Source organism: Luteitalea sp., from assembly GCF_022842525.1.
Taxonomy (GTDB): Bacteria; Acidobacteriota; Vicinamibacteria; order Vicinamibacterales; family Vicinamibacteraceae; genus Luteitalea.
On sequence record NZ_JALHPM010000007.1, the window covers coordinates 1 to 57,671 of the forward strand.

Consider the following 57,671-nt stretch of genomic DNA (forward strand, 5'->3'; position numbering starts at 1 on the left):
GCTCGCTGGGGCCGGTCCCCATGATGTTCATCCCGAGCTGGTCGCGCGGCGGAGGCGGCAAGCGACGTCGCACGCGTGCAGAAGCGCAGGGCGCACCGCGGGCGTTCGCTCGCGGGAAGCCGGGCGCACCGCCCCTCGTCTCACCCTGTGCACGCGCAGGCGGTTCGGTCGTCGCGAGTCTGCGCGGCAAATCCTGAGATGTCCGGCTGCCGCCGCGTGCGCAGATCCTGCGTGGGCGCGGCGTGGGGTGTCGAGAAGGCTTCGTGCGTCGCGGGCGCGCCCGACGGCATGCCATGTGCGACGGGCATGCGGAGAAAGGACGCGCCGAACTCGTTTTGAAACGAGTTGACGTGGTTGCCGCATGACGTCGACGCCCCCACCCCCGCTACCGGTTCCGCCAATCCCACGCCGCCCACCACGGCGCCCACCATTCCCGTCGGCGCCGTCGCCACCGTTGCCCGCGCCAGCGCCATCGATGCCAGCTTCGATGGCGACTTCGACTTCGACTTCGGCATCGGCCTCGGTCCCATCGGCATCGGCGCCGGCGCCGGCGGCAGTCCCATCGGCATCGGCATCGACGTCGGTGTTGACGTCGCCGGCGTGCCCCGCAGCGTCGGCATCGATGTTCGCATCGCCACCGCCAGCGGCATGGCCGACGACGGTGGTGTCGCCGCCGGCTTCGTCGGCGGCGCTGGCATCGGCGTTGGTGTCCGCATCGGCATCGCCGGCCACGAGGCCCTCGATGGCAGTGCCCGCATCGGCCACGGCGGCGGCGTTGACAGACGACGACTTGCTTTGCGAGGCACAGCGTCTCGCGCGCAGGACACAGGAGGAGACGACCGCGCTCCTCCGCGTGCTGATGGAGGTCGACAGGCGGCGGCTCTACCTGCGCGAAGGCTGCGCATCACTGTTTGCCTGGTGCGTGCAGGTGCTCCATCTCGACGAGGGTGGCGCGTACAACCGCATCGAGGTGGCGCGCCTGGCCCGCCGGCTGCCTGCGGTGCTCGACACGCTCGAGCGCGGGGCCGTGACTCTCACCGCCGTGCGATTGCTGGCACCGCATCTGACCGAGGCGAACCACGTTGCCGCGCTGGCACGCGCGCAGGGGCGCACGACCCGCGAGATTCACCTCCTCGTGGCCGAACTCTCGCCGCGCCCGCCGGTGCCCACGTTCATCCGCCGACTCGCTTTGGCAAAGGCTCACGCACTGCCGATCAGTGGCGAGATGGCATCATCGGGCGGGCTGCCTGACGACGAGAGCGCCTTGTCTTCCGACGCAGGAGCCCCAGCCGGGCGACTGCCGTCGCTGGCCCAGGCGGTCCCCGCCCAGAATCTCTCCGCACTCACGCTCGGATTGCCACCGCCTCACCTCAGCCTGGACCAGGCGCAGCCAGAGGGTTCCGGCGCGCGCGGCCCGGGCACGGCGACCCTCGCGCCCCTGTCGGCCACACTCTACAAACTGCAGATGACCCTCACGGCGGAAACGCACGCGAAGATCAGACAGGCGCAGAATCTGTTGCGCCACACCATACCCACCTGCACCGTCGTCGATGTCCTCGACAGGGCCGTCACGGTCCTGGTGCGGCAGCTCGAGCGGCAGCGCTATGCGCTGACCACGAATCCTCGGCCCCCGCGCGCGGGCCGCACTGGCAAGGCCCGCCACATTCCGTCGTTCGTCAAGCGTGCCGTCTGGCAACGTGACGAGGGACAGTGCGCCTTCGTTGGCCCTCGCGGCCGATGCCGTGAGCGCGCCTGGCTCGAGTTCCATCACGTGATCCCGTACGCTGCCGGCGGTCCGGCGTCGGTGGAGAACATCTCCCTGCGCTGCAGAGCACACAACGCCTTCGAGGGTGAGCAACTGTATGGCGCCCGTCGTCGTCCCACCGCGGCGGCCGCACCGGAGGCACGCACCGTACCAACGGCGCCTGGGCCGGTGCTCCCTCGCGAGTCTGCCGAGGCGCGGCCAGACAATGGCACGGCAGACGGGAATGAAGGGACGGCCGTGGCGCATCCCATGCGGGCCCGCACCAGGAGGCGCACCGCGCGGGAGCGGCTGGCGCTTCGGTGATGGTCGAGGCCAAGGCTTCGGTCGCCGCCTGGCGCGTCGCGCGCCCAGCGCCTCGCCGGCGTCCTCGACCCGTGAGGTCCCGATGGCGGTCGAGACGCCCAGGAGGCTTCGTCACCGCAAGCGGTCGAGCCAGCACCATGGCCCAACCGAGCCGATCGGATGGGTCACAACCGAACCGACCGGTCGCCGATGCCGCTGGCGCTGTGCGCCTGCGGGGCCCCGGCTCCAGGAGAGGCATCGTCGCTTGATTCGTGGGCAATGTTCGGAGCGGGCGGCCTCGCGCTGCGGCAGGTCACGCCGTGCTCTGCCGAGTAGACTCAGCTCCGCACCGCCCACCGAAGTTTGGCAGAGGATGCACGTGGGTTCGCGTGCCGCTCCTGCGCAGCCGCACGGACCACCGCATCGCTGATGCGGCTGTAGACACCGCCGCGCAGCCCGTCCTTGAAGGCCTGCTTGACTCGTCGATCCTCGCCGGAGTGAAACGTCAAGACCGCAATGCGACCGCCTTGGGCCACACAGTCTGGCAGTTGGCGCAGCAAAGCATCGAGCGCCCCGAACTCGTCGTTGACGGCGACCCGCAGGGCCTGGAAGACGCGCCGCACCGCCCCGTCCGGATCCTCGATCTCGCGACCCTTTGTCGGCACCGACGACAGTCCCTCTCGAATCGCGTCCGCGAGGTCAACGGTCGTGAGGATGGGTGTGGTGCGCTGCCGCGCAACCAGCGCCTGCGCGATCTCGTGGGCCAAGGGCTCATCAGCGTTGGTCGCGAAAAGTGTCGCGAGTGCTGCCGCGTCATGCGTGGCGAGCAGCGCACTGGCAGGCTGCCCGCGACGGGGGTTCATCCGCAAGTCGAGCGGCCCGGGACGCTTGAACGAGAAGCCGCGCGAGGGGTTGTCGATCTGCATCGACGACACGCCGAGGTCGGCCAGCACCACGTCTGCGGGTGGCAGCGCCTCGGCCGCCAGAGCCCCCGCGAGGCCTGCGAAGTTGCTGCGGCGCACGATCAGGCTGTCAGGAGGAAGCCCCATGGCGCGCAGCCGCGCTTCGGCGCGTGGCAGTTCGATGGGGTCGACATCGAGCGCGAGCAGGCGTCCCCCGGGCTGCACGGCCTTCAACAGCGACGCCGCATGCCCCCCATAGCCAAGCGTGAGGTCGACGGCCAGTTGTCCCGGCGCCGGATCGAGCACCTCGAGGATCTCGGCCACCATGATGGGCCGATGCATGCCGGCCGGCGTCCGTCCGGACGCGAGGACCTTGGCGACGTCGGCGGCATAGCGGTCCGGGTCGTGCTCCTTGTACCGCTCCTCGAACTGCCGCGGATTCGTGCCGCTGTACCGGCGACGCCTCACATGCACGGGCCTCTCCTCGTCTGTCACCCCTGCATTATTCAGGTGAAGGGGTGCGCCCGACAGCGGACGCCGTATGCTGAGGTGACACGGGCGGCCCGTGGACGGGTTCGCAGGCCGATCCGCCCCATCCTGAGGTGAGGTTCATGAGACGTGCATTCCTCCTGGCGGTGCCGACTGCGGCACTGCTCGCCGGTTGCTCCGGCTCCGCCCCTGCGCCATCGGCGCCAGCTCCAGCTGCCGCCCCCAAGGTCGCGCTGGGCACGTTCGGGGTCGAGACCAGCAACATCGACTCTGCCGTGAAGCCGGGCGACGACTTCTTCCGGTACGCCAACGGCAAGTGGCTCGCGACGTTCACGATGCCGGCCGACAAGGCCCGCTTCGGTGCGTTCGACGCCCTGGGCGACAAGTCCGAAGCCGACGTCAAGACCGTGCTCGAGACACTTGCCGCGGAAAAGCCTGGCCCCGGCACGACGGCCGCCAAGGTCGGCGACATGTACACCAGCTGGATGGACGAAGCGGCCATCGAGGCCCGCGGCCTCGCGCCACTCCAGCCGTACCTGGACCAGATCGCGGCGGTGACCGACACGGCAGGGGTGCTGGCCCTCATGGCCACCACCGAGTTTGCCGCGCCGTTCGGCGTCGGGATCGAGGCCGACCCGCAGGACCCGACCCGGTACGCCATCTGGGCGGGCCAGGACGGCCTCGGCATGCCGGACCGCGACTACTACCTCGGGACCGGCGCGTCCTTCGAGAAGTACCGCGCGGCCTACAAGACCTATGTCACGCGGATCTTCGAGTTGCTCGGCGACCCCGCCCCTGCCGCCTCGGCAGACACGGTGATGGCGCTCGAGACGAAGATCGCGCGGGGACACTGGGCGCAGGCCGAGCTCCGCAACGTCGAGAAGGCCATCAAGCCCATGCCCTTTGCGGCGTTCAAGAGCTTCGTGCCCAGCGTGTCGTGGGAGACCTTCCTGCCGTCGCTCGGGCTGCCTGCGACAGTCGACACGATCGTCGCGTATGGCGATACGGCCGTGCGCGACGGCGCGGCGCTGGTCGGCAAGGAACCGGTCGCGTCGTGGAAGAAGTACCTCGCCTTCCACATCGCGTCGGCCAACGCCGCTCATCTGCCGAAGGCCTTCGACGATGCGAGCTTCGAGTTCTTCGGCAAGACGCTGCGAGGCGTGCAGGCCAAGCGTGACCGGTGGAAGCGCGGCATCTCGCTGCTGGACGAACACATCGGCGAAGGGGTTGGCGAAGTCTACGTCGCCAAGTTCTTCCCGCCGGATCACAAGGCCAAGATGGATGCGCTCGTGGCCAACCTGCGCACGGCGCTCGACGGTCGGCTCAAGCAGCTGCCCTGGATGGATGAGGCCACGCGCGCCGAGGCGCTGAAGAAGCTCGCGACCTTCGAACCGCGCGTCGGCTATCCGTCGAAGTGGCGCGACTACTCGGCCATGACGGTCGAGAAGGGCAAGCACTTCGAGAACATCATCAGCGCCCGCACCTTCGAATGGAAGCGCCAGGTCGCGCGTCTCGGCAAGCCGGTCGACCGCGAGGAGTGGGGCATGAACCCGCAGACCGTGAACGCCTACTACAACCCGCTGATGAATCAGATCACGTTCCCGGCGGCCATCCTGCAGTCGCCCTTCTTCGACGTCAGCGCCGATCCGGCCGTCAACTACGGCGCCATCGGTGGCGTCATCGGCCACGAGATCGGTCACGGGTTCGACGATCAGGGGCGCGCCTTCGACGAGGCCGGTCGCACCCGCAACTGGTGGACGCCGGTCACCGACGCGAAGTTCAAGGCCGCCACGCAGCAGCTCGGCACGCAGTACAGCAAGTACTGTCCGGTGCCCAATGGCTGCATCAACGGGCAGCTCACGATGGGAGAGAACATCGGCGATCTCGGCGGCCTGACGATGGCGTATACCGCGTACAAGCTGTCGTTGAACGGCAAGGACGCCCCCGTCATCGATGGCTTCACCGGGGACCAGCGCTTCTTCCTCGCGTGGGCGCAGGTGTGGCGGGCCATGGCGCGCGAAGACGACACGCGTCAGCGTCTCGTGACCGATCCGCACTCGATGCCGGAGTTCCGGACCAACGGGGTGGTTCGCAACATGGATGAGTGGTACGCCGCCTTCGACGTCAAGCCGGAGGACAAGCTCTACCTGCCGCCAGACCAGCGCGTCAGGATCTGGTAGGGCTCGACATCTGGCAGGACTCGACCAGGCGCGGCCTCGGGACTGTCCCGAGGCCGCTTCGCCTGCGTCCCGCCCCCGGGAGTCGCTGCGTCCCGATCCGATCCCCACCGCTCGAGTCTGCTCCAGACCGACGGGCAGACGCCACGCGAGTTCGACGTGGCCGTCAGGCGTCCTCCACCTGCCCGCACGCGTCATTCGCGTCAACACGCCTGCCGCCGCTTTGCCCGGCGAAGGCTGACGCCCCTGGGGACGGCGTGAGCTCAGGTGACGGCGGCCATCCTCCCCACGGCAAGCGCGAGCCGCGCGAACGTGACCCGACGCCTGGCCCGACGAAGGCTGCCCCCCTTCGCGTTCGTTCCCGTCGCCATGGCCGCCCTTCACCATCGGCGGCCTCACACTCGTCGTCACGGATGTCGTCTGGGTGCGGTCGGGGCGGCAGCGGTCCGGCGCAGGATGTCGTCGGCCGTGTCGACCAGCGACTCGTGCACGGTGCGGGTGCGCCAGCCGAGCACTCGACGAGCCTTCGCCGAGGACACGTGACACTCCTGGCCGAGTTGTCCGGTGATCAACCGCACTGTGGGATCGAACACGCCGATCAGCCGGATCATCCAGTCGGGGACGACACGCGTCGGGACGCGGTGCCCCGCGTCGGCGAGTCGGCGCGCGAGGTCGGCGTACCAGTACGCTCCCTCAACGGCAAGAAAGCGTTCGCCGGCGGCCGCCGGACTCGTCATCGCCAGCAGGTGGAGGTCGGCGACGTCGCGGACGTCGACGACGGGGAACATCAAACGCGGCAGTCCCGGCCGGTGACGCAGCAGGACCTTGCGGACGATCTCGTTGGACGCATTCGCGGCGCCGCCGAGAGAAGGCCCGAGGACGTATGAGGGATTGACCGTGGTCAACTGCAGGCGCCGACCAGGCGGCAAGGCCGCCACCAGCGCCCATGCCTCGCGCTCGGCCAGTGTCTTGCCGCGGCTGTAGGCAGGCATGGCGCCGTCGAGGTCGCTCCAGTCCGCCTCCGTGAACACGCGGTGTGGCCCGCGTTCGACGCCGGACACGACGGCCGCCATCGACGAGGTGACGACGACACGCTCGACACCCGCGTCGGCTGCTGCACGAAGCACGCGCGTCGTCCCGTCACGCGCAGGCACGATGACGTCGTCATCATGGGCGGGCCGGCGAGCGGGCACCGGCGAGGCCGTGTGGAGCACGAACCTGCTGCCGGCCATCGCCTGCGACCACCCGTGATCCTCGGTCAGCGTGGCGACGCAGCACTCGAGTCGCGTGGTGACACCTGGCACCCCGGTGAGCGCGCGGCGCACATCGTCAGCCCGCGCGAGACTGCGGACGGTGCCTCGGACCCGATACCCGGCCTCGAGCAGCCGCTTCACGCAGTGCAGGGCGATGAAGCCAGAGGCACCGGTGACGGTGACGAGCGCCGATGCCGGGTCCGTCATGTGCGGGCATTGTAGCCGCGAGGCTTTGCCCTGCCGAGCGTCGGCGTCCAGCGTCGTCCGGCGGCCGAGCCCCTGCCGCGCAAAGGGTCACCTCTCCTCCGCCACCTCTCCGCCGTCCTCCCTCCTCCGTCCTCCCTCGTGTATACATGCACCCATGGAACATCGGCTGCTTGGACGCACGGGCGTGCGTGTCTCTCCTCTCTGCCTGGGTGCCATGAACCTCGGCGGCCCCACCCCAGACGACGAGGGCATCCGCATCGTGCATGCGGCGCTCGACGCGGGCATCAACATCGTGGATACCGCGAACGTCTACCACGACGGCGCCAGCGAGACCCTGCTCGGCAAAGCGTTGGCCGACCGCCGCGACCGCATCGTGCTGGCCACGAAGGTGCACGGCCGCATGGGGCCGGGGCCCAACGATGCCGGCAACTCGCGGCTGCACATCCTGCGCGCCTGTGAGGCCTCGCTCCGACGCCTCGGCACCGACTACATCGACCTGTACCAGGTCCATCGCCCGAGCCCGGAGATCCCCGTGGAGGAGACCCTCGAGGCGCTGACCGACCTGGTGCGGGCGGGCAAGGTGCGCTACATCGGCTGCTCGACGCATCCGGCCTGGATGGTCATGGAGGCGCTGGCCACCAGCGAGCGCAGGGGCCTGGCGCGGTACGTGAGTGAACAACCGCCCTACAACCTGCTCGATCGTCGCATCGAGAACGAACTGATTCCCCTGGCACAGCGCTACGGGCTGGCCCTGCTGCCCTGGGCGCCCCTCGCGCAAGGCGTGCTGGCCGGCCGCTATCCCGCGGGCACCGCGCTGCCGGACGACTCGCGCGCGGCACGCCAGCCCGGCAGCATCTACGCCGAGCGCGTCACCGCGCGGGGCATCGAGGCGGGTGCCCGCTTCAGCGCGCTCGCCGAGGCCATGGGCCGCACGCCCGGACAACTCGCGCTGCTCTGGTGCAAGGACCAGCCCGGTGTCACCGCCCCGATCGTCGGCCCTCGCACGCTGGCGCAGCTCGAGAGCCTGCTGCCCGTGCTCGAGATGTCGCTCGCGGCGGAGGAACGCGCGGCCTGCGACACGATCAACGGCCCGGGCGGGGTGCTGGTGAACTTCCACAACACCGCCCCCTGGATGAAGACACCGGTGGCGTAGCCACGGCGGGCCGCGAGCAGGGCCGCGAGCAGGGCCGCAGGGAACGGACCGGACCAGGGGCGCGCCCACCAGCAACGCCGCACATCGAAGGGACCGACATGAAGAGACGCGCATTTCTCGCAGCCGCCGGGGCGGCCAGCACGGCAGGCCTCGCGCGCGCGGCAGGCATGGAGGACCGGCCGGGTGCGGCAGGCGTTGCAGGCGTCGCGGGCGCGGCGGGCCTCGCCGGGGTGACGGCCCCGACGGCGACGCGCGCGCAGACCCCAGCGGGACCTGTCGCACGTGGCACCGCGACGCGCCGCACCATCCTGGCCATCGGCGCCCACTACGACGACTGCCCGTTCGGTATCCCCGGCATCCTGCTGCAGGCCATCGCGCGCGGCCATCGCGTGGTGATCCTCTCCATGATTGGTGACTACACCAACTGGAAGCCCGTGCGCGGACGCGGGCCGGCGCTGGTCGAAGGCACCGAGCGGGTCAACGCCGACGTCGGCGTCGAGTCGCGCTTCCTGCCCTGGGCCTCGGGCCGGCTGCAGGCCACCGAGGCGCACCGACGCGCCGTGGCCGAGGTCGTCGCCGATGTCCGCCCTGACGATGCCTTCATGCTGTGGAGCCGCGACCAGCATCCAGACCACGAAGTCGCCTCGGACCTCGCCAAGAGCGCGCTGCATCTCGGCGATCGCGTGCTGGCCGATCCCTTCGCGCCCTTCGTCACGCCGCGACGCACGTACCTCTACGACAACGGCCCGCGTCACACGATCGGCTTCGTGCCCGACACGTTCGTGGACGTGACGCCAGAGTGGCCGCGTGCGATCGCATGGCTCGGCCGGCTGATGGCCGTCACCCGAGACACCGCCTATACCGACGGTGCCCTCGACGGCGCGCAGCGTCTCAAGGAGAGCCTCGCGCGCTATCGCGGCGCGACCTGCGGCGTCACCTATGCCGAAGCGCTCAGCGCCGCCAACGCCTATCCACAGTCGCTCTACTGACGTGCTGACGCTCCCCGCAGACGACCCGCGATCGATCGCGCTGATTGCCGCCATCCACACCGGCGACACCAGCGCGCTCCAGCACTGGCTCGACGACGCCCCTGCCCTCGCGACGATGCGCATCGTCGACGCTGGCGGCGTGGCGCGCACGCTGCTGCACGTGGTGGCCGACTGGCCGGGCCACCGCCCCGCCAGCGCCCGCGTCGTCGCGATGCTGGCGGCGGCTGGCGCCGACGTCGATGCCGCTCTCACCCAATCCGCGCCAGGCGGCGCGCCGGAAACACCGCTGCACTGGGCTGCGAGTTGCGACGACGTCGAGGTGCTCGACGCCCTGCTGGACGCCGGGGCCGACAGCGAGGCGCCGGGGGCCGTCTTCACCGGTGGCTCCGCGATGTCGAATGCCGTCGTCTTCGCGCAGTGGCGCGCCGCGCGTCGGCTGCTCGAGCGGGGCGCGACGACGACCATCTGGCAGGCCGCGGCGCTCGGCCTGCTGGACCGTGTGCGCGTGAGCGCCAGCGCCGTGCCTGCCCCACCCCCTCAGACGATCACGAACGCGTGCTGGCACGCCTGTCGCGGCGGGCAGCACGAGACCGCCGAGTACCTGCATGCGCTTGGCGCCGACATCAACTGGATCGGGTACGACCACCGGACGCCCTGCGACGTGGCGCGCGAGTCCGGCAACACGGCGCTGCTCGCGTGGCTGCGGTCGTCGGGCGGTCGGTTCGCCGCGGAGTCGACGTAGTCACCGCGACGGCGTCGGCGCGGCGATGCGACGGCGTCGCCGCCAGGCTGTGCGATACAGTGGCGCAGCCATGGCCCGCCCGATCGTTGTCGGAGTTCTCGCCGCCGCCCTGCTGATCGGAGGCGCCGCGCATGCGCGCGCGCAGCGGACCAGCGCCGACTACACCGAGCCCTACCAGCGTCGGGCCTTCGCCATCTACAAGACGATCGTGGAGATGCGCACGGCCGAGGGCCAGGGCCGGGTGCCGGCGATGGCGGCGTATCTCGCCGACCAGTTCCGGCAGGGCGGCTTCCCCGCCGCGGACGTGCACGTGCTGCCGCTGTCGCTGCCGTCCGGCGAGCAGACCGCGAGCCTGGTGGTGCGCTACCGCGGCAACGGCGCCTCCGGGCGCAAGCCGATCCTCCTGCTCGCCCACATGGACGTCGTCGATGCGCGGCGCGAGGACTGGGCCCGCGACCCCTTCACGCTGGTCGAGGAGCGTGGCTACTTCTTCGGCCGTGGCACCGCCGACGACAAGTTCGGCGTCGCCTCGCTCACCGGCACCTTCCTGCGCCTCAAGGCCGAGGGCTTCGTCCCGACGCGTGACCTCGTGATCGCCTTCTCCGGCGACGAGGAGACGGGCATGCTGTCGGCTCGCGCCCTCGTCACCACGCACCGTGCGCTCACCGACGCCGAGTTCGCGCTCAACGACGATGGCGGCGGTGGCAAGCTCGACGAGTCCGGCGCCCCCGTCGCCTTCTTCATCCAGGCCGCCGAGAAGACGTACGCAACCTTCGAGCTGACCGTGACCAACCCGGGCGGGCACAGCTCGACCCCGCGTCCGGACAACGCCATCTACGATCTCGCGCGAGTGGTCCAGCGCCTCGAGGCGCATCGCTTTCCGGTGGCGGTCAACGACACGACCCGCGGGTATCTCGAGGCGATGGCGCGGCTCACGCCGGGCCCCACCGGTGACGCGATGCGGCGCCTCGCGGCAGACCCCGGCGATCGCGCCGCGGCCGACGTCCTGTGGGCCCTCCCCGAAGAAGTCGGCATCACCCGCACCACCTGCGTGCCGACGATGCTGCGTGGCGGCCATGCGGAGAACGCGCTGGCCCAGTCGGTGACCGTCACCGTCAACTGCCGCATCTTTCCCGGTGAGGCCGTCGACGACGTCAAGGCGACCCTCGAGCGCGTCGCCGACACGAAGGGGCTGCGGATCGTGCAGCGTGGCGAAGCGTTTCCCAGCCCGGCCTCTCCGCTGCGCGACGACATCATGGCGGCGCTCACGGCCACCGTGCACGCCCGCTACCCGGGCATTCCCGTCATCCCGACCATGGCGGCGTACGCCACCGACGGGCGCGAGGTGCGGTCGGCCGGCATTCCCACCTACGGCGTGATGGGGCTGTTCATGAAGGACAGCGATCAGTTCGCGCACGGCCTCGACGAGCGCGTGCCGGTCGAGCAGTTCTTCGGCGCGCTCGAGCACTGGAAGGGCCTGCTGTCGCGCCTGGCCGGACCCGGCGAGCGCTGAGTCGGGCCGGCGTGCTCAGGGTGCCGGTGTGCGGTTTCCCGGCCACTGACGTTCACGTCAGTGCAGGGGGACGAGATGGCAAAGGCCGCAGGCAGGACCAGGGCACGGGGCACGTCGAAGGCCACGCACACGAGACGAGCCGCGCCCACGAGGCGTATCTCGACGCGCGCGCTGCCGCGGACGGCGCGCCCCCGACACGCGCGGGCGGAGACGTTCCCCGTCGTGTTCACGCTGCAGGATGTGGCTGGTCGGGTCGTGTCCGATCCCTCGACGTTCTTCACCTTCCGCCAGCTCACGGGCAACCGACAGGTCGGCGATCAACTCGAGGTCGCGCTCTCCGGCGCGCCGGTCCGCTTCGAGGTCCCGGTGTCGCCAGACGTGCTGGTGTGCGAGATCGATCCGCGTCGCTATCGATTCGTCTTCTCGCCGGTGTTCTTCGGCACGCCGGGTTCGTCGGTGACCCGATCGCTGACGGTGTGGCGCGAACCGGACGAGTGGACACCGGCGTTCACCGCGTGGGACGCCCTGCCGCGGTCGTTCGCACCGCTCAAGCGGGTGCTGCGGGCGTCACGCGACGTGACCCTCTTCGACCGGAAGCACCCCGACCAGGTCATCGCTCCGCTCCTCGTCACGCACACGTGGGACGGCCTGGCCGGACGCGAGCACATCCTGGCCAAGACCGCGTTGCTCAACACCTACTATCGGCTCGACAGCATGCGTGAGCCGATCGGTGGCGAGCGGTCGTGGTTCTCCTTCGTCACCCGCCTCGTGGCGATCGGACGGGAGCGACTGCTGGCCTTCGTCGATCCGGAGATGCACACCCGCGTGTGCCACATCCTCGACCACCTCGAGCAGTTTCGCGGCGACTACGAAGCCACGCCGGCCGAGAACCATCGCCCCAACGTGCCCGCGGCCCTGCAGTCACGCATCGTGAAGATGGTCAGCCTGAAGTCGACCCACGCGCGGGGGAACGTCCAGCTGACGCTGACCCGTCTGCGCGATCCGGAGGAGTTCCTGCTCGACGCCGACATCGACGAGAGCGGCGAACTGCTGCGGCACCTGCTCGACCTGTTCAAGCACAAGGTCTCGGGCGGCACGCACCCGCACGACATCCACGAGATCCTGGTCCACCAGGACGGCCGCACGGCCGGCTTCGATCTGGGGTACCGTCTCGTCTGATGCCACCCGCCCGGCTCTCCCGTCGTCACTTCGGATCAGCGGTGCTCGGCGCCGGGATCTCCGGCCTGCTGACAGCCACCAGGGCCTCGGCGCGCCAGACACCGCGCCCCGTCGTCAACGGGACGCGCCTGAACGCGCAACTGATGGACCTGCGCCGATTCGGCGGGACGTCGGCTGGTGGCACGCATCGCACCGGATACAGCGAGGAGGATCGGCAGGCCCGTGTGCAGGTCGCGGCCTGGATGCGCGAGGCCGGACTGACGCCGACGACGGACCTTGCCGGCAACCTGATCGGCCGCCGGGCCGGTCGCCTGGACCTGCCGCCGCTCGTCTTCGGGTCGCACATCGACTCGGTGCCCGATGGGGGCAGCTACGACGGCAACGTCGGGACGATCGCCGCCATCGAGGTGGCGCGCGTGCTCGAGGAGCGCGCGACCCGCCTGCGACATCCCATCGAAGTCGCCGTGTGGGCCAACGAAGAAGGCGGGCTCTTCGGCAGCCGCGCCGTCAGTGGGCAGTTCGACCCGGCCGAACTGCGCCAGATGACGACGAGCGGCAAGACGGTGAGCGATGGCATCGCCTTCGTCGGCGGCGACCCCGCGCGGCTCGCGGAGGTGAAGCGAGCCCCCGGCAGCATCGCGGCGTACCTCGAGTTGCACATCGAGCAGGGCGGCATCCTCGAGGCCACGAGCACGGCCATCGGTGTAGTCGAAGGCATCGTCGGCATCCGCCAGTGGGATGTGACGGTGACGGGCGTCTCGAATCACGCCGGGACGACGCCCATGGATGCGCGCCAGGACGCCATGCTGGCCGCCGCACGCTTCATCGACATGGTGAACCGCGTCGTGCGTGCGAGGCCGGGGCGGCAGGTCGGGACGGTCGGGCGCCTCCAGGCCAGGCCCGGCGCGGTCAACGTCATCCCGGGCGTGGTCACGTGCGCCCTCGAATTGCGCGATCTCGACGACACGGTGACCCTGCGCCTGTTCGAGGACATCCGCGCCGAGGCGGCCCGGATTGCCGAGGCGACCGGAACGACGTTCGCCTACGCGCCCCTGCACGAGAACACGCCTGCGCCGAGCGACCCCCGCATGCGCGCCCTGATCGGGGCATCGGCCGAGGCCCTCGGGCTGTCGACGCGCGTCATGCCGAGCGGCGCCGGCCACGACGCGCAGGCGATGGCGCAGCTCGGCCCCATGGGGATGATCTTCATCCCCAGCATTGGCGGCATCAGTCACTCGCCGAAGGAGTTCTCGCGCCCGGACGACATCACCCGCGGCGCGAACGTGCTGCTTGGCGCCGTGCTCGCCGCCGACGCGCTCTAGTCGCGCGGGGGGTGGGCACGCGGGCGGCGCCGCGTCCCCGCGGGTTTGCCGGTGTCAGCGGCCGAAGATGCGCTGCAGCAGCGTGCGTTGGTCACGAGGACACTGGCAGCGGTCGGCTTCGGGGACGTCACCGAGGACCTGCTCGACGTGCTTGCCACAGCCCACCCAGCCCGGTTTGCCGCACTTGTCACACTTCACACGTTGGCACATGCCGGGAGAGATGCAGGGCCGACGCCGAAGGTGACAGTCACGCGGTACGATGGTTCATGCGTGCTCGTCAGTGACCCGCGCCTACCAGGCCGCCCTCGTCGTCTCGGCGGCCACGTTCCTCTTCTATGGGCTGGCCTGCCTGGCCGCCGACGGCATGAAGCGTGATTTCGCGCGCTTCGGCCTGAGCCATCTTCGGATCCTCGTCGGCTCGCTCGAGGTGCTGGGCGCGCTCGGGCTGGTCGTCGGCGTGTGGTGGTGGACACCACTGGCTGGCCTCAGTGCCCTCGGCCTCGCGGTCATGATGGCGGTCGGCGTGGCGACGCGCGTGCGTGTGCTGGACTCGCTGGCGCAGACGCTGCCCGCACTGGTCCTGATGGCACTCAACGCCTTCGTGGCGTGGTACCTCCTGGTGCGGCCGGTGCCCTAGCGCAGCAGGACGATGCCGGTGCACATCGCCAGCATCAGGACGGCCGGCACCGACTTCATCAGCGGGTCGCCCACCTTCACGTGCATGGCAATCGCGCCCACCATCAGCGCGAGCACCACCATGGCCGCCGCACGCACCGGTAACGTCATCCACAACCCGGCGATGAGCACGAGGGCGGCCGTAATCTTGAGGGCCCCGACGATGTAGAACGCTGCCGAGGGCAGTCCGTAGGCCGCGAACTCCTGCTGCAGCGTGGTGGCCGCGCCACCGCGATACGCCGTGGCGGACTGCCGCCTCACGAGCCACACGTTGAGGAGGCCGAAGCCGACGACGAGCTGAAGCAGATTGGCGATCGACATGGTCATGGCACTCTCCGGCCCCCACCAGCGGCAGGCGGCGCGTGCACGCGAACGGAGGCGTTCGGGCTGTGCAGCGTAAGACGCGTCCGACGTGAGTGGCGGTTCGAGCCGTGCCGGGCGCGGGGCACACGACCGGCGCGGGTCAGAAGCGCGAGCTGCGGATCCAGGTGTCGGCGCGGGCCCACGCCTTCTCGAGCGCGGCGGCGACCTCGGCATCGGCGCGGCCCTGGCCCTCGATCGCCTGCTGCAGGCCGAGCAGCGACCAGCCATTGCGCGGATGCTGCTCGAGGTCGCGCCGATACACCCGCTCGGCATCGGCGAACCGCTTGGCGTCGATCAGCGCGGCCCCCAGCCAGTGGCGCGCCGGAAACGGCAGCGGCTCCGGCTCGTCGTAGTCGAGGGCATCGTCGAGGGCCACGGCGGATTCGAACTTCGCGATGGCGGCATCGAGCTGCTGCTCGTCGCGCAGAATCTCGCCCTCGAGCAGGTCGGCGACCAGGCCGAGCAGGCGGCTCGCCGGATGGTCGCGGAACTCCGCCTTGGGCGTCTCGGCGCCCTTGCGCACCCGGCCGAGGTAGAGCCTCGCCATGTCGGCCTGCCCCGTCCGGAGGAAGGCGTAGCCCTGCGCGAAGTCCCACAGGCCGGCCGGCACCGGGCGTTCGGGGCGCGCCTTCACCTCGAGCACCTCGTCGAAGCGGCCGAAGCGAATCAGGGTGAGCACCTGGTACATCGTGTCGCCCCGCGCGCGCTTGACGTAGTCGCGACCGGCGGTGGTCGCAATCGCCCCCTGCCCGTCCATCGACGCGGCGTAGAGCAGCATGTGCAGGTTGTGCGAGGGATAGATGGCGAAGCCCTCGCCGATGTCGGCCTTGAGGTCGGAGTGCACGGCCTCGAGGTTGGCGCGCACCGAGTCGCCCCAGCGCCCCACCTCGTTCCACGTGTGCGACGGCATGTGGTTGATGTGGCTCGCCCCGGGGATCGACGTGCCGAGATACTCGGCGCAGAACTCCGCCTTGTCGGGGCGCACCGTGGATTCGGTGGCGTGGACGTAGAGGTGACAGGCGCCGGGATGCTTCGCGTCGCGCGCCAGGATGCCCTCGAGCACGCCGTGCAGGCGCTGCACGCTCGGGGCGGTGGCATCGCGATAGCCGCGCCGCGGCTCGAGCAGGAACAGCGCATCGGCGTACAGGGTGCGCGCGTCGAGGTCGTCGGGATACTTCTCGGAGAGCCGGCGCATGGAGTCGGCATACGCCTCGTCCTGCACGCGGCGCTGCTCCGGGTCGAAGTCCTTCACGTAGCGCACCGCGAGGGCGTCGATGTAGTCCCGCTCGACGGGGCTGGCCTTCGACTTCAGGTCGAGGGCCGTGCGCGAGGCGGCATACGCGAACGGCGCGTCCTCGGCGTCCATCTTCTCGTTGAGGTACGAGCCCCACGCCCAGGCTTCGCCCCAGTGGCAGATCGCGCAGTCGGGGTCGGCGGTCCAGGCCGCACGGAACGACCGGATCGCATCGGCCTTGGCGAAGGCGAACATCATCTGCATGCCCTGCGTGAAGAACGCCTGCGCCTCTGGCACCTTCGTCGAGATCGCGCGGGTGTAGGGCCCGAGCGCCTTGGGCATCAGCGCGATGGGCTTCTTCACGATGTCGGGCAACTCACCCGGTGCAGCGGCGGGGCGTGCCGGCGCGGCAGCCGTGTGCGCGGCATGCGACGTCTGTTCCTGGGCGTGCAGCGCGCCAGGCGCCAGCACGAGACACACACTGCATGCACGGACGAGCTGCCCCACCGGGCGCAGCACCTCGACCAGCGAAGGCACCATGCGCTCTAGCTTAGCGCTGCAGGAAGCGGACGAAGAAGGCGACGATCTGCGCGTTGGACTCCGGCGTCGGGTCGTGGGTCGGCCGCGACGACATGCCGACCCGGTTCCGGAACCCGAGCATGTCGTTCACGGCCACGGTGTGGTTGAGCGCCACCCACCGCTCCAGCGGATCCTCGGCGCCGCCGCTGACGAAGAACGGCCGCGGCGCGATCAGGGCGTGCAGTTCGTGCAGGTCCATGCCGCGCTCGCGCATCACCTTGTACGGCCCCGTGCGCGGGTTCTCGGCCGTCGGCAGGCCGGGACCCGGCCGTCGGACCTGCGCATCGAAGCCGAGATACCAGGGCTCCCAGTAGTTGACGTTCGGGCGCGTCTCGTCGAAGACGATGCCCGGATCGCTGGTGGCCACCGCCGCGAATCGATCCCAGAGGGCGCCGGCGAACATCGACCACTTCCCGCCGTAACTGTGCCCGACGACGCCGATGCGCAGCGGATCGACGTACGGCAAGCCAGCCAGCGCCGTCCAGGCATTGGCAGCGACGTACGCGTAGTACGACAGGGGCTGCGACGTGACGATGCCGCGGTCCGGTGTGCGGGCATCGCCGACGGGCGTGCCAATCGACAGCGTGACGAAGCCGGCCCGGGTCAACTGGCGCGCGAAATCGCGCTGCGGGCGGTCCGAGAGCCCGACGCTCGTCTCGGGCTCGTAGAACGGCACGAGCACGGCGGGCGAACGCGCCCGCCTGGTGTCTGGCACGAGCAACCAGCCCTCGATGCGCTGTCCGGGGGCGACCTCGAGGCGCACGCGGCGCTGCGTGAAGGTCTCGCGACGGGTCTCGGACACGACTTCGATCGGGACCGTGTCCAGCAGCGGCGGCCATGGCCCCATCAGCCCGTGCCACTCGGCGAGGATCTCGGCGCGGCGGCGCGGCCAGTCGGTCGCCGTCTGCACGCGCGTGCCGTCCCTGAAGACCAGCGGCGATCGGTAGGTGCCGAACTGCCCGACGAAGGCCTCCGGCGTCCGGAACAGTGACGACGTCTCGCTCCACGAGGGCTGAGCCAGCACCGCCGACGCCCCGGCGGACATCGCCACCAGCAGCAGGCCGACGGCCAGACGGACAGAGGAGCGAGGTGGCATGCGGCGGGACATCGGTGGCGTGGGCATGGCGGTGCGTCCTAGTCCTGACGGGTCGGCGGGGTCCAGGGGCCCTTGGCACGCTGCTGCGCCACCTCCTCGGCACTGACGCCCTGGCCGAGATTGCCGAAACTCTGGCGGAGGTAGGTGAGCAGCTTGGCGACCTGCTCGTCGGTCAGGAACCCATGCGCCGGCATGACGCCGTTCCAGGTGCGACCTTCGACATCGATTTCGCCCTGCAGCCCGTGCAGGACCACCGAGATGAGCCGTGGCTTGTTGCCCGAGACCCAGCGCGTCGAGTGCAACGACGGGAAGCGGGCGCCATCACCCTTGCCGTCGGCCTGGTGGCAGGCGACACAGTAGGTCTGGTAGAGCGTGCCCCCCTCGGCCAGTGCCGGCCCCCCGATGACGTCCATCACGGCATCGGGGTGGCGCAGGTGCGCCTGTGTGGTGCGGCGGGCCGCCATCGGCGCCAGCTGCCGCTCACCGAAGTCGCCGCGGTTGCCCCGATAGCGGATCTTCCAGATGCGACCCTTGACGCTGTCGCTGACGTAGAGCGATCCGTCCGGCCCCTGGGCGAGCCCCATCGGCCTCGCCGCGGCATCGCTGGTGTTCGGAATCGGGTCGATGCCGGCAAATCCGTCAGCGAACACTTCCCAGTCGCCGGACGGCCGGCCATCGCGCATCGGCACGAAGGCGACGACGTAGCCGGCCTGCGAGTAGGGCATGCGGATCGTCGAGCCGTGGAAGGCGATGAAGGCGCCATGGCGATACCGCTCCGGGAACTGATCGCCGTCGTAGAAGAGCAGGTCGTTGGGGGCGAAGTGGCCCGGGAAGCCGATCAGCGGCGGGGTCAGGGTCGCGCCGCGGCCTTCCTTCGTGCCGTCGCCGCCGTACTCGGGATTGAGCAGCTTCTTGCCCTGCATCCAGTCGAAGTAGTAGTACGGCCAGCCGCCATCGAAGCCCTCGGTGACGCGGAAGAACTCCTCGGAGGGCAGCACCGCGCTGTGCCAGCGCGTGTAGTACTGCGGCCAGGACCGGTACAGGTCGTCGCGGCCATGCTGGAGCGCGTAGAGCTCGCCCGCATGCCGGTTCCAGGTCATCGCCACCAGGCTGCGGATCCCGGTGGCGTAGCGGCGCCCATCCTTCTCGGTCTGGCCCACCTTGCGCGCGTCGAACTGCCAGACGCCGCCGTGCCACTGCAACTGGCCGCAGGGGTCGGCGCCCGGCGCGCCGGGCTGGCGGTTGTTGTCCTGGCAGACGTCGCCCGGAGCACCGAACGGCACGTAGAGGTGCCCACGGTCGTCGAAGGTGATCGGCTTGGCGATGTGCTCGTAGGACGTGCCGTCCTGCTTGTAGTGGTGTTTCAGCACGAGCTCGACCGGGCTGGTCGGCACGAGCTGACCGGGTGTCAGCTTCTGCCGGTACACCTCACCGGCCGTGCTGAAGTAGATGTGGCCCTCGTACAGGCGCAGTGCCGTGCCGTAGTCGCCGACGTCCTCGTAGTCGCCGAAGGCCTGCATCTCGTCGGCGCGCCCGTCGCTGCCGTTGTCGCGCAGGGCGACGAGCCCCTTGAAGGTCGCCGCGGACTCACGCGCTTGCGGGCCGCGCAGCTTGACGTACACGATCCCGTCGTCGGTCACGGCAAGGTGACGGGCACGACCGACGCCGTCGTGGAAGACGGTGGACTCGAAGCCGGCCGGCACGACGAGCGTGCTCCGGGACGCGGCAGGTGCCGGCGCCGGCGACTGGACGGCCGAACTGCACCCGACCAGCAGAGACGCGAGAGCAGCGGGAACGGAGGGGCGGAAGAGAGACACTGGGCTGACTTGTACACAAACTGTGCTGAACTGTCGAGAAGTCGGGCACCGGGCACCGAGCCACGGGCACCGGGTCGTTCAGTCGGGAGTCGGGAGTCGGGAGTCGAATGACCATGGAGACAGGGAACAGGCCAGTCATGGCCCTGGGATCGGTGGTGCTGGCCGTCGCGATGCTGGGCAGCGCGGGGCTCGGCGTGGCGGCGCAACCCATTCCGGCCTCCGCGCTGCAGGTCGATGCCTTCACCAACCGGGTCTGGGTCGTCGAGTCCGGCGCCGGGCTGCAGCCGGGCGCGTTCTACGTATTCCTCGCCAACGGCGTGCTGGTCGTGTCGCAGGAGGGTGGCAAGCCGGCCGTCGGCTCGTGGGCCGAGGCCGCGGATGGCCTCGTGATGACCGAAGCCGGCCTCTCGTCCAAGGTGGACGTGCTCGAGCTCAAGGCCGCCCGCTTCCGCATCCGGGTCAACAAACCGCGCGGCGCCACCGAGATCACGTTCGCGCCGGCCATCGCTCCACCCGCGCCGCCTCCGCCACCACCGGCCCCGGCGACGCAGACTCAGGCGGCCGCAGCCCCAGCAGCTCCGGTCGCCCCGGTGGCGCGAGGCCCGCTGCAGAGCGGCTACCGCTGTGGCGCCGACGTCTATGGCGTGGCGTTCGAGTCCGGCAAGGCGTACATCACCATGCCCGATGGCCAGCTCGTCGTGATGGACGAGATCACCGTGAAGGATGCCCCCGCCAGCCGGCGGTCGTTCAGCAACGGGACGCTGACGTTCGTGGAGGACACGAGTGAACCGTACACGCGCGTGCTGTTCGCGCGCACCGGCCTGCGGCCGCGCCCCTGCACGTCCATGCGCTGACACCCCTGCGGCCGCGGAGCTGCCGCAGCGCCCGGCGTGTCAGGCGTCGACCGGCGGGGCCGCCACCCGCCGGTGTCGTTCCCGAACGGCCCGGGCGAGCGCCTCGGCAAGCGTCGCCGCCTTGATCGGCTTGGCCACGAAGTCGTCCATGCCGGCGGCCAGGCACGCTTCCCGGTCGCCGAGCAGGGCATTGGCCGTCACCGCGATCATCCACGGTCGGCGCGCCGGGTCCGGCTCGCGCGCCACGACGTGACGGGCCACGTCGAAGCCGTCGACCTCGGGCATCTGGATGTCCAGCAGCACGACGTCGTAATCGCGTCGGGCCAGTGCGTCGATCGCCTCGCGGCCGTCGACGGTGGCATCCACCTCCCACCCGAGACGACGCAGCATCATCAGGGCCACCTTGCGGTTGACGGCGTTGTCCTCGGCCAACAGGGCGTGCCCTTGCACGAGCGTGGCGGTCGCCCCCCGCGTTGCCGCAGCACATGATCGGTCGACCCTGCCGTCGACCACGGCAGGCAGGCACACGACGCACTGGAAGACCGATCCCTCGCCAGGCGTGCTCGTGACGGAGATCTCCCCCTCCATCAACTCGACGAGACGACGGCTGATCGCGAGCCCCAGCCCCGTGCCGCCGAAGCGGCGGGCCGTCGAGGCATCCACCTGCGAGAACGGCTGGAACAGTCGTGGCAGCGCCTCCGCCGGGATGCCGATGCCCGTGTCCCGCACCTCGAACGACAGCAGGCTGTCGGCTCCAGGCACCCGGTCGACCGCGACCACGACATGGCCACGATTGGTGAACTTGACGGCGTTGCCGGCCAGGTTGATCAGCACCTGACGCAGGCGATTGGCGTCGCCTTCGACGAGGGTCGGCACATCGTCGGCGACGACGAGCCGCAGATCGATGCCCTTCTCGCGGGCACGCGTCGCCAGGATCGCCAGCGCGCCCTGCACGACCTCGCGCAGGACGAACGGCGCGGCCACCAGATCGAGATATCCCGACTCGATCTTCGAGAAGTCGAGGATGTCGTCGATGATGGCCAGCAGCGCATCGCCGCTGACGCGAATCGTCTCGGCGCAATCGCGCTGCTCCGGGGTCAGCGGTGACTCGAGCAGCAGGCTGGTCATGCCGACCACGCCGTTCATCGGCGTGCGGATCTCGTGGCTCATCATCGCGAGGAACTGGCTCTTGGCCTGGCTGGCCTGGGTGGCCTCGGCGGCCAGGGCCCGCGCGTGGACGGCGGATCGCTCCAGTTCCTCGTTGGTCACGACGAGTCGGGCCGTCATGACCTCGGCCAGCGCCTCGGCCTTCGCACGCCCATCGGTCATGACCAGGCCGAGCAGTCCCGCGAGCAGCGAGGCCACCAGTCCGGCCCCGAGCACGAGGGGCGGCAGGATCTCGGCGTCGAGCAGGTCGCGAGCCTGGCGGGCCCGGAACTCGAACTGCCAGCGCTGCCCGTCGACGTCCAGTGTCGCGCGACGCGTGAAGGTGCCGCGCGCGTCGGCGACGCCGCTGTCGAACAGCGTGCGGGCCTCTCCCGCCTGCTCCGCCTCGCGGATGGCGAACGCGATGTCCTGTCCGCCGGCTTCGACGAGGCCCTGCGTGAGCTCGTCGACGCGAATGGAGGCGTAGACCCAGCCCGTGAGCGCCGCCGTCCGCTCCTCGGCCGTGCTCGCCGGCCGTCCTGGCCCGTAGACGGGCAGGAACAGCAGGAACCCGGGCACATCGCCCTCGCCTTCGATGACCTGGATGCGGCGCGACAGTGCGGCCTGATCGGTGACCATGGCACGTTCCGCGGCCGATCGCCGCGTGATGCCTGAGCCGACGTCGAGACCGAGCGCGCCGCGATTGCGGGCCACCGGCTCGATGCGCGTGACGACGTAGAGGAAGGGATTGAGGCCGGCGCGTTCGACGCGGAACGTCGTCGACCCCTCGCGGCGAATGCGCGCCTCGAGCGCCTCGATGTCGGCGCGGGGGATCCGCTCGACCCGACCGAGGCCGACCACCCCGTCGTTGAGGAAGGGCGCCACGGCATCGACGTACCGGCGCCAGTCGGCAGGCGTGGCATCGGGCTGTGTGTAGACCAGCGCCCGCGCGCCGTACACGGCCTGCTTGGCCGACGCCAGCCGCCCCCGCATCGTCGTCAGGACACGATCGCTGCGCTGCTGGAACACGCCGCCCTCGGCGCGATGGACCTGCCGGGCCACGATCTGCCAGGACGCCACCGTGAGGAGCAGGCACGCGGCGAACACCAGGGCGGCGATGCGCCACCCACGTACGCGCCGGCGGGAGGAGTCCCCATGTTCCCGGGGACCGGCCGGCACTGCCACGTCCCTACCGAAGGTCACGGGGGAACTATCGGCCGCGACGGGCGCCACCGACAGCACCCTGCGTGGCCGGCAGGAGTACCTTGTAGGGCATGATTCGGCGTCGACACTGCCTTCCCGCACTGTTCGTACTGTGTGCCACGGTCCTGTCCGTTCACGCGCAGACGCCAGCGGTGCGCCCCCTCACCCACGAAGACCTGTGGACCATGCCGCGGGTCGGCGCGCCAGCCATCAGCCCGGACGGCAGATGGGTCGTGATGAGCGTGACCGAGCCGGCCTACGACGACACCCAGCAGGTCAGCGATCTCTGGATCGTGCCGTCCGACGGGAGTGCCCCGCCCCGGCGCCTGACCGCGACCCGGACCGCGGAAAGCGGCGCGACGTGGAGCCAGGACAGCACCCGCCTGGCCTTCTCGGCGCGACGAGGCGATGACGAGGCGCCGCAGATCTACGTGCTGCACGTGGCACTCGGCGGCGAGGCACAGCGGGTCACGTCGGTGTCAACCGGCGCCCGCGCCCCTCGTTGGCGACCGGACGGCACCGCCATCGCCTTCACCAGCGACGTCTACCCGGGGGCCCGCACCGAGGCGGAGAACAAGGCCGCCGCCGCCGAGCGCAAGGCACGGAAGTACTCGGCGCGGGTCTACGACGCCTTTCCGGTCCGCGACTTCGACCGGTGGCTCGACGACCGCCACGCCACGCTGCTCGTGCAGCCCCTCACACCGGGAACACCCGCCCGTGACCTGCTGGCGGGATCGGCGCTGGTGGCGGGGCCAGGCTTCTCCGGGCAGACGGGCAGCGGGTCCGAACAGATCGCCGCGACGTGGGCGCCCGATGGGTCCGGCCTCGTGTTTGCCGCCACCAGCAACCGCCACGAGGCCGCTCGGGCCGACGTGGTCGACTCCCTGTGGTTCGTGCCGGCCGACGGAGGTCCCCCACGCCGACTGACGACCGATGGCGACAGCTACGGCAGCCCGGTCTTCTCGCCGGATGGCCGTGCGCTGTACGCGCAGGTCGAGCCCCGGAGCCCTCGCGTGTACTCCATGACGCGGCTGGTGCGATGGACCTGGCCGGACATGGCCAACCGCCAGTTGCTCGGGACCACACTCGATCGTGCGATCGGCGCCCCGCGGTTCTCGCCGGACGGCAGCCGGATCTTCTTCACCGCCGAGGACCAGGGCCACGAGCGCCTGTACACGATGGCGGCCACCGGGGGCACGCCGCAAGAGATCGGCACCCTCGATGCAGGCACGCTGACCGGCCTGGACGTCGGCGGCTCGGCACCCGCGCCGCTGGCGGTATGCCTGTGGCAGAGTGCCGTGCAGCCTCCCGAGGTGGTGCGGGTGGATCTGGCGTCCGGCGGTCGCACGCCGCTCACCCGCTTCACGACGGAACGCCTCCGCGCGCTGGATCTCCCGACGCCTGAGACGTTCTGGTTCACGAGCACGCGGGGCGCCCGCCTCCACAACCTGCTGGTGCGGCCGGCCGGTTTCGACCCCGCGAAGAAGTACCCGCTGCTCGTGCTCATGCACGGCGGTCCGCATGGGGCGTGGCGCGACGAGTGGGTGCTGCGATGGAACTACCACCTGCTCGGGGCCCCTGGCTACGTCGTCCTGCTGACCAACTACATGGGATCGACGGGCTTCGGCGAGGCCTTCGCCCAGCGCATCCAGGGTGACCCGCTCGAGGGCCCGGCACTCGAGATCAACCAGGCGGCCGACGAGGCCATCGCGCGGTACCCGTTCATCGACGCGACGCGACAGGTGGCGGCCGGCGCGTCGTACGGCGGGCATCTCGCCAACTGGATGGCCGTGACCACGACCCGCTACCGCACGCTCGTCAGTCATGCCGGCCTGTTCGATCTCGCCGCGCAATGGGGCACGAGCGACATCGCGTACGCCCGCGAGCGCAACATGGGCGCCCCGGTCTGGGAGGACCCGGCCACGTGGGCCAGACAGTCCCCGCTGTTTCGCGCAGGTCAGCTGAAGACGCCGATGCTGGTCACGGTGGGCGAACGCGACTACCGCGTCCCGGCCAACAACGCGCTCCAGTTGTGGGCGGCCCTGCAGCGGATGCACGTGCCCAGTCGCCTCATCGTGTTTCCCGAGGAGAACCACTGGATCCTCCGCGCGGAGAACAGCCGGTTCTTCTACGCCGAGGTCCACGCGTGGCTGGCCCGCTGGCTCGCCGAGGGAGGCAAGTAGGTCGGGAGTCGGGAGCCGGAGGGCTCAGCGAGCGACGACGGTGCCAGGGGTGGCGGGAGACACGGCTCCCGACCTGGCCTGGCCACGTGGTGAGGAGGCGCTCGCGCACCTGCGCGTCGCGCGCATGGCCCCGCAGGAACTCGGCCCGGGCATCGAGCAGATGCTCGGTCGGCGGCAGGTGCGTCCGCAGGGCGGCCTCGATCGCCTGGTCGATGGCACGCACGGACGCGGCCGTCGTCACCCGCTCGACCGGGATGTCGACGCGGCCACTGTTCTCCCGGGCGCGTTCGGCGAGGGTCGCCTGCTGCACGGCCCGCACCTGCACGTGCGCGTCCGCGCCGGTCGCGGCCACCAGCGCCGTGGCCAGTCGACGCTGCAGGTCGGCGGCGTCGCGGTCCGAGCCGACGACCACGGCACGGAGGTCGACGCTGCCGCGCGAGACAATGGGATCGACGCGAATCGCATCGGCCATCAGCGGTTCCCGCGCCACGATGCGGTTCAGGGCATTGCGGGCGCGGATCTCGCACGGACCGGGCGGGCCACCGGCGCGTGCTACGGTGCTGGTATGGGGCAACGACGATGGTCTGGCCACACGATCGTCTGGATCTTCGCCATCAGCGTGGTGCTGTTCGCGCAGTGGCCGATGCTGAAGGGACGCTGGTACCAGTGGACCGGCGCGGCGCCGCCGGCGAGTGCCATCGTGTGGCACACGGAGATCGAGACCGCCCTGGCTGAGGCGCGACGCCTCGACCGCCCGGTGCTCGTCGACTTCATGGCGGACTGGTGTCCCCCGTGCGTGACGATGACGCACGACGTGTGGCCGAACGCGGCCATCGTCGCGGCCGTGCAGGAGGGCTATGTGCCGCTGCAGATCGACATCGATCGACACCCCGACGTGGCGCAGCGCTACGAGGTGTACGGCATCCCCAGCGTCATCGTGGTGGACGGCGCCGGCCGCGTGGTGCGGCGCGCCTCGTTCATGAGTGCGGGCGGGATGGAGCGGTTCCTCGCGGGGCAGGACTGAGACGCGGAACCGCTCCGGTGCGGGACGAGGAGGCTCGTGCGAGGCCTTACCGGAACAGCGGCCCGATCCCGATGTAGAAGCGGTAGCGACCGTCGAAGTCGAACGCCGTCCCGAGATACACCGGCCCCAGCAACGTCTCCATCACCCCGGCCAGCGAGACGCTGCTGCGATAGGTCATGTCACCCCACTCGGTGTGGGCGCTGCCCGACTCGAACCAGCCGCCGAGATAGATGTTGCCGCCCAGCACGTCGGCCATCCGGCCGACGCGTTTCAGATAGCCGAGACCGCCGAGCACGTAGTTGCTCGAGCGCAGTTCGTCGCCGTTGAACGCGCTGAGGCGCAGCGGGCCACCGAGCGAGAAATCGTTGATCAGAGGCTGCTCGCCGAACGAACTGCCGAGGCCGTAGCTCACGAAGAGCCGGTCCTCGCGATGGACCCGTCGGAACCACGAGCCGGTGACTTCGCCCTGCCAGAATTCCTGCGGGCTCGTGATGACGGTCTGCGCCGCGCCACCGGTCGCCGCCGGCGCGCCGAAGAAGTAGCGCAGCCGGCTCCGCAGGAAGTGGCCCCTGGTGGGCACCACGGGGCTCGTCTGGTTGTCCCACACGAAGGCGAGCGTGCCGTACTTCTCGGTGCCGTTGACCTCGGGCAGCAGCGGCGATCCGACACGGACGCGGCCTCCGACGTCAGCGACGTCGACACCGAGACGGACCTCGGCGTGTCGGCCTGCCGTGACGCCGAGATCGACACCCCCGCCAGTTCGCGTGAAGCGGTACTCGGCCACGAGGCGGTCGTCCAGATAGCCGTTGCGCGGAGTGCGCTGATAGTAGGCCCGTGGCGCGACGAACACCGGCGAGTTGCCGAGGGGCCGCCAGATCTCCGCGGCGAGCCCCCGCCGCGTCCCGACGATGGCATCGACGCGGACTTCCGACCCCGTGCCGACCCAGTCGTAGGCAATCATGCGGCCGCCCAGGTTCACCGAGAACGTGCTCGAGTCGACGTTGGTCAGCTCGGGACTGACCTGCAGGAAGGGCGGGCCATAGGGCTTGGGTCGGGCGCGCACCTCGAGGCCGTCCTTGCCGTCCGTGCGGATGGGGCGATAGGTCAGGTACTCGTAGCGATCGGTGCCGGTCACCGTGAGGATCCGGTCGGCGATCTGTGCGTAGTCGAGGGTCTGCCCGAGCAGGGGCGCGAGCGTCTCGCGGATGTAGGTCTCCTCGCGGTCGTCGACACCGATGACCGAGAGGAACTCCGGCACGGCGGTGGAGACGTCGCGACGCTTCGACAGGCGGGTGGCCTGGAAGGCGTCGAACGTCGCCTGATCCACGGCGAGCGGCAGCAGCGTGTCCTTCATCGCCTCGGCCGCCGCATACCCACGGTCGGCGAGATCACCGCTCCGCCGCCAGTCCATCGAGGTGAGGCCGACGAGATCGGGGTCGACGATGACGTCGGCGTCCTTGAGGGCCTGCCGGATGCTCGTGGTCATCATCGTGTCGATGGTGCGACCGAGCAGCGCGACCAGTGACGCGCGTGTCTGCGCTTCGGTGGCCGAGTCGGCGCCGACGTTGACGGCGATGACGGTGTCGGCGCCCATCTTCTTGGTGACGTCGGCCGGGATGTTGTTGAGCGCCCCGCCGTCCACCAGCAGCCAGTTCTCGAAGTTCACCGGCGTGAACACTCCGGGAATCGCCATCGTGGCGCGCATGGCCTGCGCGAGCGAGCCCTTGCCGAGCACGACGGCCTCGGCGTTCTTCAGGTCGGTGGCGACGCACCGGAACGGCGTCGGCAGGTCGTCGAAGCTCTCCATGTCGCCATACGAGACGGCGATGCGATCGAAGAGCAGGGCAATCTGCTGTCCGGGATTCAGGCCGCCCGGCAGGGTCAGGCCCCCCTTCAGCCCGAACTCGAGCTGCGACGGAAAGGCCCGCTTGTCCATCTTGCGGCGGAAGGTCTTGTACTTGTACGGGGAGTCGGCGATGAACATGAGGTCCCAGTCGACCTCCTTCATCAGGGCCTGGATTTCGTCCGGGCTCATGCCACTGGCATACGCGCCGGCAACCAGCCCGCCCATGCTCGTGCCGCTGATGTAGTCGACCGGGATGCGATGCTCTTCGAACCACCGGAGGACGCCGATGTGAGCAAACCCCCGCGCGCTGCCGCCGCCGAGCGCCAGCCCCACCTTGCGCCGCCCCGACTGGGTGGCCGGGGCAGCGTCGGTCGTGGTGGAACGCGCAACGGTGGGAGGCGAGTCGGGCAGCCGGAGCGCCTGACCGCGAAGGTCGGGCGCGCCGAGCGCGAGAAAGCCGGCAGCGACCGCGACCGGCGTCAGCAGGCGATGGACAGGGCGCAACGTGATCATGTGTTGGGGGAACGCCGCCATGGCGTGCGTCGCATCGTCGTCTACCGCACCTTCGTCCAGACCGTCCGGGCCAGCACGCGGGCGCCGTCACGCGTTTCGAGCAAGAGCCGGTCGTTCTCGAAGGCGTAGTGGCGGACCTTGTCGGGCGCCATCTGCGGCGGCAGCGCCGCGGCGTCGACGTTGCCCTCGATGTCGGTCAGCACGATGCGCTGTCCGGTGGCATCGACCACCGCACGCCCCTTGAACAGCAGCGCGCTCGCGTGAGGCGAGGCCGGGTCGGCCACCTTGCCCGTGAGATCGAGATTGCCGAACGCGTCGTAGCGCAGGCTGCCCGAGGCCTCGACGAGGCGCGACGCGCCCGCCGCGTCGAAGACGGTGAAGCTCACGAGGCTCCAGGTGCCCTCGAGCTGCTTGCGGACCGACTCGGTGGTGCCGGCGCCGGTGGCGATCGGCGAGGTCTGGAGCGGCCGGCGACTCGGCTCGGCCGCGCATCCGGCAAGAGGGCCGACCACGAACAGGCACGCGACGGGCAGAGCCACGGCAAGAAGACCGGAGCGACGCATGGGAAATACCTTTCGTCGGTGTGACGACACGTTGGACGTCTGGGTGCCAGCGCAGTCTAGCAAGTGGGGCCGTGTGGCTGGAAGCCCACATGCGCCACGCGTGTGATGCTGTCGCACGGTCTGCGGTTGCGCCAATTCAACCCTAGTGCTAGGCCTTCCGCGGAGCCATGGGTCTCGGGGGCGACCCTGCCATGACCCTTCGCCTCAGCCCACGTGACGTGCACCAGCACGGCGCATCCCGGATGGAAGGGCCCCGTGCGTGTGCACTTCCGGCGCCAGGGCGGGGCGTGGACGCCAGTGGGCCCGACGCGCTGGCCCTGAGGCCTGCGCGCTAGTCGTATCTGCTAGTCGGCGCGGCCCGTCTCGGCCAGCTTCTTCATCCCGCCGAGCACGGCCTGCAGGCCGTTGCGGGCGCCGTTGCGCGCCTTGCTGCGCACGATCGGACCGAAGAGCCCGGTGAGCCCGTCGAGCCGGGCGCGGTTGACCACCACGAGGTAGTGCCCCTGTCCCGGGCGCTCGCGGTCGTCGAACAGCACGCGGACCTCGATCGCCGTGTGGAAGTAGTGGCTGGCGTACAGCTGCTTGGTGGTGATGGCGTACTGCAGCCCGGCGGCGCGGCCCGTGGGATGGATGACGGCGTGATTCAGCCGCAGCACAGGCTTGAGGCCGAACTCCCCCAGCGACCAGTAGAAGTAGTCGTCGACATCGGGCGGCCGCCCCTTCGGGTACTCGAGCAGGTACCGCGAGACCTCCGGCAGTTCCGCCGTCAGGCCGGACGTCTTCCGCACCAGATCCTCGAACTCCTTCGCCACGTGCAGCGGACGCTCCGAGTCGAGGTAGATCGGCAGCGCGTCGTTGCCGTTGGCGCGATAGCGCCCGAGGTACTCGAGCACCATGCCGCGCGCGAGCTGGTGCACCTGCCCGCTGACGTCGGGGGCCTTCCAGTCGATCATCGACAGCGCGTCGAAGGCCGCCCGGCCCAGCTTCACGTCGCAGTCGCCGGGACGACAGCTGCGAATCGCCCGCACGTCCTCGGTGGGCAGGCGCAGCGCCGCCATGTCCTCCAGCGTTGGCGGCGTCGAGAACTTGTGGGTGGCGAGGAAGCCGCGTCCGCGCTCGAGGCGCTCGATGTCCCGGATCACGTCCACCATGCGCGAGGCGGGCGTATTGACCCTCACCGCGGCCCCCACCGCGACCTCGCGGTCCAGCCCGGAGGGCAGCACCACGGCGACGGGCACCCCGCTGCGGACCGTGGCAATCTGCTCGGCGCTCAGGCGCAACTGGCCGACGAGCGTCTGCTGGACGCCGATCGCCGGAGCCTGCGAATCGGCCGTTCCCGTCCCGAGCACCGCCGACGCGAGCACGAAGGCGACCACCGGGAGGGAGATGCGCATGCTCAGGGCTCCGCCAGCAACTGCTTGCGCGCCTCGGCGAGCACCTGCAGCTGCGCCTCGGAGACCTTGCGCGGCTTCAGGCCCAGGCCCTGAATGGCTTCGGTCAGGATCGCCGACACCAGTGCCCGGGACACCCACTTGTTGTCCGACGGGATGACCCACCACGGAGCCCAGTCGGTGCTGGTGTGGGTGAGCGTGTCCTCGAATGCCGTCTGGTAGTCGTCCCAGAAGGCGCGCTCGTGCAGGTCGCCCATCTCGAACTTCCAGTGCTTGTCCGGGTTGTCGAGGCGATCCATGAAGCGCTTCTTCTGCTCGCGCCGGGAGATGTTGAGGAAGAACTTCAGCACCAGGGTGCCGTTGCGCGACAGGTGCTTCTCGAAGCTGTTGATGTCCTCGTAGCGCGCATTCCAGAAGGCCTTGCCGCGCGGCCCCGGCGGCAGCCGCTGACGCTCCAGCACCTCCGGGTGCACGCGGACGACGAGGGTCTCTTCGTAGTACGACCGGTTGAAGATGCCGATGCGGCCGCGCTCGGGCAGGGCGCGCCAGTAGCGCCAGAGGAAGTCGTGGTCGAGCTCCTCCTCCGACGGGCGCTTGAAGCTGAAGACGTTGCAGCCCTGCGGGTTCAGGCCCGACATCACGTGCTTGACCATGCCGTCCTTGCCGGCGGCATCGATGGCCTGCAGCACGACGAGCACCGAGAAGACGTCGTTGGCCGCCAGGCGTTCCTGGGCTTCGGCGAGCTTGACGAGGTTCTGCTCGACGAACGTCTTCGCCTTTTCCTTCAGCTCATCACTCTTGAGCCGCTGCAGGTCCTTGTCACCCGCCCAGGCCGTGTCGTGCCGCTTCAGCCGCAGCCGGGAACCCGGCTCCACGCGGAACAGCCGCGTGATCTCCTTCATCGTCAACATGCGCAGGTCTCCGCGTCCCGATGGTAGCGCACGGCGAGCCCTCGGCCGCACGAGTGCGTGTGTGCCGCGGCGTTCAAGCCCCGCCGGTCGGGCCCTGTGGTTGATCGAGCAGGCACGGACACGCAGCGCCAGCCCGTCCGGCGTGAAGGGTTTCTGCAGGAAGTTGGCCTCGCCGGTGACGACGCCGCGACAGACGGCCTCGTCCGCCGGGCACCCACTCATGAAGAGCAGTCGCGCCGACGGGTGCCGCTGGCGCAGCGACTCCACGATCGTCATGGCGCTGCCGCCGGGCATGACGACATCCGAGAGCAGCAGGTGGAGGGTGCCGGCGTGGGCTTCCACGATCGCGATGGCGTCGGCGGGCGACCCTGCCTGCAGCGCGTCGAAACCGCGGGCCGCCAGCGTGGCGGCGGCCAGCTCGCGCAGCGCCGGTATGAGGCGCAGCCTTACCGATTCGCCGCTGTGCCGAGGCCGGTCCTCACCACCGTCACTCGGCCGCGGGCGGCGGCGCGTCAAGCGTGGCACGCACTCGGGCCGCCAACGCGGTCGGGCTGAATGGCTTGGTGATCAGCGAGACACCCGCCGGCACCAGGCCCCGCTCGGCAACGACGTCACTGCTGTAGCCGGACATGAACAGCACGCGCAGGCGCGGGTCGCGTCCCTGCAACTGCGTGGCCAGTTCACGGCCGTTCATGCCGGGCATGACCACGTCGGTCAGCAGGAGGTCGACATGCGCGTCGCGGTCGGCCATCGCACGCAGGGCCCGCTCCGGCGTGCTCGCGTGCAGCACGGTGTAGCCGTACGACTCGAGGGTGCGGCGCATCAGCTCCAGGACGGCCGGCTCGTCCTCCACCAGCAGGATGCGCTCGGTGCCCTCGAGGGGCGTCGCCGGTGCGGGGCCGGGGCCGGCTGCCGGGCGCACGGTGGACCGCGGCAAGGTCACCAGCATCGTCGTGCCGGAGGCGCTGGTCCGCTCGACCTCCACGTGGCCCCCGGCCTGTTCCACGGTCCCCACCACGCTGCTCAGGCCGAGTCCTGTCCCCTCGCCCGGTGGCTTGGTGGTGAAGAACGGCTCGAAGATGCGCGGCAGCGCCGCCGCGGGGATACCACTGCCAGTGTCACTGACGCGCAGGAGGACGTAGTCGCCGGGGGGCAGCCCGCCGTGGCCGGCGGCGAGGGTCTGCGTCCAGGAGACGTTGGCGAGCGACACGTCGATGGCGCCCGGACCGCGAATCGCGTCGCGGGCGTTCGCGACGAGATTCACGACGAGTTCGTCGAACCGGGACGGGTCGATCAGGATGGGCCAGATGTCGGGCCCGAGCGAGAACCCCAGCCGAATCTCGTCGCCCGACATCCGCTGCAGCAACCGCGCGAGCGCGGCGATGGCGTGGCCGGGGTCGACCGGCAGCGGGTGCACCAGGTCGCGGCGCGCGTACGTCAGCAACTGACGCGTGATGGTCGCGCCCCGGGTCGCGGCATCGAGCACGGCCCCGAGATCGGTGCGCAGCGGATCGGTGGGCGGCAGCTGCTGCAGCACGAGGTGCGTATGGCCGATGACGATGGTGAGCAGATTGTTGAAGTCGTGCGCGACACCTCCGGCCAGACGCCCGATCGTCTCCAGGCGCTCGGACTGCCGCCGCTGCGCCTCGAAGGCCTCGCGGGCGCGAGCCGCCAGCTTCTCGTCGGTCACGTCCTCGGAGAGCCGCAGGAAATGCGTCACCGTGCCGGCATCGTCGTGCACGGGCGAGATGACGGTCCGCTCCCAGAACAGCGAGCCGTCGCGGCGCTGCTGCTCGAACTCCCCGCGCCATTCCTGCCCGGCCAGCAGCGCGGCGCGGATCTCGAAGCCGAGCCCGGCATCGACGTGACGCGTGCGCAGGATGGCGTGCGTCTGCCCCTGCACCTGATCACGGCTGAAGCCCGTGACGGCCTCGAAGCGGCGGTTCACGTAGGTGATGCGGCCGCGGGAGTCGGTGAGGCTGACGAGCGCCGGCAGGTGCTCGAGTCCCGCCGTCAGGGGACGCAACGCGCGCACCTCGTCGGCCAGTTCCAGGTTGCGGTGTTCGAGCGTGGCGATGAGCGACTCGTTGTACAACCGCCAGGACTCGGTCTCGGTGGGTTCCGGGAGCGCCTCGGGGGCCGCAGGCGGCGCGCCATCGGCGAGGGCGTCCGTGATCGTGCGGATGATCTCCTCGGCCGCAGCCGACTTGACGAGGAACCGGGAGGCGCCGAGCTTCAGGGCCAGCGCCACGTCCCTGGGGGTGGCGTAGGTGCCGGTGTAGAACACGAACGGGGCCCGCGCCAGCGCCGGATCCGTTCGTGACGCCCGACACAAGGCGAAGCCGTCCATCTGCGGCATCAGGATGTCGGAGATGACCAGGTCCGGGGGATGCTGACGGGCCATCGCGAGCGCGTCCAGTCCGTTGGCCGCTTCGGAGACCGCATGGCCGTGCGCCTGCAGCAGGGCGCGCAGCCGGGTACGGCTCTCCGGTTCGTCATCGACGATCAGGACGTGGGTCATGGGCTCGGACGCGACGGGACGCCGCGTTTCGCATTCTGACGAGTTTGGCGCGCAAATCAAGCCGTTAGTGCGCGTCGTCGAATCCTGCTAAGTTGATGACCCAGTGGAAGTTGGACAATCTCGTAACTACTCGGCCCCGACCCGGGAAATGGTTCTGACTTGCATGACTAATGTCGCCGCCATGAAGGGTCTTGTGCGCCTCGGCGCGTGCCTCTGGAGCCTCGTCTGCAGCGAGGCGACGGTGGTCGCGCAGACGCGTCCCGAGGCTGCCCGCCCGGCCGCCGCCACAAACGTGCGGGTCCTGGTCACCGACGCGGCCACAGGCGCGGCCATCGCGGACGCGATCGTCCAGTGTGGTCAGGCAGCGCCCGTGATTACGGATTTGTCCGGCTTCGCGAGCCTGATTTCCTGCGTGTCGACAGTCGACGTCACGCGCGATGGCTATGCCTCCGCGCGCCTGGCCCCGCCGCACACCGATCCGCTCCACGTGCGCCTCGCGCCCGAGCGACGCGCCACCGAGACCGTGACGGTGGTCGGGCCTGCCGCGGGCGAGACCGAAGCGGCGGTGCCGGGGCAGATCGCGATCGGCCGCGAGGAGCTCGCCATGCTGCGCAGCGTGACCTTCGACGACCCGATCCGTACGTTGCAGCAGTTGCCCGGCGTGGCGACCAGCGACGAACTGCGCGCGGAGCTGTCGGTACGCGGCAGTCCGTTCCGCCAGGTCGGGCTGGTGCTGGACGAGGTGAAGAGTCGCCTGCTGGTCCACACCGTGCGCGGCGTGGAACAGACCGGATCGGTGGCGTTGCTCAACGCCGACCTGCTCGAGGCCGCCAGCCTGACACCGGGCGCGGGTCCGCAGCGCTTCGGCAACACGGTGGGCGCCGAGCTGTCGATTCGCACGCGACCCGGGCGCAGCGACGGCGTGCACGGCCGCGCCATGGCCAGCGCCATTGCCTCGACGGGATACCTGGAAGGCCCGCTGCTGACCGATCGCGTGACGTTCATCGCCGGCGTGCGGCGCAGCTATGCCTCGTGGATCGTCCGCCGCATCGACCCCGACGTCAGCGGCACGTTCGAGTTCACCGACGCGCAGGCCAAGGTCGACGCGCGCGTCGGCACGCGGCAACGCCTGAGCCTCGGCCTGCTCGCCGGCACCTCCGCCTACGACGAGCGCGGACGACGGACGAGTGCCAACGCCCTCGCCGTCGGCGAGAACGAGACGGCGATGGGCACGCTCGCCTGGCAGGCCCAGCTCGGTGCGCACTGGGTCGTGCGGCAGCGCGTGGCGGCCATCTCCAGCCGCTACCGCAACGAGAACCCTGATGCCCTGCCCCTCGACACCGGCACGGAGCACGAGTGGCTGTCGCGCTCGATCGTCGAATGGGCGCCGACGCCATCGGTGTCGCTCGATGGCGCCGCCCAGGTCCAGCGCTTCGCCAGTCGCGGCGCCTCGACGGTCTATCACCCGACGACGCGGCGGCCCGACTCGGACGTGGCGCATGCGGGCACGCAGACGCTGACCGGCGGCCACGTGCACGCACGCTGGTCACCGCATCGCGCCGTCACCCTGGGCGGTGGGCTGCGCGCCGATCGCCTTCATGCGCTGGAGACGTTCGTCGGCGGCTGGGCGCAGGCGCAGGTGGCGCTGTCGGCTGATCTCGCGATCACCGCCGCGGTCAGCCGACATGGGCAGTCACCCGACGTCCTGCAGCGGTTCGGACCCGCCGGCACGGCGACGCTCGCCTTCGAACGGGCCAGGCTCCTCGATGTCGGCCTCGGATGGCGCCGCGGGGCGTGGGGCCTCGCGCTGAACCTCTACGACCGTCGCGAGACCGACGGCCTCGACACGCCTGATCGACAGTTCCGGCTCACGCCAGAGGGACGACTGGCCGGCGGCAACCCGCGCGCGCCGTGGCTCAACGCCTGGACGGGTCAGGCCCGCGGGGCCGAGGTCCTCCTGCGCCGCCAGTCGGCCCCGGGCGTGCGTGGCGTGCGCTGGTCGGGCTGGATCGGCTACGGGTACGGGCGCACCACCTATGGGAGCGCCATCGACCCGTCGTTTGCCGGCGCCTTCGATCAGCGCCACCTCGTCACCGTGTCGGCCACGACGCAGATTGGCGAGCGGTGGGATGCCGCCACGACGCTGCGTGTGGCCACCAACTGGCCCTACGAGGGGTGGTTCGGCCCGCGTGCCGACGGCCGCATCGTCCTCGCCGCCGAGCGCAATGCGCTGCGGTTGCCCGACTACGGCCGGCTCGACCTGCGGGTGCGCTACCGCGTGCCGCTGCCGCGCGGGCGGCTGCTGCTGTTCGCCGAGGCGCTCAACGCGACCAATGCCGCCAACTACCGGCAGGTCAGCGCGAGCATCGACACGCGCACGTTCGTGGTCGGCCGGTTGTCGGAGAAGCAGCTGCCGATCATTCCCGCGGTGGGGATCGCCTACGAATTCTGAACAACTGAGGGTGAACGGCGACCTGAAGAGTGAAGAATGGAGCGCGCAGCGAACACCGCCAGGCTCCCGCAGACGAGCCCTCGGGGCAGCTGACAGGCCGGTGACGTGGCATGGCCCGCCCCGCGCTGCATTCTGCATGCCGAATGTCGCAGGATCCGCCTGAATTGCTCCTATACTGACCTGCTTATGAGTGCTCCGTCCGCGCCAAAGAAGATCGTCCTCGCCTACTCGGGTGGGCTCGACACGTCCGTCATCCTGCCGTGGCTCAAGTCACGCTACCCGGGGGTCAAGCTCTACGCCTTCGCCGCCGAACTCGGCCAGGGCGACGAGCTCACGGCCATCGAGGACAAGGCGAAGAAGAGCGGCGCCGACGCCGTCCTGGTCAAGGACCTGCGCAAGGAGTTCGCCGAGGACTACTGCTTCCCGATGCTGCGGGCGCATGCGACGTACGAGCAGGACTACCTGCTCGGCACGAGCATCGCGCGGCCGCTCATCGCCAAGCATCAGGTGCTGTACGCGCAGAAGGTCGGCGCCGACGCCGTCGCCCACGGCGCGACCGGCAAGGGCAACGACCAGGTGCGCTTCGAGCTGACCTACCTGGCGCTCAACCCCGAGCTGTCGATCATCTCGCCGTGGAAGGATCCGCAGTTCCTCGAGGATGGCCTCACCGACCGCGAGACCGCCATCGACTACGCGCGGGCCCACGGCATCCCGATCCTGCAGACCAAGAAGAAGATCTACTCGCAGGACCGCAACCTCTGGCACATCAGTCACGAGGGCGCCGAAATCGAGGACCCGGCCGCGGAGCCCAACGAGCGTGTCTACACGATCTCGGTGCCGCCCTCCAAGGCGCCCAACCGCGCCGAGTACGTCACCATCGACTTCGAGGCCGGCGTGCCGGTCGCCGTCAACAAGAAGAAGTTCCACGGCAAGGGCCACGCCCTCATCGCCCTGCTCAACGAGATCGGCGGGCGCCACGCCGTCGGTCAGGTGACGCTGGTCGAGAACCGCCTCGTCGGCATGAAGAGCCGCGGCGTCTACGAGACGCCCGGCGGCACGATCCTCTACGAGGCGCACAAGGCCCTCGAGCAGATCTGCCTCGAGCGCGAGCTCTATCACGAGAAGCAGCGCATCGCCCTCAAGTACGGCGAGCTCGTGTACTACGGCCAGTGGTTCCACCCCCTGCGTGAGGCCCTCCAGTCGTTCGTGGACCACGCCAATCAGGTGGTGACGGGCCAGGTGAAGGTGAAGCTGTACAAGGGCCGCGCCACCGCCGTCAGCGCCACGTCGCCGCAGTCGCTCTACGACACGAGCCTGGCCAGTTTCGCCATGGCCAACTACGACGTCACCGCAGCACGCGGCTTCATCGATCTGTTCGGATTGCCGATGAAGGTGAGAGGGCTCCGCCAGCGTTCGTGACACCACGTCGCTCGTGATCACGAGCGACCTGTCGCTCGAGAGCGTGGCCCTGCCGGCGCCGTTGTCCTCGCGGGCACGGCGCCGCTCTGTTCGCCGCGGCGAGTCTCGGCCCTGGCATGCGACGGCTTCGACGACTACCTCACCACGCCCCTGCGCGGCGACGATCTCCACACGATGCTGGGCCGATGGTCCGACCCGCCGGCCCGCACGGCCTGACCTCGGGTAGGTAAACTTCCACCCCCGCAGGCCGATGTACAGGCGGACACCACCCAAAGGTGTTTCCCAGCCTGCAATGTCAGACGCCCTCTCCCCCTCCGCCCATCGCACCAGCCTCGGCCTGCTGGTGGTGGCGCTCCTGACCTGCCTGCTCGGGCTGGCCGCCGCGCTGGCCAGGGCCGCCAACCTCTTCACGGGCCCGCTGGGCCTCGCCCTGCATGCCGTCACCATCGCGTTGATGACGCCGGCGGTCGCCGCCATCCTCGCCGCGGCGCAGGGACGGCGCTGGCTGGCGACGCGTCTGGCCACGATCGCGCTCGCCGGCACGGGCGTCATGGTCCTGCTGCAGACGGCCCTCGACCTCCTGCCGTCGCTCGGCCCGCACGTCGCCGCGCTGCAGCCACTCGTGCCGGCGCGCCAGGCGATGCTCAGCATCGCCGTGACGGCCCTGATCGGGCTGCCGTTGCCGGCACGCCTGGCGGCGGTCCCGGCGCGGACCACGCTCATCCAGGTCTGGGGCAGCCTGCTGCTCGCCTTCCTGGCCACCACCAGTCTCGTGACGTGGGCCTCGTCCGGCGCCATGGACAGCTGGCTGCGCTACCTCCTCATGTCACCGCAGTTGTCGGCCTGCTGCCTCATCGTGGCCACGGCCGTGCTGTCGGACCGGATCCTGCGCGGCGAGACGACCTGGCAGCGCTGGTTGCCGCTGGCCATCACGGTGTTCGTGAGTGCGTGCGCGGTCATCTTCTCCCAGGCCCTGCACTCGCAGGAGCGCGCCGGCGTGCGTCGGCAGGCCACTGCCGAGACGACCCGCCTGCGCGACGCGCTGAACGAGCAGGTGACCACGATGCAGTCGGGCCTGGAGCGGATGCGGTCTCGGTTCGAATCCGGATCGGTGGCCAGTCAGACGACGTGGGAGGCCGATGCCCGCGACCAACTGCGGGACAACGGTGGCGTCCTCACGTCCCTGGTCATCGCCGACACCGCCGGCTGGCCGCTGTGGGTCGTCCCTACCTCGCTGACCGCGCACCTGCGCAGCCCCGACGCCCTGCACGCCCGTGAGCGGACGAGCGCCATCGACCGCGCCGCGAGGTCACATGCGCCCGTGGCCTACTCGCCCAGCCGGACGTTGCCGCCGGCGCATCGTGGCTATTCGACGGTGCTGGGCCTGCGCGACGCCGACGGGCGCACGACGCGCGTCCTGACGGCATCCTACGGCCTGGCCACGCTCCTGCCGCGCGTCACCCGGGCCTCGCCCTACGCCGTGCGCGTCACGTGGAAGGACGGTCAGGAGGTCCACGCGCACCAGGCGCCCGCGCCCGTGGGCGTCTTCGACCAGAGCTTCACCGACACGGCCGACATCCGCCTGCCGGGTGGCGCACATCTCACCATGTCGGTGACCCCGACACCGCTGCTGCTGGCCGATCAGCTCAGTGGACTGCCCCGCCTCGTGCTCGTCCTCGGCGTGCTGCTGGCCGGCGTCGCCGGCGTCGCCACGCGCGTCTACGCCGTGAGCCGCGAGCATGCCGAGGCCCTGACGACGAGCAACGCCTCGCTGCAGGCGTCGTTCCGGGCGCTGGCCGTGGTGCGGGATCAGTTGATGGCCTCCGAGATCCAGTTCCGGGGCCTGTTCCTCACGTCGCCCCTGGGTCTCATGCTGTCGCGTGGCGCGCGGCAGATCGAACACGCCAACCCGGCGCTGCTCGGCATGCTCGGGTACACCTCCGACGAGCTGTCACTGATCGCGCCCACCGACCTGCTGACCGACCAGGCGCTCATCGAGCAGCAGACGCGCGAGCTGCAGGAGCACGGCGCCTACGGGCCCTATCGGACGCGGCTGCGTACCCGCGATGGCGGCGAACTCCCGGTGCTGCTGACCGGCACGCTGATGCGGGACGCGCAGGGCACGCCGATGGTCTGGTCGTTCGTGCAGGACAACACCGTCGAGACGGTGGCCGAGGCGGACCGGGCCCGCTACCTCGCCGAACTCGAACGCCAGGCCGTCGAGCTCGCCCAGGCGCGCGACACCGCGCTGGCCGCCACGGCCGCCAAGAGCGGGTTCCTCGCCACGATGAGTCACGAGATCCGCACGCCGATGAACGGCATCATCGGGATGACCGGCCTGCTGCTGGACACGCCGTTGAACGATGAGCAGCGCGAGTTCGCCGATGCCGTGCGCGGATCGGCCGAGCACCTGCTGACGATCATCAACGACATCCTGGACTTCTCGAAGATCGAGGCGGGCAAGCTCGCGCTCGAAGCGGTGACCTTCGACGTGCGCGCCATCCTCGAGGACGCCCTCGACCTGGTCGCCGAACCGGCGCGCAAGAAGGGCCTCGAGTTCGGCGGCTTCGCCGCGCCCGACGTGCCGCAGATGGTCAAGGGCGATCCGGGCCGCATCCGGCAGGTCCTGCTCAACCTCCTGAGCAACGCCGTCAAGTTCACCACGTTCGGCTCGGTCAGCGCGCGCGTCAGCGTGGACGAAGCCATCGGTGCACGCACGACGATTCGCTTCGAGGTCGTGGACACCGGCGTCGGCATCCCGACCCACATCCAGCAGCGCCTCTTCCAGCCCTTCACGCAGGCCGACGCGTCGACGACGCGCAAGTATGGCGGCACGGGCCTCGGCCTGGCGATCAGTCGGCAGCTCGCCGAAGCGATGGGCGGCGAAGTCGGGGTGCGCAGCGTGCCCGGCCAGGGCAGCACGTTCTGGTTCACGGTGCGCGCCGAACGGATCGCGCTCGCGAGCGACACCGTCGTGACGGCGCAGCTGCGCGGCAAGCGGGCGCTGTGCGTCGACGACCACGACATCAGCCTGCACGTGTTCCGCAGCCTGCTCATGGCGTGGGGCGTGGAGGTGACCTGCGCCTCGACGCCACAGGTGGCCATGGCCGCCCTGGACGAGGCCGACACGGCCGGCACGCCCTTCGATTTCGCGATCCTCGATCAGCAGATGCCGGGCATCGACGGCTTCACGCTCGGCAACCTCATGCGCGGCAGACCGTCGACCGCCGCGCTGCCGCTGCTGCTGTCGTCGTCCATCGTGCTGCCAGGCGGCCTCGACGAGGCCACGTCACGCGGCTTCGCCGGCCTGGTCACCAAGCCCGTGAAGAAGCGGTACCTGCTGCAGGCGCTGACGCAGGCCCTCACACTGGCGCAGGCGCCAGGTACGGGCGCGCCGGGCGAGATCGGCGCGCCGCCGGCGACCGCCGCGGGCGCCCAGGTGGGCACCAGCGCCCGCCGCATGCGCGTCCTGCTGGCCGAGGACAATCCGGTGAACCAGCGCGTGGTCGTGCGCATGCTCGACAAGCTCGGACATCGTGTCGATGCCGTGGGCAACGGCCTCGAAGCCGTCGAGGCGCTCGGCCGCCTGCCGTACGACCTCGTCCTGATGGACTGCCAGATGCCCGAGTGTGACGGCTACCAGGCGACCGGCCTGATCCGCCAGCGCGAGACGCAGGGCGGGCGTCGCACCGTGATCGTCGCCCTGACGGCCAACGCGATGGAAGGCGACCGCCAGCGCTGCCTCGACGCCGGCATGGACGACTACCTGCCCAAACCGTTGCGCTTCGACGACCTGCGGACGGTGCTCGAGCGATACGCCGGTCAGTTGCCGCCGCTGGTCGACGCGGCGGCGCCGACCGCCGCGCATGCGATGACGGGCACCGACGGACGCGTGCACTAGGCGGCTCCGCCGGTCCTTGAACCTTGGGCCTTGGGCCTTCGGCCTTCGGCCTTCGATCTTCGATCGGAGCCCTCGAGGCCTACGGCCCGACCTTCATTGTGAATTCTGAATTCTGAATCAGAGCGAATCGACCGCCGCGATCAACCGGTCGATTTCGTCGCTGGTGGTGTAGCAGGCACAGCCGATGCGGATCAGGCCGTCCTGCCCGTGGCCCAGGCGCTCGACCAGGGTCTGGGCGTAGAAGTCCCCGGACGACACGAACAGCCCATGGTCCACGAGGCGTGCCGCGACCGCGTGACTGGTGTGTCCGGCCACCACGAACGACACCGTCGGCGTCCGTGGCTGCCCCGGCGGGCGGCCGTAGCGGGTCACGCCGGTCACGGTGCCCAGTCCCTCCCACAGTGACCGCGTGAGCATCGCGGCGTCGTCGTGCAGCCGCGTGTAGCTCTCGACCAGCGCCGCCCGCAGCGCCTGCGGCGCATCGGAGACCGGTCCCGCCACGGAGGCGAGGAACCGGACCGCCGCGGCCGCGCCGACGATGCCCTCGTGGCTCTGGGTGCCGGTCTCGAGGCTGTCGGGTGGCGCCGAGGGCGCCGGACGAAGCTTCGGCAGGCGCAACGACGCGATCAGGTCGGGGCGCGCGCACAGGATGCCCTGATGCGGTCCGTAGAACTTGTACGACGAGCACGCGAGCATGTCGCACCCGAGGGCCTGGACGTCGACCAGGGCATGCGGGGCGTAGTGCACGGCATCGACGAACACGAGCGCGCCCGCGGCCTTCGCGAGGCGCGTCGCGGCGGCCACGTCGGTGATCGTGCCGATGGCGTTGGAGGCCGCACCCACGGCGAGCAGGCGCGTGCGTGGCGAGAGCATCGAGGCCAGTGCGTCCATGTCGAGCGACACGCCGTCGGCCGCCAGGGGCACGGTGCGGACGGTGAGGCCGGCATCCTCGCCGGCATGACGCCACGGGTCGACATTGCCGTGGTGATCGAGCTCGGTGACGATCAGTTCGTCACCCGCGCCCCACTGTCGCGCCAGTGCCCGCGCGAGGTGGAACGTGATCGTGGTCATGTTCTGGCCAAAGCTCACCCACGCCGGGTCAGGCGCGTTGAAGAACGCCGCGAAGACCTGTCGCGCGTCGTGCAGCAGGGCATCGGTCTCCTGGCTGCTCGGATAGACCCAGTGGGTGTTGGCGTTGTGATGCAGCAGGTAGTCACCGATGGCGTCGACGACGGCCATGGGGACCTGCGTGCCACCGGGGCCGTCGAAGTACGCCACCGGGTGGCCCTGGTGGATGCGCGTCAGGGCGGGAAACTGCGAGCGGACCGATTCCATGGCGACAAGGCTACACGAGGAGGCTCTGGGCTCTGGGCTCTGGGCTCAGAAGGGCAGGCCGAGGGCTCACGGCTCAGGGCTCGGGGCTCCGTAGGGCGCGTGTCGCGGGTCAGGTCGGACGAGGCCCGGGGCGCGATGGACATGTGGACGGCCTGCATCCGCGCGTCGCGCAGGTCGCCCGCATGGTGCACCAACGGGTGGACACACGCTGATGCCGGAAGAGGCGACATGCGAAAGGCCCGGACGCGTGTCAGCTCCCGGGCCTCCCGTGCTTCCACGCTCTCCTGCCCGAGCCCTCCGTGAGCCCTGAGCCCAGAGCCTGCTCGTCTGAGCCCTGAGCCTAGGGCCCTGAGCCCTGTCTACGTCTTGTTCGAGATCCGCATGCCGTAGAACGAGCGGTGCACGAAGAACATCGAGACCAGCAGGAAGCCGATGGTCATGGCGATAGTCAGGCCGGTGTGGGCATAGTCGGCGCCCTTCATGCTCACCGCGAGTTCGACGGCCAGGAGGCCGAAGAGCGTGGTGAACTTGATCACCGGGTTCATCGCGACCGACGACGTGTCCTTGAACGGGTCGCCGACGGTGTCGCCGACGACGGTGGCGTCGTGCAGCGGCGTGCCCTTGGCCTTCAGTTCGGTCTCGACGATCTTCTTGGCGTTGTCCCAGGCGCCGCCGGCGTTGGCCATGAAGATGGCCTGGTAGAGCCCGAAGAGCGCGATCGAGACGAGGTAGCCGACGAAGAAGAACGGCTCGTAGAAGGCGAAGGCCAGCGTCCCGAAGAACACCCCGAGGAAGATGTTGAACATCCCCTTCTGGGCGTACTGCGTGCAGATGGCCACGACCTTCCGGCTGTCCTCGACCGAGGCCTTCTCGGCGCCGTCATCGAGCTTGATGTTGGCCTTGATGAACTCCACGGCGCGATACGCGCCGGTGGTCACCGCCTGCATCGACGCGCCGGTGAACCAGTAGATGATGGAGCCACCGGTGATCAGGCCGAGCAGGAACGGCGGGTGGAGAATCGACAGCCGCGCCACGAGCTCGGGACGCAGCCCCTCGGTGAGCACCATGACGATGGAGAAGATCATCGTGGTGGCGCCGACCACGGCCGTGCCGATCAGCACCGGCTTGGCCGTCGCCTTGAAGGTGTTGCCGGCGCCGTCGTTCTCCTCGAGGAACTGCTTGGCCAGTTCGAAGTTCGGGGTGAAGCCGAAATCCTTCTTGATGGCCTGCTCGATGCCGGGCACGGCCTCGATGGTCGAGAGCTCGAAGACCGACTGGGCGTTGTCGGTGACCGGACCGTACGAGTCGACGGCGATCGTCACCGGCCCCATGCCGAGGAAGCCGAAGGCAATCAGGCCGAAGGCGAACACGGCCGGGGCCACCATCAGGCCGTCCAGCCCCATCAGGCTGACGTAGTAGCCGACGCCCATCAGGAACACGATGATCAGGCCGAGCCAGTAGGCCGAGAAGTTGCCGGCGACCAGGCCCGAGAGGATGTTCAGGCTGGCGCCGCCCTCCTCCGAACTGCTGACCACCTCGCGGACGTGGCCGGAGCTGACCGACGTGAAGATCTTGACGAACTCGGGGATGATCGCGCCGGCCAGCGTGCCGCAGGTGATGATGCTGGCGAGCTTCCACCACAGCGTCGTGTCGCCACCGATGACCGGAATCAGCAGGTAGGAGGTGATGTAGGTCAGCACCACCGAGACGCCGGACGTCAACATCACCAGGCTGGTCAGCGGGTGCTCGAAGTTCATCGTGGCCGCCGCGGCGTAGCGCGCCTTGGCCATGCCTTCATTGAGGAAGTACGACAACCCGCTGGCGATGACCATGATGATGCGCATCATGAAGATCCAGACCAGCAGCTGCACCTGCACCTCCGGCTCCCGGACCGCCAGCATGATGAAGGTGATGAGCGCCACACCGGTGACGCCGTAGGTCTCGAAGCCGTCGGCGCTGGGGCCGACCGAGTCGCCCGCGTTGTCACCGACACAGTCGGCGATGACGCCGGGGTTGCGGGCATCGTCTTCCTTGATCTTGAAGACGATCTTCATCAGGTCGGAGCCGATGTCGGCAATCTTGGTGAAGATGCCACCGGCGATGCGCAGCACGGCGGCCCCGAGCGACTCACCGATGGCGAAGCCGATGAAGCAGGGGCCGGCGTAGTCGGCCGGCACGAACAGCAGGATGATGAGCATCAACAACAGCTCGACCGAGATCAGGGCCATGCCGATGCTCATCCCGGCCTTCAGCGGAATGGCGTAGCAGGGATACGGCTTGCCTTCGAGGGCGGCGAACGCGGTGCGGGAGTTGGCAAAGGTGTTGACGCGAATGCCGAACCACGCAACGCCGTAGGATCCGGCCATGCCGATGAGCGAGAACAGCAGGATGACCGCGACCTTGATCGGCGGGAAGCCGTAGACGTCGGCGCCGGTGACCGGGTCGATGGTGTGGGCCAACCGCCCGAAATACAGCAGGACGATGGCGCCGATGAACAGCCACAGGATCATCAGGAACTTGCCCTGCTGCTGCAGGTACGTCTGACAGGTCTCGTAGATGAGTTCGGAGATCTCGCGCATCGACGAGTGGACGGGCAGGTTCTTCAGCTGCCGGTAGATCGACAGGCCGAACAGCAGGCCCAGCGCGCTGACCACGAGTCCGGCCAGCAGCAGGGTGTGGCCACCCATGCCGAGGAACTGCACCGAATTGAGGTCGGGAAGAATCAGGTTGGCCTCGCCACCAGGGCGATGCTCCTGGGCCAGGGCCGGGGCGGCGACCATCAGGCCGCCAGCGAGAGTCAGTGCACTCGTGACCAGGCTACGCACAACAGGCATTGGATTGAGTCTCGTGAGCTGGCGGCTGGGTGCCGGGCAATGTGATGCCCGCGGGGCGGGTCCGCCCCTTCCCTCGGCGCTTGAAACGAGCGTGCGCAAGAGTCCGCCATAAACCGGGCGGGATTGTGTCATAAGCCTGTCACGCCCGCCAGATCCCCTGCATGCGCACGTGTCATCTGGTGGATGCCTGTCGAATAGCCGACGGCGAGACTGGCATGGCACCTATAATGCCGAGGTCCTTCACTACGGAGCGTCCGGATGATCTGGTGGTACTGGGTGGTCCTCGGCCTGCTGCTCACGGGGCTCGAGCTCGCGACCCCTGGCGGGTTCTTCCTTCTCTTCTTCGGCATCGGGGCGCTGCTGGTCGGCGGCCTGACGACGATGGGGGTGGGTGGCCCGGCGTGGGTGCAGTGGCTGCTGTTCTCGGTCCTGTCGATCGCGGCCCTGGTGTTCTTCCGGACCCCACTCCTGCGTTTGATGGAAGCAAGGACACCCCGTTCGAGCGACATCGACTCCCTTCGCGGCGAGGTCGCGGTCGCCATGGACGGCATCCCGGCGGGAGGACTGGGCCGCGCGCAACTGCGCGGCACGGTCTGGACGGCCCGCAATCTCGGGACGGACCCGATCACCCCCGGCGAGCGCTGCCTGGTGACGTCGGTGGACGGCCTGACCATCTCGATCCGCCGCGAAGGAGCGCTCTGAACGTGGAAGGCCTGATTGTCCTGATCATCTTCGCGATTCTCGTCCTGGTCATCGTGGCCAAGACGGCGATCGTCGTCCCTCAGCAGAGCGCCTACGTCGTCGAACGCCTTGGGCGGTACGCCGGCACGCTCGATGCCGGCTTCCACATCCTGGTCCCGTTCATCGACGTCGTCCGCTACAAGCACTCCCTCAAGGAGAACGCGCTCGATATCCCGGCCCAGGTGTGCATCACGCGCGACAACGTCCAGGTGGGCGTCGATGGCGTGCTGTATCTCAAGGTGATGAACCCGGAGCGCGCGTCCTACGGCATCCAGGACTACCACTTCGCCATCTCGCAGCTGGCGCAGACCACCCTGCGCAGCGAGGTCGGCAAGATCGACCTCGACAAGACGTTCGAGGAGCGCACCAACATCAACACCCAGGTCGTGAGCGAGGTGGACAAGGCGACCGACCCCTGGGGCGTGAAGGTGCTGCGGTACGAGATCAAGAACATCACGCCGCCCTCCGACGTGCTCGCCGCGATGGAGAAGCAGATGCGCGCCGAGCGCGAGAAGCGCGCGGTGATTCTGACCTCCGAAGGGCAGCGCGACGCCGCCGTCAACACGGCGGAAGGCGCCAAGCAGGAAGTGATCAAGGCCTCGGAGGCCCGGCGTCAGCAGCAGATCAACGAGGCGGAAGGCGAAGCCTCGGCCATCATGGCCGTCGCCCGCGCCACGGCCGAGGGCATTCGCGAGGTCGCCGCCGCGATGCAGATGCCGGGCGGCACCGAAGCCGTCCAGTTGCGCGTCGCCGAGCAGTACATCACCCAGTTCGGCCACCTCGCCAAGTCGAGTAACACGATGATCATCCCGGCGACGACCAGCGACATCGGCGGCATGATCGCCACGGCCATGCAGGTGGTGAAGAAGACGTCGTAGGAACGACGCACGCAGAACGCCGAACGCAGAAGGGGCGCCTCCGGAGCGGGGGCGCCCCTTCTTGTCGGGCCTTGAGCCTTGGGCCCTGGGCCTTGAGCGCTGAGCCCTGAGACCTGAGCCCTGACTACGGCGCGACCAGGACCCGGTTGCGCCCGCTCTTCTTGGCCGCGTACAGGGCCTGGTCGGCGGCCTCGATCCAGGCGTGCCGCTCGATGCCCGGCGTGTAGGCGGCGATGCCGGCACTGAAGGTCACGCGGAAGTGCTGGCCGTCGGCCGCCGCGTGGTCGAGGGCGGCGAACTCGTTCAGCAGCCGCGTGATCAGCCGCTTGGCGTCGTCGACCTCGAGTTGCTCGAGGAGGACGCCGAACTCCTCGCCGCCATACCGGCCGATGACGTCGGTGCGGCGCAGGTGCTGGCGCAGCGAGGCGGCCAGGGTGGCGAGCACGCGGTCGCCGGCCTGGTGGCCGTGGGCGTCGTTGACCTTCTTGAAGTGGTCCACGTCCAGCAGGACGAGGGAGGCGGGGCCCGAGGCGGCGCGCGCGCGCCGATCGACGGCTTGCTGCACCTGCTCCATGAACGAGGCGTGCGTCAGCAGCCGGGTCAGGCCATCGCGATACAGCAGGCTCTTGAGGAACCGGGCCCGTTCGAGGCGCGCGCCGACCGCCGACGCGAGCAGGGCCGGGTGCACCGGCTTGGTGAGGTGCTCGTCGCCACCGGCCTTGGCCGCGCGGATGCGCGACTCCATCTCGGCCTCGGACGTCAGGAAGATGATGGGCAGGGCGGCGTGCTGCTCCTGCTGACGCACGAGGCGGGCCAGGTCGTAGCCCGAGACCTCCGGCAGGTTGACGTCCATCAGCAGGAGTTCGGGCTGGAAGGTCGCCATGCGCTCGCTGAAGTAGCGGGGCGCGCTGCAGACGTCGACGAGGTACCCCGCCGATTCGAGCACCGTCCGCGCGAAGGCCGCGTGGAACTCGTCGTCTTCCACCACGAGGATGCGCGAGACCTCGGCCTGCGATCGCTCGAGCATCTGGAGCAGCTTGCGATGCGCCGCCTCGATTTCCGCCGGCTTCGTGTAGCAGGCGTCGGCACCGGCGTGAATGGCCTCGGCCAGGTCGGGGAAGTCGCCGGCCGCGCTGAGCATGAGGATGGCGGCATTGCCGCCATCGGGCATCTGGCGGGTGAACTCCACGACGGCGTAGCCGGATCCATCCGGGAGGCGGACGTCGACCAACAAGCCGTCGGGCACCCGTTGCTCGATGAGGGCGCGGGCCTCCGCGCAGGTGCCGGCCTCTCGGACCGGGATGCCCTCGTGGATCAGCACAGAGGCCAGCAATCGGCGGGTTTCCTGGTTCTCGTCGACGAGCAGCACGTCGAGGGTGCTCCGGGCCGCTTCGGGCGCCCCGGTGTCGACGACTGGCGCGACGACCGCAGAGGTCGAGGGTGCGGCAGAGGCGATGCCCTCGTCGAACGCCTGGGCCAGCAGACCTCGAATCTCCCGCCAGCGGTCGACATCCGTGGTGGTCGGGCGTCCGCTGCCCTTGAGCAGCTCGTCACACCGTTGCTCACCCTCGCGCGCCAGCGTACTGATCAGGGGCCGTTGGTAGGTGGCCCCGGCGCCCGCGAGCTTGTGGAAATGCCGCTTCAGGTCGGCCAGGGTGGCCGCGAGGCCGCGATCGAGCCGGTCCAGGGTCTCGTCGATATCGACGAGCCTCTCCGGCCCGCCCCTCAGGAATTCAGCCTGAAGCTGGCGAAACTCTTCGTCCCAGGTGCTCATCGCGGCGATAGACCGGCGACATCGTAACACCTCGGCTGCGGCGCGCCCTTCATGTGGAAGAGCTTCGAGCCATGCCGCGGGCACGACTCGAGTCTGCTCCCGGCCGTAGCCATAGGCCGCGCACTATCGCCACACATTGGGACAAGACTGCAACGACTAGCGGGCCGCCGGAGGGCGGCGAGACGATGCCGCGCAGACTCGCCCGAGCGGGCGGATGCGATCGACGCTGAAGGTCGACGGCGCCGACGCGGGAGTGGCCTGTTCGTAGGTGCCTCGGAGTTCGACCACCTGCCCAACGTGCTGGCGCAGGCGCTCGACGCCGCCACCCAGCTGGACCTCCTCGGTGATGGTCGTGTCATCGCCCTCGACCGGCCGCAACTGGTAGGTCCGGGCGGAGACACGCTGAAGGCAGCCCGTCAGGACGAGCGTCCCGGCCTCCACGTCTCCCCCGTCCGGACTGGGTGTGCCTCGGTCGCCCCGCGGCCGCGCGCCGCCGAGGTCGGGTTCGGGCGCGGGCAGCGGGTTGGTCGGCTCACCGGCCGGTGGGCGGTCGGGTGGGCGGACGGGTTGGGTCGAGGGGGTCGGCGCCTGAACGCCGAGCGTCGTGGCCAGCGTCAAGGCGCCAACGGTCTGCAGGAGGGTGGTCGTGGCGATCATGCCTCGAGCCTGAGCAGGAACGGGGCCAGGCTGCCCGGTGGCCGTCGTGGGAATGCATCTCGTGAGGCTGCAGCCACTTACCCGTAGGAAGGGCGACCAAGCCCGACGCTACCCGTGGGTGTCGTGGCACAAGACATGACAACAAACGCGACAGGCCCCCTCGATTGACCTATCCCTGTGGCAGTGGTAGCGTGGCGTGTTCGGCGGGCGCCACGCGAAAGTGGCGGAACTGGCAGACGCGCCGGACTTAGGATCCGGTGGCCGGAAGGCTGTGGGGGTTCGAGTCCCCCCTTTCGCACTCGAGGCGTTGCCCGCGCTGCGGGCCTGATCTGGCAGGCCCTGCCCACACGAACGTCGTCGCATCCCGGTTGCCGTCGACCGGTCGGCGACTCCCGACTCCCGACTCCCGACTCCCGAGTAAACATGAAGGTCGAACTCACCGACGTCAGCGAAACCAAGAAGACCTTGACGGTGGAAGTCCCGCCGGAGGTGGTCGACATCGAGATCTCCCGTGTCACGCAGGGCTATGCCCGGCAGGCGCGCATCCCGGGGTTCCGCCCGGGCAAGGCGCCGGTGCACGTGGTGCGCAAGCGGTTTCGCGAGCAGATCCTGCACGACGTCGCGCACGACCTGGTGCCGCGGGTGGTGGGCGACGCCCTCCGCGACAAGAACGTCCAGCCGGTGGACACGCCGAAGGTGCGGGACCTGCAGCTCGAGGAGGGCAAGCCGCTGACGTTCACGGCCGCCATCGAAACGGCGCCGCACGTGGATCCGGGCGACCTGTCGACCGTGTCGGTGACGCGCCCGGAGATGCCGGTGAGCGACGACGACGTCGACCAGGCGCTGTCGCGGTTGCGCGACCGGTTGGCCCGCATGGAAGCGGTCGAGGATCGCGGCGCCGAGCAGGGCGACACCGTCGTGATGCACCTGTCGCGGCAGCGCCTGACGGGACCACACGGGGCCGAGCTCGAGCCCGAGGCTCCCGAGAAGCACGAGGGCGTGTCGGCCGAGATCGGCGCGGCGGCCAACCCGCCGGGGTTCGACGAGGGCCTGCTCGGGGTGACGGCGGGGACGCAGAAGACCTTCGAGGTGACGTTCCCGGCCGACTACGAGGTCGAGGAAATGGCGGGGGCCCGGGTGGAGTATTCCGTGGAGGTCACCGCGGTGCGCCGCCGGGTGCTGCCGACGCTGGACGACGAGTTCGCCAAGGACCTGGGCGAGTTCGCCACCCTGGCCGATCTGCGGGGGCGCATCCGCACCGATCTGGAGCAGGATGCAGAACGGGAGCGGACGCGTCGCATGCGCCAGGCCCTGCTCGAGCAGCTGGCGGCCCGGATGACAGGCGAGGTGCCCGAGGGCATGGTGGCGCGGGAAGTGGACCGCCGGGTCGAGGAGTTCGCCCGCCGGCTGATGGATCAGGGCGTCGATCCGCGGCAGGCGGCGATCAACTGGGACGAATTCCGTACGCAGCAGCAGGCGCCGGCGGTGGCGACGGTGCAGAGCGTGCTGGTGCTGGACGCGATCGCGGCCCGGGAATCGCTCGAGGTATCGGCAGAGGAGCTGGATGCCGATATCTCCGGGTATGCGACGCGGGCGGGACGCACGCTCGCCGAAGTGAAGGCGCAACTGGCGCAGCAGGACCAGCTGGACAGCATCCGGACGGGTCTGCTGCGGGAGAAGGCGGTCTCGCACGCCATGGCGCGTGCTACGATCGTGGGTGCGTGAGTCACGCGCCTACCTGGACCACCCCTCTTCCCTGGACGATGACGACTCGACTGCCCGGCCATGCCGGGTGCGGGCAACCTGCCGGCGGCCTCCGGGACGCCGGCCACGAGGCCGAATTCACCCATGATTGATCCGCGCATGCAGCTGGTCCCGATGGTGGTCGAGCAGACCAACCGGGGGGAGCGCGCGTACGACATTTTCTCGCGCCTGCTCAAGGACAGCATCATCTTCATCGGCACGCCGATCGACGACACCGTCGCGAGCCTGGTGATTGCCCAGATGCTGTTCCTCGAGGCCGAGGACCCGGAGCGGGACATCCTGCTCTACATCAACAGCCCGGGCGGCTCGATCACGGCCGGGATGGCGATTTACGACACGATGCAGTACATCCGGCCCGACGTGTCGACGTACTGCCTCGGGCAGTGTGCGTCGTTCGGGGCCGTGCTGCTGGCCGGGGGCACCAAGGGCAAGCGGTACTCGCTGCCCAACTCGCGCATCCTGATTCACCAGCCGTGGGTCCAGGGCGGGGTCGGCGGGCAGGCCACCGACATCGACATCCACGCCAAGGAAATCCTGCGGATGCGCCACCGGCTGAACGAGATCCTCGCGGAACATTCCGGCCAGCCTCTCGAGCGGCTCCAGGCCGATACCGAGCGCGACTACATCATGTCGGCCGAGCAGGCGCGCGAGTACGGTATCATCGATGAAGTCCTCCGCAAGCGCAGCTGACCCATGCCCGACGGCCGCAACGATGGCCCCTCGGGTGTCGGTGACGCAGACGGGTCCGAACCCATGGTGAAGAAGAACGGCGAGAACGAAGTGCTGCGGTGCTCGTTCTGCAACAAGGACCAGAACGACGTCCGGAAGCTGATTGCCGGCCCCACCGTCTTCATCTGCGACGAGTGCGTCGAGGTCTGCAACGACATCATCGCGGACGACAACCGGTTCGAGGCCAAGGGCACGCGGTCGTCGCTGCCCACGCCGCAGGAAATCAAGAAGTTCCTGGACGAGTACGTCATCGGCCAGGAGCAGACCAAGAAGCGCCTGGCGGTGGCGGTCTACAACCACTACAAGCGCATCGAGATCAGCAAGCAGTCCAAGGGCCGCAACGAAGTCGAACTGCAGAAGTCCAACATCCTGCTGATCGGCCCGACCGGCACCGGCAAGACGCTGCTCGCGCAGACGCTCGCCCGCCTGCTCTCGGTCCCCTTCACCATCGTCGACGCCACCACGCTGACCGAGGCGGGGTACGTCGGCGAGGACGTCGAGAACATCATCCTCAAGCTGCTCCAGGCCGCCGGTGGCGACATCGAGAAGGCCCAGCAGGGGATCATCTACATCGACGAAGTCGACAAGATCTGCCGCAAGGACGAGAACCCGTCGATCACGCGGGACGTGAGCGGCGAGGGCGTCCAGCAGGCGCTGCTGAAGATTCTCGAGGGCACGGTCGCCAACGTGCCGCCCCAGGGCGGCCGGAAGCACCCGCACCAGGAGTTCTTCCAGGTCGACACGACCAACATCCTGTTCATCTGCGGTGGGGCGTTCGTCGGGCTCGAGAAGGTCATCGAGCGCCGCGTCGGCCAGAAGACGCTCGGCTTCCGGGCCGAGGTCACCCACTTCACGAGCAAGGACGTCGGCACGACGCTCGAGAAGATCGAGCCGCAGGACCTGATCCGGTACGGGCTGATTCCGGAGTTCGTCGGCCGCCTGCCCGTCGTGGCGACGCTGCACGAACTCGATCGGCCGGCGCTGGTGCAGATCCTGACCACGCCGCGCAACGCGATCACCAAGCAGTACATCAAGCTGCTCGAGTACGAGAACGTCAAGCTGCGCTTCACCGACGATGCCCTCGAGGCGATCGCCGAGCTGGCGCTGACCCGCAAGATTGGCGCCCGTGGCCTCCGCATGATCATCGAGGAGCTGATGCTCGACGTGATGTACACGGTGCCGGGCCAGAAGAAGATCCGCGAGTGCGTCATCACGCGGGAAGTGGTCGAGTCGAAGGAAAAGCCGATTACGGTGATGGAAAAGGCGGGCTAGGCGTCCGTCCCCGCCCTGACGGCGTCTCAAGAGAAGAGGCGCCGGCAGGACCGCCCCTGCCGGCTGTCGGCGGGAGGCACGAACTTCCGGCGAAGGACCTCCCCGAACGGCGGAGGCCACGCTGGCTCCGCCTTGACAAGCCACCGCCTCATTCCCGACAACTGATTCATGGAAGTCTTCGAAACACTCCCGATCGTCCCGCTGCGCGATGTCGTCGTGTTCCCGCACATGATGATGCCGTTCGTGATCGGGCGTCCCTCGTCCATCCGGGCGCTGGAGCATGCGCTCGGCAAGGACAAGCGCATCTTCCTGGCCGCCCAGCACGATGCCGCCACCGACGATCCCCAGCCGGCCGACATCTACACGATGGGCTGCGTGGCCAACATCGTCCAGAGCCTGAAGCTGCCCGACGGCAACATCAAGGTGCTGGTCGAGGGCGTCGATCGCGGTCGTGCGGTCGAGTGGAAGGAAGACAAGGGCTTCTTCCGCGTCGTCGTCAAGGTCATCGCGCGGCAGCGCGAGACGGCCGGCGAGGTCGAAGCGACGATGACGCGCGTCGTGTCGCTGTTCGAGCAGTACGTCAAGCTGTCGAACAACCTGCACTACGACGCCATGATCGCCGCCGTGCGGGTCGACGACCCGGCGCGGCTGGCCGACACGATTGCCGCCCACATGCTGGTGGGCATCGAGGAGAAGCAGAACCTCCTCGAGATCGTCTCGCCGCTCGAGCGCCTGAACCGCATTGCGTCGGTGCTCGAAGTCGAGGTGGACAAGCTCCAGGTGGACCGCCGGATCCAGTCTCGCGTGAAGAAGCAGATGGAGAAGGCCCAGAAGGAGTACTACCTCAACGAGAAGATGAAGGCGATCCAGAAGGAACTGGGTCGCAAGGAAGACAAGGGCAACGAGATCGAGGACCTCAAGAAGAAGATTGAGGACGCCCGGATGCCCAAGGACGTCGAGGAGAAGGCGATGCAGGAACTTCGCCGCCTCGAGGCCATGCCGCCGATGTCGGCCGAGGCCACCGTCTCGCGCAACTACCTCGACTGGCTGATCGCGGTGCCGTGGACCAAGAAGTCCAAGGAGAGCCGTGACCTGACCCGCGCCGAGGAGATCCTCAACCAGGACCACCACGGCCTCGAGAAGATCAAGGACCGCATCCTCGAGTTCCTCGCGGTGCGCACCCTGGTCAAGAAGCCCAAGAGCACCATCCTGACGTTCGCCGGACCTCCGGGGGTCGGCAAGACCTCGCTGGCCAAGTCGATCGCCAAGGCGACCAACCGCAAGTTCGTCCGGCTGTCGCTCGGCGGCGTGCGGGACGAGGCCGAGATCCGCGGGCACCGCCGCACCTACATCGGCGCGTTCCCGGGCCAGGTCATCCAGATGATGAAGAAGGCCGGCACGATGAACCCGGTCTTCCTGCTCGACGAAGTGGACAAGATGTCGATGGACTTCCGCGGCGACCCGTCCGCGGCGCTCCTCGAGGTGCTCGATCCGGAACAGAACAACGCGTTCCTCGACCACTACCTCGACGTCGAGTACGACCTGTCCAACGTCATGTTCATCTGCACGGCCAACGTCCTCCACACGATTCCGCAGGCGCTGCGGGACCGCATGGAAGTGCTGCAGCTGGCCGGCTACACCGAGCAGGAGAAGGTCGAGATCGCGCGACGCTTCCTGGCGCCCAAGGCGGTCGAGAACGCCGGCCTGAGCGACAAGAACATCACCTTCGACGAAGACGCCCTGCGCGCGATCATCCAGCGCTACACGCGCGAGGCCGGCGTTCGCAGCCTCGAGCGCGAGATCTCGTCGGTCTGCCGCAAGGTCGCCCGCCGGGTGGTGGTGGATGGGGCGCAGTACTTCGAGGAGATCACGCCCGAGCGGGTGACGGCGCACCTCGGCGTGCCCCGCTTCCGCGCCACGATGGCCGAAGAGGTCAACGAGATCGGCATCGCGACGGGCCTCGCCTGGACCGAGGTCGGCGGCGAGATTCTGGTCACCGAGGCGACGCTCATGCCCGGCAAGGGCAAGCTGACGCTCACCGGCAAGCTGGGCGACGTGATGCAGGAGTCGGCGCAGGCGGCGATGAGCTTCGTCCGCTCGCGGGTCAACGAGTACGGGCTGCCCCCCGACTTCTACAAGAACATGGACGTGCACGTGCACGTGCCGGAGGGGGCGATTCCCAAGGACGGCCCGTCGGCCGGCATCACGATGGCCACGGCGATGATCTCGGCGCTGTCCCGTGTGCCCGCCCGCAAGGACGTGGCCATGACCGGCGAGATCACCCTGCGCGGCAAGGTGCTGCCCATCGGGGGCGTGAAGGAGAAGGTGCTGGGCGCCCATCGGGCGGGCGTCAAGACGATCATCCTGCCGAAGGACAACGAGAAGGACCTGGCCGACATCCCCAAGAACGTGCTCGACACGCTCGATGTCTACCTGGTCGAGGCGATGGACGAGGTGCTGAAGATCGCCCTCGAGGGACCACTGCCGCCGGCAATTCCGGCCACCACCGAGGCAGCCGTGGACCCGGCGGCAAAGGACGAGGCCATCACGCACTGACCGGTGGATGCGTGACGCGGTCCCCAGAGACCGCGTCACGTCGCCGGCGTCCGCCCCCCGCGGATCCCAGGCCGGTTGCCCCCACCTCAGTCATGCGTCTGGTCGTCTCACCGTGAAAACTCTGCCCGTCCAGTTCGTCCGGAGCGCCGTCAGCGCCGACGACCTGCCGCGGGAACCCGTGCCGCAGCTGGCCCTCGTGGGTCGGTCCAATGTCGGCAAGTCGACGCTGATCAACGCGATCACCGGGTCCCGCGTGGCCCGGACGAGCGCGGCGGCCGGCAAGACACGGGAGTTGAACGTGTATGCGGTGGAGTATGGTCACCGCGACCTGAAGCGCCTGTTCCTGGTCGACTTGCCAGGTTACGGGTATGCGAGGGGTGGGGATGCCTCGGCGACCGAGTTCGCCGGGCTCACCACGATGTACTTCGGCCGGCCTGCGCCGGGCGCCGGATCGACCGGCGACGTCGCAGGGTATGGCCCGACGGGCGCGCTGCTCATCGTTGACGCGCGCCATCCCGGGCTGGCCCAGGACCTCAACGCCTGGGCCTGGCTCTCCACGAAGGACCTGGCGACCGCCGTCGTGATCGCCAAGATCGACAAGCTGTCGCGCACCGAACGGGTGCGTAACGTACGCGCATGGGAAACATCGCTGAACGCCCCGGTAACGCCAGTGTCGGCGCTCACCGGCGAAGGACTGGAAAATCTGTGGACCAGAATCGTCCGCCTGCTGACGCACCCGTAGCGGCTTCGCCGTCTACGGACGCCCCCACCCAGGCCCCCCCGCCTCAGGCCTCGCAGCCTGCCCCGCCCGCTCCCGCCGCACCCCGGCCCCAGCAGCAGCACCGCCAGTCGCAGGGTCGCCAGCAGGAGGGTCGCCAACAGCACGGGCGACAGGGTGGCGGAGAAGGTCGTGGTGGCGGTCGCGAAGGCCGTGAAGGCCGGCGCGGCGAAGGACGGCACTCGCAGCCGCACCCGCCCGGGCATCGGCCGGCCCCCGAGGAGGACATCGAGGCGATCGAGGCCCGGATGGGCAAGTCGGACGCCGAGGTCGTGAACCTGTCCACGCTCAAGGAGATGAGCGTGCAGCAGCTCACCCAGGTGGCCAAGGACCTCGACATCCCCGGCGCCACCGGGCTGCGCAAGCAGGATCTGATCTTCGAGATCCTGCGCGGCCGGGCCGAGAAGAGCGGCATGCTCTTCTCGGAGGGCGTCCTCGAGGTGCTGCCGGACGGCTTCGGCTTCCTGCGCGCGCCCGACTACAACTACCTCGCCGGCCCCGACGACGTGTACGTCTCGCCGTCGCAGATCCGCAAGTTCGATCTGCACACGGGCGACACCGTCAGCGGTCAGATCCGGCCGCCGAAGGAAGGCGAGCGGTACTTCGCGCTGATCAAGGTCGAGGCGGTCAACTTCGAGCCGCCCGAGCGGACCCGCGAGAAGATCTTCTTCGAGAACCTGACGCCGCTC

The 57,671-nt window shown here is 69.5% G+C and carries 41 protein-coding genes, 1 tRNA gene and 1 pseudogene (1 of these 43 running past the window's edge); 24 read left to right on the plus strand and 19 right to left on the minus strand.

All coding sequences use genetic code 11. The annotated features are described in order from the left end of the window. Positions 1–27: 27 nt before the first annotated feature. A complete protein-coding gene (locus Q0C41_RS02705; RefSeq protein WP_291980910.1) occupies positions 28–765 on the minus strand; it encodes a hypothetical protein in 738 nt (245 codons plus the stop codon). Here Q0C41_RS02705 and Q0C41_RS02710 point away from each other — a divergent pair. Next, complete coding sequence (locus tag Q0C41_RS02710) at positions 743–2,068, plus strand: HNH endonuclease (protein WP_291980911.1); 1,326 nt, start codon at positions 743–745, stop codon at positions 2,066–2,068. The two genes, Q0C41_RS02705 and Q0C41_RS02710, sit on opposite strands and share 23 nt — an antisense overlap. Before the next feature lie 317 nt (positions 2,069–2,385). On the opposite strand, the gene rsmH is transcribed toward Q0C41_RS02710, so the two are convergent. After that, on the minus strand, positions 2,386–3,444 hold the full coding sequence (gene rsmH, locus Q0C41_RS02715) for a 16S rRNA (cytosine(1402)-N(4))-methyltransferase RsmH (RefSeq protein WP_367079092.1): 1,059 nt from the start codon (positions 3,442–3,444) through the stop codon (positions 2,386–2,388). Between the two features lie 116 nt (positions 3,445–3,560). On the opposite strand from rsmH, the gene Q0C41_RS02720 reads away from it, so the two are divergent. Next, on the plus strand, positions 3,561–5,618 hold the full coding sequence (locus tag Q0C41_RS02720; RefSeq protein ID WP_291980912.1) for a M13 family metallopeptidase: 2,058 nt from the start codon (positions 3,561–3,563) through the stop codon (positions 5,616–5,618). 404 nt (positions 5,619–6,022) lie between these two features. Here Q0C41_RS02720 and Q0C41_RS02725 read toward each other — a convergent pair whose 3' ends face one another. Then, positions 6,023–7,075 (minus strand): aldehyde reductase, encoded by a 1,053-nt coding sequence (locus Q0C41_RS02725; RefSeq protein ID WP_291980913.1) that lies wholly within the window; start codon positions 7,073–7,075, stop codon positions 6,023–6,025. Positions 7,076–7,229: 154 nt separating this feature from the next. Here Q0C41_RS02725 and Q0C41_RS02730 point away from each other — a divergent pair, with 154 nt between their 5' ends. The 6 genes from Q0C41_RS02730 (at position 7,230) to Q0C41_RS02755 (ending at position 13,973) form a co-directional block, all read left to right on the plus strand. Then, positions 7,230–8,228 carry an aldo/keto reductase gene (locus tag Q0C41_RS02730; RefSeq protein ID WP_291980914.1) on the plus strand — a complete coding sequence of 333 codons (999 nt, stop codon included), beginning with the start codon at positions 7,230–7,232 and terminating at the stop codon, positions 8,226–8,228. 98 nt (positions 8,229–8,326) lie between these two features. Next, positions 8,327–9,217: a PIG-L family deacetylase gene (locus Q0C41_RS02735; protein WP_291980915.1), complete on the plus strand. Its 891-nt coding sequence runs from the start codon at positions 8,327–8,329 to the stop codon at positions 9,215–9,217. A 1-nt stretch (position 9,218) separates the two neighbouring features. Then, entirely contained in the window at positions 9,219–9,959 is a 741-nt protein-coding gene (locus Q0C41_RS02740; RefSeq protein WP_291980916.1) for a hypothetical protein, read from the plus strand. A 70-nt stretch (positions 9,960–10,029) separates the two neighbouring features. Then, positions 10,030–11,472, plus strand: coding sequence for a M20/M25/M40 family metallo-hydrolase (locus Q0C41_RS02745; protein ID WP_291980917.1), 1,443 nt, complete (start codon positions 10,030–10,032; stop codon positions 11,470–11,472). Positions 11,473–11,547: 75 nt separating this feature from the next. Beyond that, positions 11,548–12,651, plus strand: coding sequence for a hypothetical protein (locus tag Q0C41_RS02750; protein WP_291980918.1), 1,104 nt, complete (start codon positions 11,548–11,550; stop codon positions 12,649–12,651). Next, a complete protein-coding gene (locus tag Q0C41_RS02755) occupies positions 12,651–13,973 on the plus strand; it encodes a M20 family metallo-hydrolase (protein WP_291980919.1) in 1,323 nt (440 codons plus the stop codon). The genes Q0C41_RS02750 and Q0C41_RS02755 overlap by 1 nt, the downstream gene beginning before the upstream one ends. Before the next feature lie 54 nt (positions 13,974–14,027). Here the strand turns inward: Q0C41_RS02755 and Q0C41_RS02760 are convergent, their stop codons facing one another. Next, the gene (locus Q0C41_RS02760) at positions 14,028–14,183 is read right to left on the minus strand and encodes a hypothetical protein (protein ID WP_291980920.1); all 156 of its coding nucleotides are present in this window, start codon (positions 14,181–14,183) and stop codon (positions 14,028–14,030) included. A gap of 49 nt (positions 14,184–14,232) precedes the next feature. Between Q0C41_RS02760 and Q0C41_RS02765 the strand changes: the two genes are divergently transcribed. Beyond that, complete coding sequence (locus Q0C41_RS02765) at positions 14,233–14,610, plus strand: DoxX family protein (RefSeq protein WP_291980921.1); 378 nt, start codon at positions 14,233–14,235, stop codon at positions 14,608–14,610. Here Q0C41_RS02765 and Q0C41_RS02770 read toward each other — a convergent pair. The 4 genes from Q0C41_RS02770 to Q0C41_RS02785 all read right to left on the minus strand — a co-directional run bounded on the left by Q0C41_RS02770 (position 14,607) and on the right by Q0C41_RS02785 (position 19,737). Further along, positions 14,607–14,975, minus strand: coding sequence for a DoxX family protein (locus Q0C41_RS02770; RefSeq protein WP_291980922.1), 369 nt, complete (start codon positions 14,973–14,975; stop codon positions 14,607–14,609). The two genes, Q0C41_RS02765 and Q0C41_RS02770, sit on opposite strands and share 4 nt — an antisense overlap. A 136-nt stretch (positions 14,976–15,111) precedes the next feature. Further along, a complete protein-coding gene (locus Q0C41_RS02775; protein WP_291980923.1) occupies positions 15,112–16,785 on the minus strand; it encodes a hypothetical protein in 1,674 nt (557 codons plus the stop codon). A gap of 10 nt (positions 16,786–16,795) precedes the next feature. Next, complete coding sequence (locus tag Q0C41_RS02780; RefSeq protein ID WP_291980924.1) at positions 16,796–17,947, minus strand: hypothetical protein; 1,152 nt, start codon at positions 17,945–17,947, stop codon at positions 16,796–16,798. An 11-nt stretch (positions 17,948–17,958) separates the two neighbouring features. Continuing rightward, positions 17,959–19,737, minus strand: a complete 1,779-nt coding sequence (locus Q0C41_RS02785; RefSeq protein ID WP_291980925.1) for a c-type cytochrome — start codon at positions 19,735–19,737, stop codon at positions 17,959–17,961. Between the two features lie 137 nt (positions 19,738–19,874). On the opposite strand from Q0C41_RS02785, the gene Q0C41_RS02790 reads away from it, so the two are divergent. After that, positions 19,875–20,591: a hypothetical protein gene (locus Q0C41_RS02790; protein WP_291980926.1), complete on the plus strand. Its 717-nt coding sequence runs from the start codon at positions 19,875–19,877 to the stop codon at positions 20,589–20,591. Between the two features lie 39 nt (positions 20,592–20,630). Here the strand turns inward: Q0C41_RS02790 and Q0C41_RS02795 are convergent, their stop codons facing one another. Beyond that, positions 20,631–22,844 carry a CHASE domain-containing protein gene (locus tag Q0C41_RS02795; protein ID WP_291980927.1) on the minus strand — a complete coding sequence of 738 codons (2,214 nt, stop codon included), beginning with the start codon at positions 22,842–22,844 and terminating at the stop codon, positions 20,631–20,633. A gap of 248 nt (positions 22,845–23,092) precedes the next feature. Between Q0C41_RS02795 and Q0C41_RS02800 the strand changes: the two genes are divergently transcribed. Both Q0C41_RS02800 and Q0C41_RS02805 read left to right on the plus strand, forming a co-directional pair. Continuing rightward, positions 23,093–25,123, plus strand: a complete 2,031-nt coding sequence (locus Q0C41_RS02800; RefSeq protein WP_291980928.1) for a S9 family peptidase — start codon at positions 23,093–23,095, stop codon at positions 25,121–25,123. 49 nt (positions 25,124–25,172) lie between these two features. Then, positions 25,173–26,147 carry a thioredoxin family protein gene (locus tag Q0C41_RS02805; RefSeq protein ID WP_291980929.1) on the plus strand — a complete coding sequence of 325 codons (975 nt, stop codon included), beginning with the start codon at positions 25,173–25,175 and terminating at the stop codon, positions 26,145–26,147. Between the two features lie 46 nt (positions 26,148–26,193). On the opposite strand, the gene Q0C41_RS02810 is transcribed toward Q0C41_RS02805, so the two are convergent. From Q0C41_RS02810 to Q0C41_RS02830, 6 genes and pseudogenes are all read right to left on the minus strand, one after another. After that, complete coding sequence (locus Q0C41_RS02810; RefSeq protein WP_291980930.1) at positions 26,194–28,506, minus strand: patatin-like phospholipase family protein; 2,313 nt, start codon at positions 28,504–28,506, stop codon at positions 26,194–26,196. 41 nt (positions 28,507–28,547) lie between these two features. Further along, positions 28,548–29,069 carry a hypothetical protein gene (locus Q0C41_RS02815; protein ID WP_291980931.1) on the minus strand — a complete coding sequence of 174 codons (522 nt, stop codon included), beginning with the start codon at positions 29,067–29,069 and terminating at the stop codon, positions 28,548–28,550. A gap of 344 nt (positions 29,070–29,413) precedes the next feature. Then, positions 29,414–30,463 carry a hypothetical protein gene (locus Q0C41_RS02820; protein ID WP_291980932.1) on the minus strand — a complete coding sequence of 350 codons (1,050 nt, stop codon included), beginning with the start codon at positions 30,461–30,463 and terminating at the stop codon, positions 29,414–29,416. Between the two features lie 2 nt (positions 30,464–30,465). Beyond that, a complete protein-coding gene (locus Q0C41_RS31320) occupies positions 30,466–31,371 on the minus strand; it encodes a PPK2 family polyphosphate kinase (RefSeq protein WP_367079094.1) in 906 nt (301 codons plus the stop codon). Between the two features lie 129 nt (positions 31,372–31,500). After that, positions 31,501–31,896, minus strand: a pseudogene (locus Q0C41_RS31325) (response regulator); the annotation flags it as partial. After that, entirely contained in the window at positions 31,859–33,892 is a 2,034-nt protein-coding gene (locus tag Q0C41_RS02830) for a response regulator (protein WP_291980934.1), read from the minus strand. The pseudogene Q0C41_RS31325 and the gene Q0C41_RS02830, both read right to left, overlap by 38 nt. Before the next feature lie 181 nt (positions 33,893–34,073). Here Q0C41_RS02830 and Q0C41_RS02835 point away from each other — a divergent pair, with 181 nt between their 5' ends. The 3 genes from Q0C41_RS02835 to Q0C41_RS02845 all read left to right on the plus strand — a co-directional run bounded on the left by Q0C41_RS02835 (position 34,074) and on the right by Q0C41_RS02845 (position 41,664). Beyond that, positions 34,074–36,344, plus strand: a complete 2,271-nt coding sequence (locus tag Q0C41_RS02835) for a TonB-dependent receptor (protein ID WP_291980935.1) — start codon at positions 34,074–34,076, stop codon at positions 36,342–36,344. Between the two features lie 186 nt (positions 36,345–36,530). Next, positions 36,531–37,763 carry an argininosuccinate synthase gene (locus Q0C41_RS02840; RefSeq protein WP_291980936.1) on the plus strand — a complete coding sequence of 411 codons (1,233 nt, stop codon included), beginning with the start codon at positions 36,531–36,533 and terminating at the stop codon, positions 37,761–37,763. A 292-nt stretch (positions 37,764–38,055) separates the two neighbouring features. After that, the gene (locus Q0C41_RS02845) at positions 38,056–41,664 is read left to right on the plus strand and encodes a response regulator (RefSeq protein ID WP_291980937.1); all 3,609 of its coding nucleotides are present in this window, start codon (positions 38,056–38,058) and stop codon (positions 41,662–41,664) included. Positions 41,665–41,781: 117 nt separating this feature from the next. Here Q0C41_RS02845 and Q0C41_RS02850 read toward each other — a convergent pair whose 3' ends face one another. Then, positions 41,782–42,999 carry a cysteine desulfurase-like protein gene (locus Q0C41_RS02850; RefSeq protein WP_291980938.1) on the minus strand — a complete coding sequence of 406 codons (1,218 nt, stop codon included), beginning with the start codon at positions 42,997–42,999 and terminating at the stop codon, positions 41,782–41,784. A gap of 359 nt (positions 43,000–43,358) precedes the next feature. Continuing rightward, positions 43,359–45,779: a sodium-translocating pyrophosphatase gene (locus Q0C41_RS02855; protein ID WP_367079095.1), complete on the minus strand. Its 2,421-nt coding sequence runs from the start codon at positions 45,777–45,779 to the stop codon at positions 43,359–43,361. A gap of 312 nt (positions 45,780–46,091) precedes the next feature. Here Q0C41_RS02855 and Q0C41_RS02860 point away from each other — a divergent pair, with 312 nt between their 5' ends. Next, positions 46,092–46,535 carry an NfeD family protein gene (locus tag Q0C41_RS02860; RefSeq protein ID WP_291980940.1) on the plus strand — a complete coding sequence of 148 codons (444 nt, stop codon included), beginning with the start codon at positions 46,092–46,094 and terminating at the stop codon, positions 46,533–46,535. Then, a complete protein-coding gene (locus Q0C41_RS02865; protein WP_367079096.1) occupies positions 46,532–47,452 on the plus strand; it encodes a stomatin-like protein in 921 nt (306 codons plus the stop codon). Before Q0C41_RS02860 ends, Q0C41_RS02865 begins: the two co-directional genes overlap by 4 nt. A 124-nt stretch (positions 47,453–47,576) precedes the next feature. Here the strand turns inward: Q0C41_RS02865 and Q0C41_RS02870 are convergent, their stop codons facing one another. Beyond that, the gene (locus tag Q0C41_RS02870) at positions 47,577–49,226 is read right to left on the minus strand and encodes a diguanylate cyclase (RefSeq protein ID WP_291980942.1); all 1,650 of its coding nucleotides are present in this window, start codon (positions 49,224–49,226) and stop codon (positions 47,577–47,579) included. Positions 49,227–49,382: 156 nt separating this feature from the next. Next, positions 49,383–49,883, minus strand: coding sequence for a hypothetical protein (locus tag Q0C41_RS02875; RefSeq protein ID WP_291980943.1), 501 nt, complete (start codon positions 49,881–49,883; stop codon positions 49,383–49,385). Positions 49,884–50,097: 214 nt separating this feature from the next. Here Q0C41_RS02875 and Q0C41_RS02880 point away from each other — a divergent pair. The 7 genes from Q0C41_RS02880 to rho all read left to right on the plus strand — a co-directional run. Beyond that, a tRNA-Leu gene (locus Q0C41_RS02880) sits at positions 50,098–50,181 on the plus strand. 125 nt (positions 50,182–50,306) lie between these two features. Next, a complete protein-coding gene (tig, locus tag Q0C41_RS02885) occupies positions 50,307–51,608 on the plus strand; it encodes a trigger factor (protein ID WP_291980944.1) in 1,302 nt (433 codons plus the stop codon). Positions 51,609–51,746: 138 nt separating this feature from the next. Further along, positions 51,747–52,337 (plus strand): ATP-dependent Clp endopeptidase proteolytic subunit ClpP, encoded by a 591-nt coding sequence (clpP, locus tag Q0C41_RS02890; RefSeq protein ID WP_367079098.1) that lies wholly within the window; start codon positions 51,747–51,749, stop codon positions 52,335–52,337. A 63-nt stretch (positions 52,338–52,400) separates the two neighbouring features. Continuing rightward, the gene (clpX, locus tag Q0C41_RS02895; protein WP_367079099.1) at positions 52,401–53,648 is read left to right on the plus strand and encodes an ATP-dependent Clp protease ATP-binding subunit ClpX; all 1,248 of its coding nucleotides are present in this window, start codon (positions 52,401–52,403) and stop codon (positions 53,646–53,648) included. A gap of 168 nt (positions 53,649–53,816) precedes the next feature. Beyond that, positions 53,817–56,204, plus strand: a complete 2,388-nt coding sequence (lon, locus tag Q0C41_RS02900; RefSeq protein WP_291980947.1) for an endopeptidase La — start codon at positions 53,817–53,819, stop codon at positions 56,202–56,204. A 112-nt stretch (positions 56,205–56,316) separates the two neighbouring features. Further along, on the plus strand, positions 56,317–56,946 hold the full coding sequence (locus Q0C41_RS02905) for a GTPase (RefSeq protein ID WP_291980948.1): 630 nt from the start codon (positions 56,317–56,319) through the stop codon (positions 56,944–56,946). Between the two features lie 308 nt (positions 56,947–57,254). Then, a protein-coding gene (gene rho / locus Q0C41_RS02910; RefSeq protein WP_291980967.1) for a transcription termination factor Rho crosses the window boundary here: on the plus strand, positions 57,255–57,671 show its beginning. Its footprint extends 837 nt past the window's final position; only the first 417 of its 1,254 coding nucleotides appear in the window; the start codon lies at positions 57,255–57,257; its stop codon lies beyond the right edge, outside the window.

What these genes read in the sequence shown, in the direction of transcription:
- Q0C41_RS02710 (WP_291980911.1), top strand. Translation starts at nt 743, where the DNA reads ATGGCAGTGCCCGCATCGGCCACGGCGGCGGCGTTGACAGACGACGAC.
- Q0C41_RS02720 (WP_291980912.1), top strand. Translation starts at nt 3,561, where the DNA reads ATGAGACGTGCATTCCTCCTGGCGGTGCCGACTGCGGCACTGCTCGCC.
- Q0C41_RS02725 (WP_291980913.1), bottom strand. Translation starts at nt 7,075, where the DNA reads ATGACGGACCCGGCATCGGCGCTCGTCACCGTCACCGGTGCCTCTGGC.
- Q0C41_RS02730 (WP_291980914.1), top strand. Translation starts at nt 7,230, where the DNA reads ATGGAACATCGGCTGCTTGGACGCACGGGCGTGCGTGTCTCTCCTCTC.
- Q0C41_RS02735 (WP_291980915.1), top strand. Translation starts at nt 8,327, where the DNA reads ATGAAGAGACGCGCATTTCTCGCAGCCGCCGGGGCGGCCAGCACGGCA.
- Q0C41_RS02745 (WP_291980917.1), top strand. Translation starts at nt 10,030, where the DNA reads ATGGCCCGCCCGATCGTTGTCGGAGTTCTCGCCGCCGCCCTGCTGATC.
- Q0C41_RS02750 (WP_291980918.1), top strand. Translation starts at nt 11,548, where the DNA reads ATGGCAAAGGCCGCAGGCAGGACCAGGGCACGGGGCACGTCGAAGGCC.
- Q0C41_RS02755 (WP_291980919.1), top strand. Translation starts at nt 12,651, where the DNA reads ATGCCACCCGCCCGGCTCTCCCGTCGTCACTTCGGATCAGCGGTGCTC.
- Q0C41_RS02760 (WP_291980920.1), bottom strand. Translation starts at nt 14,183, where the DNA reads ATGTGCCAACGTGTGAAGTGTGACAAGTGCGGCAAACCGGGCTGGGTG.
- Q0C41_RS02765 (WP_291980921.1), top strand. Translation starts at nt 14,233, where the DNA reads ATGGTTCATGCGTGCTCGTCAGTGACCCGCGCCTACCAGGCCGCCCTC.
- Q0C41_RS02770 (WP_291980922.1), bottom strand. Translation starts at nt 14,975, where the DNA reads ATGACCATGTCGATCGCCAATCTGCTTCAGCTCGTCGTCGGCTTCGGC.
- Q0C41_RS02775 (WP_291980923.1), bottom strand. Translation starts at nt 16,785, where the DNA reads ATGGTGCCTTCGCTGGTCGAGGTGCTGCGCCCGGTGGGGCAGCTCGTC.
- Q0C41_RS02780 (WP_291980924.1), bottom strand. Translation starts at nt 17,947, where the DNA reads ATGCCCACGCCACCGATGTCCCGCCGCATGCCACCTCGCTCCTCTGTC.
- Q0C41_RS02790 (WP_291980926.1), top strand. Translation starts at nt 19,875, where the DNA reads ATGGCCCTGGGATCGGTGGTGCTGGCCGTCGCGATGCTGGGCAGCGCG.
- Q0C41_RS02810 (WP_291980930.1), bottom strand. Translation starts at nt 28,506, where the DNA reads ATGATCACGTTGCGCCCTGTCCATCGCCTGCTGACGCCGGTCGCGGTC.
- Q0C41_RS02815 (WP_291980931.1), bottom strand. Translation starts at nt 29,069, where the DNA reads ATGCGTCGCTCCGGTCTTCTTGCCGTGGCTCTGCCCGTCGCGTGCCTG.
- Q0C41_RS02820 (WP_291980932.1), bottom strand. Translation starts at nt 30,463, where the DNA reads ATGCGCATCTCCCTCCCGGTGGTCGCCTTCGTGCTCGCGTCGGCGGTG.
- Q0C41_RS31320 (WP_367079094.1), bottom strand. Translation starts at nt 31,371, where the DNA reads ATGTTGACGATGAAGGAGATCACGCGGCTGTTCCGCGTGGAGCCGGGT.
- Q0C41_RS02830 (WP_291980934.1), bottom strand. Translation starts at nt 33,892, where the DNA reads ATGACCCACGTCCTGATCGTCGATGACGAACCGGAGAGCCGTACCCGG.
- Q0C41_RS02835 (WP_291980935.1), top strand. Translation starts at nt 34,074, where the DNA reads ATGAAGGGTCTTGTGCGCCTCGGCGCGTGCCTCTGGAGCCTCGTCTGC.
- Q0C41_RS02840 (WP_291980936.1), top strand. Translation starts at nt 36,531, where the DNA reads ATGAGTGCTCCGTCCGCGCCAAAGAAGATCGTCCTCGCCTACTCGGGT.
- Q0C41_RS02845 (WP_291980937.1), top strand. Translation starts at nt 38,056, where the DNA reads ATGTCAGACGCCCTCTCCCCCTCCGCCCATCGCACCAGCCTCGGCCTG.
- Q0C41_RS02850 (WP_291980938.1), bottom strand. Translation starts at nt 42,999, where the DNA reads ATGGAATCGGTCCGCTCGCAGTTTCCCGCCCTGACGCGCATCCACCAG.
- Q0C41_RS02855 (WP_367079095.1), bottom strand. Translation starts at nt 45,779, where the DNA reads ATGGTCGCCGCCCCGGCCCTGGCCCAGGAGCATCGCCCTGGTGGCGAG.
- Q0C41_RS02860 (WP_291980940.1), top strand. Translation starts at nt 46,092, where the DNA reads ATGATCTGGTGGTACTGGGTGGTCCTCGGCCTGCTGCTCACGGGGCTC.
- Q0C41_RS02870 (WP_291980942.1), bottom strand. Translation starts at nt 49,226, where the DNA reads ATGAGCACCTGGGACGAAGAGTTTCGCCAGCTTCAGGCTGAATTCCTG.
- Q0C41_RS02875 (WP_291980943.1), bottom strand. Translation starts at nt 49,883, where the DNA reads ATGATCGCCACGACCACCCTCCTGCAGACCGTTGGCGCCTTGACGCTG.
- tig (WP_291980944.1), top strand. Translation starts at nt 50,307, where the DNA reads ATGAAGGTCGAACTCACCGACGTCAGCGAAACCAAGAAGACCTTGACG.
- clpP (WP_367079098.1), top strand. Translation starts at nt 51,747, where the DNA reads ATGCAGCTGGTCCCGATGGTGGTCGAGCAGACCAACCGGGGGGAGCGC.
- clpX (WP_367079099.1), top strand. Translation starts at nt 52,401, where the DNA reads ATGGTGAAGAAGAACGGCGAGAACGAAGTGCTGCGGTGCTCGTTCTGC.
- lon (WP_291980947.1), top strand. Translation starts at nt 53,817, where the DNA reads ATGGAAGTCTTCGAAACACTCCCGATCGTCCCGCTGCGCGATGTCGTC.